Origin of the sequence: Paracoccus xiamenensis, assembly GCF_011308835.1 — a bacterium.
Classification (GTDB): domain Bacteria; phylum Pseudomonadota; class Alphaproteobacteria; order Rhodobacterales; family Rhodobacteraceae; genus Paracoccus; species Paracoccus xiamenensis.
Map to the genome: position 1 here is coordinate 280788 of NZ_JAAOHY010000003.1, position 49476 is coordinate 330263.

41 protein-coding genes and 1 pseudogene (1 of these 42 cut by a window edge) are annotated in these 49476 nt (G+C 64.0%); 16 read left to right on the forward strand and 26 right to left on the reverse strand.

Going from position 1 to position 49476, the window contains the following annotated elements:
* Positions 1 to 1121: the 5' portion of an alpha-hydroxy acid oxidase gene (locus G7044_RS09845; protein WP_166328407.1), read on the reverse strand. It extends 97 nt beyond the left edge of the window; 1121 of the gene's 1218 nt are visible here — the first part of the coding sequence; its start codon is at positions 1119 to 1121; its stop codon lies off the left edge, out of view.
* A gap of 348 nt (positions 1122 to 1469) precedes the next feature.
* On the opposite strand from G7044_RS09845, the gene G7044_RS09850 reads away from it, so the two are divergent.
* The 5 genes from G7044_RS09850 (at position 1470) to G7044_RS09870 (ending at position 8364) form a co-directional block, all read left to right on the forward strand.
* A complete protein-coding gene (locus tag G7044_RS09850) occupies positions 1470 to 3299 on the forward strand; it encodes an ABC transporter ATP-binding protein (RefSeq protein ID WP_166328409.1) in 1830 nt (609 codons plus the stop codon).
* A 15-nt stretch (positions 3300 to 3314) separates the two neighbouring features.
* Positions 3315 to 4835, forward strand: coding sequence for an ABC transporter substrate-binding protein (locus G7044_RS09855; RefSeq protein ID WP_166328411.1), 1521 nt, complete (start codon positions 3315 to 3317; stop codon positions 4833 to 4835).
* Between the two features lie 61 nt (positions 4836 to 4896).
* Positions 4897 to 5820 carry an ABC transporter permease gene (locus G7044_RS09860; protein ID WP_166328413.1) on the forward strand — a complete coding sequence of 308 codons (924 nt, stop codon included), beginning with the start codon at positions 4897 to 4899 and terminating at the stop codon, positions 5818 to 5820.
* A 4-nt stretch (positions 5821 to 5824) separates the two neighbouring features.
* Complete coding sequence (locus G7044_RS09865; protein WP_235931233.1) at positions 5825 to 6649, forward strand: ABC transporter permease; 825 nt, start codon at positions 5825 to 5827, stop codon at positions 6647 to 6649.
* Positions 6646 to 8364 carry a M14 family metallopeptidase gene (locus G7044_RS09870; protein ID WP_166328417.1) on the forward strand — a complete coding sequence of 573 codons (1719 nt, stop codon included), beginning with the start codon at positions 6646 to 6648 and terminating at the stop codon, positions 8362 to 8364. The genes G7044_RS09865 and G7044_RS09870 overlap by 4 nt, the downstream gene beginning before the upstream one ends.
* 4 nt (positions 8365 to 8368) lie before the next feature.
* On the opposite strand, the gene G7044_RS09875 is transcribed toward G7044_RS09870, so the two are convergent.
* Positions 8369 to 9028 (reverse strand): GntR family transcriptional regulator, encoded by a 660-nt coding sequence (locus G7044_RS09875; RefSeq protein ID WP_166328419.1) that lies wholly within the window; start codon positions 9026 to 9028, stop codon positions 8369 to 8371.
* Between the two features lie 80 nt (positions 9029 to 9108).
* Here G7044_RS09875 and G7044_RS09880 point away from each other — a divergent pair, with 80 nt between their 5' ends.
* From G7044_RS09880 to G7044_RS09900, 5 genes are all read left to right on the forward strand, one after another.
* A complete protein-coding gene (locus tag G7044_RS09880) occupies positions 9109 to 9864 on the forward strand; it encodes a LamB/YcsF family protein (RefSeq protein WP_166328421.1) in 756 nt (251 codons plus the stop codon).
* A gap of 2 nt (positions 9865 to 9866) precedes the next feature.
* On the forward strand, positions 9867 to 11438 hold the full coding sequence (locus G7044_RS09885; protein ID WP_166328423.1) for a 5-oxoprolinase subunit B/C family protein: 1572 nt from the start codon (positions 9867 to 9869) through the stop codon (positions 11436 to 11438).
* Complete coding sequence (locus tag G7044_RS09890) at positions 11435 to 13180, forward strand: acetyl/propionyl/methylcrotonyl-CoA carboxylase subunit alpha (RefSeq protein WP_166328425.1); 1746 nt, start codon at positions 11435 to 11437, stop codon at positions 13178 to 13180. The genes G7044_RS09885 and G7044_RS09890 overlap by 4 nt, the downstream gene beginning before the upstream one ends.
* A 294-nt stretch (positions 13181 to 13474) precedes the next feature.
* A complete protein-coding gene (locus G7044_RS09895) occupies positions 13475 to 14596 on the forward strand; it encodes an efflux RND transporter periplasmic adaptor subunit (protein ID WP_166328427.1) in 1122 nt (373 codons plus the stop codon).
* Positions 14593 to 17745 (forward strand): efflux RND transporter permease subunit, encoded by a 3153-nt coding sequence (locus G7044_RS09900; RefSeq protein ID WP_166328429.1) that lies wholly within the window; start codon positions 14593 to 14595, stop codon positions 17743 to 17745. Before G7044_RS09895 ends, G7044_RS09900 begins: the two co-directional genes overlap by 4 nt.
* A gap of 142 nt (positions 17746 to 17887) precedes the next feature.
* Here the strand turns inward: G7044_RS09900 and G7044_RS09905 are convergent, their stop codons facing one another.
* From G7044_RS09905 to G7044_RS09980, 16 genes are all read right to left on the reverse strand, one after another.
* Positions 17888 to 18637 carry a 2OG-Fe(II) oxygenase gene (locus tag G7044_RS09905; RefSeq protein ID WP_166328431.1) on the reverse strand — a complete coding sequence of 250 codons (750 nt, stop codon included), beginning with the start codon at positions 18635 to 18637 and terminating at the stop codon, positions 17888 to 17890.
* Positions 18634 to 19698, reverse strand: coding sequence for a bifunctional DNA-binding transcriptional regulator/O6-methylguanine-DNA methyltransferase Ada (ada, locus tag G7044_RS09910; protein WP_166328433.1), 1065 nt, complete (start codon positions 19696 to 19698; stop codon positions 18634 to 18636). The genes G7044_RS09905 and ada overlap by 4 nt, the downstream gene beginning before the upstream one ends.
* Positions 19699 to 20012: 314 nt before the next feature.
* Positions 20013 to 20807, reverse strand: a complete 795-nt coding sequence (gene iolB / locus G7044_RS09915; protein ID WP_166328435.1) for a 5-deoxy-glucuronate isomerase — start codon at positions 20805 to 20807, stop codon at positions 20013 to 20015.
* A gap of 79 nt (positions 20808 to 20886) precedes the next feature.
* Positions 20887 to 21798: a myo-inosose-2 dehydratase gene (iolE, locus tag G7044_RS09920; RefSeq protein ID WP_166328437.1), complete on the reverse strand. Its 912-nt coding sequence runs from the start codon at positions 21796 to 21798 to the stop codon at positions 20887 to 20889.
* Between the two features lie 7 nt (positions 21799 to 21805).
* Positions 21806 to 23644 (reverse strand): 3D-(3,5/4)-trihydroxycyclohexane-1,2-dione acylhydrolase (decyclizing), encoded by a 1839-nt coding sequence (iolD, locus tag G7044_RS09925; protein ID WP_166328439.1) that lies wholly within the window; start codon positions 23642 to 23644, stop codon positions 21806 to 21808.
* A 59-nt stretch (positions 23645 to 23703) separates the two neighbouring features.
* Entirely contained in the window at positions 23704 to 25611 is a 1908-nt protein-coding gene (locus tag G7044_RS09930; RefSeq protein ID WP_166328441.1) for a bifunctional 5-dehydro-2-deoxygluconokinase/5-dehydro-2-deoxyphosphogluconate aldolase, read from the reverse strand.
* Positions 25598 to 26737, reverse strand: coding sequence for a Gfo/Idh/MocA family protein (locus tag G7044_RS09935; protein ID WP_166328443.1), 1140 nt, complete (start codon positions 26735 to 26737; stop codon positions 25598 to 25600). Before G7044_RS09935 ends, G7044_RS09930 begins: the two co-directional genes overlap by 14 nt.
* Before the next feature lie 2 nt (positions 26738 to 26739).
* Positions 26740 to 27525 carry a TIM barrel protein gene (locus G7044_RS09940; protein ID WP_166328445.1) on the reverse strand — a complete coding sequence of 262 codons (786 nt, stop codon included), beginning with the start codon at positions 27523 to 27525 and terminating at the stop codon, positions 26740 to 26742.
* An 11-nt stretch (positions 27526 to 27536) separates the two neighbouring features.
* A complete protein-coding gene (locus G7044_RS09945) occupies positions 27537 to 28544 on the reverse strand; it encodes a Gfo/Idh/MocA family protein (RefSeq protein ID WP_166328447.1) in 1008 nt (335 codons plus the stop codon).
* Positions 28545 to 28554: 10 nt separating this feature from the next.
* Complete coding sequence (locus G7044_RS09950) at positions 28555 to 29454, reverse strand: sugar phosphate isomerase/epimerase family protein (protein ID WP_166328449.1); 900 nt, start codon at positions 29452 to 29454, stop codon at positions 28555 to 28557.
* Between the two features lie 84 nt (positions 29455 to 29538).
* Positions 29539 to 30471 carry a substrate-binding domain-containing protein gene (locus tag G7044_RS09955; protein ID WP_235931234.1) on the reverse strand — a complete coding sequence of 311 codons (933 nt, stop codon included), beginning with the start codon at positions 30469 to 30471 and terminating at the stop codon, positions 29539 to 29541.
* Between the two features lie 6 nt (positions 30472 to 30477).
* Complete coding sequence (locus G7044_RS09960) at positions 30478 to 31308, reverse strand: ATP-binding cassette domain-containing protein (RefSeq protein ID WP_166328451.1); 831 nt, start codon at positions 31306 to 31308, stop codon at positions 30478 to 30480.
* Positions 31309 to 31318: 10 nt separating this feature from the next.
* Positions 31319 to 32395, reverse strand: coding sequence for an ABC transporter permease (locus tag G7044_RS09965; protein WP_166328453.1), 1077 nt, complete (start codon positions 32393 to 32395; stop codon positions 31319 to 31321).
* Positions 32396 to 32483: 88 nt separating this feature from the next.
* Positions 32484 to 33428 (reverse strand): sugar ABC transporter substrate-binding protein, encoded by a 945-nt coding sequence (locus tag G7044_RS09970; protein ID WP_166328455.1) that lies wholly within the window; start codon positions 33426 to 33428, stop codon positions 32484 to 32486.
* A gap of 223 nt (positions 33429 to 33651) precedes the next feature.
* Positions 33652 to 34701 (reverse strand): LacI family DNA-binding transcriptional regulator, encoded by a 1050-nt coding sequence (locus G7044_RS09975; protein WP_166328458.1) that lies wholly within the window; start codon positions 34699 to 34701, stop codon positions 33652 to 33654.
* 66 nt (positions 34702 to 34767) lie between these two features.
* Positions 34768 to 35781, reverse strand: a complete 1014-nt coding sequence (locus tag G7044_RS09980) for a LacI family DNA-binding transcriptional regulator (RefSeq protein WP_166328460.1) — start codon at positions 35779 to 35781, stop codon at positions 34768 to 34770.
* Between the two features lie 102 nt (positions 35782 to 35883).
* On the opposite strand from G7044_RS09980, the gene iolG reads away from it, so the two are divergent.
* Genes iolG through G7044_RS10000 form a run of 4 tightly spaced genes read left to right on the forward strand, consistent with a single transcriptional unit; the run spans position 35884 to position 39998 of the window.
* Complete coding sequence (gene iolG, locus G7044_RS09985; protein ID WP_166328462.1) at positions 35884 to 36900, forward strand: inositol 2-dehydrogenase; 1017 nt, start codon at positions 35884 to 35886, stop codon at positions 36898 to 36900.
* Positions 36901 to 36903: 3 nt separating this feature from the next.
* On the forward strand, positions 36904 to 38283 hold the full coding sequence (iolE, locus tag G7044_RS09990) for a myo-inosose-2 dehydratase (protein WP_207630251.1): 1380 nt from the start codon (positions 36904 to 36906) through the stop codon (positions 38281 to 38283).
* A 30-nt stretch (positions 38284 to 38313) separates the two neighbouring features.
* On the forward strand, positions 38314 to 38964 hold the full coding sequence (locus G7044_RS17875; RefSeq protein WP_207630263.1) for a Gfo/Idh/MocA family protein: 651 nt from the start codon (positions 38314 to 38316) through the stop codon (positions 38962 to 38964).
* Positions 38964 to 39998 (forward strand): Gfo/Idh/MocA family protein, encoded by a 1035-nt coding sequence (locus G7044_RS10000; RefSeq protein ID WP_166328464.1) that lies wholly within the window; start codon positions 38964 to 38966, stop codon positions 39996 to 39998. Before G7044_RS17875 ends, G7044_RS10000 begins: the two co-directional genes overlap by 1 nt.
* Before the next feature lie 2 nt (positions 39999 to 40000).
* On the opposite strand, the gene G7044_RS10005 is transcribed toward G7044_RS10000, so the two are convergent.
* The 4 genes from G7044_RS10005 to G7044_RS10020 form a co-directional block, all read right to left on the reverse strand.
* The gene (locus tag G7044_RS10005) at positions 40001 to 40831 is read right to left on the reverse strand and encodes an inositol monophosphatase family protein (protein WP_235931235.1); all 831 of its coding nucleotides are present in this window, start codon (positions 40829 to 40831) and stop codon (positions 40001 to 40003) included.
* A gap of 5 nt (positions 40832 to 40836) precedes the next feature.
* Complete coding sequence (locus G7044_RS10010) at positions 40837 to 41892, reverse strand: ABC transporter ATP-binding protein (protein ID WP_166328466.1); 1056 nt, start codon at positions 41890 to 41892, stop codon at positions 40837 to 40839.
* On the reverse strand, positions 41889 to 44084 hold the full coding sequence (locus G7044_RS10015) for an ABC transporter permease (RefSeq protein ID WP_166328468.1): 2196 nt from the start codon (positions 44082 to 44084) through the stop codon (positions 41889 to 41891). The genes G7044_RS10010 and G7044_RS10015 overlap by 4 nt, the downstream gene beginning before the upstream one ends.
* A gap of 70 nt (positions 44085 to 44154) precedes the next feature.
* The gene (locus G7044_RS10020; RefSeq protein ID WP_166328470.1) at positions 44155 to 45186 is read right to left on the reverse strand and encodes an ABC transporter substrate-binding protein; all 1032 of its coding nucleotides are present in this window, start codon (positions 45184 to 45186) and stop codon (positions 44155 to 44157) included.
* 166 nt (positions 45187 to 45352) lie between these two features.
* Here G7044_RS10020 and G7044_RS10025 point away from each other — a divergent pair, with 166 nt between their 5' ends.
* The gene (locus G7044_RS10025; RefSeq protein WP_166328472.1) at positions 45353 to 46423 is read left to right on the forward strand and encodes a LacI family DNA-binding transcriptional regulator; all 1071 of its coding nucleotides are present in this window, start codon (positions 45353 to 45355) and stop codon (positions 46421 to 46423) included.
* A 62-nt stretch (positions 46424 to 46485) separates the two neighbouring features.
* A pseudogene (locus G7044_RS10030) lies at positions 46486 to 46709 on the forward strand (transposase); the annotation flags it as partial.
* A gap of 58 nt (positions 46710 to 46767) precedes the next feature.
* Here the strand turns inward: G7044_RS10030 and G7044_RS10035 are convergent.
* The 4 genes from G7044_RS10035 to G7044_RS10050 all read right to left on the reverse strand — a co-directional run.
* Positions 46768 to 47067 (reverse strand): DUF3325 domain-containing protein, encoded by a 300-nt coding sequence (locus G7044_RS10035; RefSeq protein WP_207630252.1) that lies wholly within the window; start codon positions 47065 to 47067, stop codon positions 46768 to 46770.
* On the reverse strand, positions 47064 to 48635 hold the full coding sequence (locus tag G7044_RS10040) for a PepSY-associated TM helix domain-containing protein (RefSeq protein WP_166328474.1): 1572 nt from the start codon (positions 48633 to 48635) through the stop codon (positions 47064 to 47066). The genes G7044_RS10035 and G7044_RS10040 overlap by 4 nt, the downstream gene beginning before the upstream one ends.
* Positions 48632 to 48931, reverse strand: coding sequence for a DUF3649 domain-containing protein (locus tag G7044_RS10045; protein ID WP_166328476.1), 300 nt, complete (start codon positions 48929 to 48931; stop codon positions 48632 to 48634). Before G7044_RS10045 ends, G7044_RS10040 begins: the two co-directional genes overlap by 4 nt.
* Before the next feature lies 1 nt (position 48932).
* The coding region (locus G7044_RS10050) for a TonB-dependent receptor domain-containing protein (protein WP_166328478.1) at positions 48933 to 49476 on the reverse strand (544 nt) is incomplete at its 5' end.

Consider the following 49476-nt stretch of genomic DNA (forward strand, 5'->3'; position numbering starts at 1 on the left):
TTCATCGCGTGGGTGACGCCCGGCTCGCCATAGACCGCTGCCGCATACAGGAAGGGCCGGCCGACAAAGACGAAATCCGCGCCCAGCATGATCGCCTTCAGCACATCGGTGCCGCGCCGGATGCCGCTGTCGAACATCACCACCAGATCGGGCACCGCCGCGCGGATCTCGGGCAGCACGTCCAGCGGCGAGACCACACCGTCAAGCTGCCGTCCGCCATGGTTCGACACGATGATCCCGTCGCAGCCCGCATCCGCCGCCAGTTGCGCATCCTGAACGTCGAGGATGCCCTTCACCACCAGCTTGCCCGGCCAGATCTCGCGGATGAAGCGGATATGATCCCAGCTTAGCTCATCGCGGGCGATCTTGGACCGCACCAGATCGCGAGAGAACAGCGGCGGGCCCTGCACCGATTCCATATTCTCGAAATGCGGCATGCCGCGGGTGGCGATTTCACGCGCCAATGTGCCAAACACCCAGCGCGGATGCGTGATGCCCTGCCAGAACAGTTTCGGGGTGATCCGCAGGGGCGCATCAAAACCGTTGCGGGCGTTGTTTTCACGGTTCCCGGCCACCGGGACGTCGCCGGTGACGACCAGCGTGTCAAAGCCCGCACGCGTGACCCGGTCTAGCAACGCCTGAATGCGGGTGCGGTCGCCGGGGATATAGCACTGGAACCAGCGGCTGCCGCCTTCGCTGGCCGCACGTTCCAGCGGCGTCAGCGAAGCGGCCGAGCAGATGGCAAAGCTGCCCGCCGCCCGCGCGCCTTTGGCCAGCACCACGTCGCCGTCGAAGGCAGCCAGCGCGCTGAACCCCATGGGCGCGATGGCGAAGGGCAGCGCGTATTCTTGCCCGAACAGCCGGGTCGTCAGGTTGCGGCCCGAAACATCGCGCAGCACCCGCGGCCGCAGCCCGATACGGCGGAAGGCGGCGCGGTTTTCCGACAGAGTGACGTCATCCTCGACCCCGCCGCTGACATAGCCGAAGATCGACAGCGGCAGGTGACGCCGCGCCCGTCGCTCAAAATCATCCAGCGACAGCAGGCCGCGCAGCCGGCGCGGCACCGTCGAGGCGCTTTGCCGCGTGATCGAGACCGGGTTGGGAACCGCCGCCTTGGTCATCCCTGTGCACCCCCCTGTTGCTGTGCTGTGCGGGCCACCGGGGGCCGAATCATCCGAATATGAGGCACCATAGGACAAGCGCGCGGCTGGTCTCCATCCATGCTGCACGCCGCTGAGCGCTGATTTGCGCGCAAATTTCAGGCAGTTTCGGATTGTTCAATAAAATATCTTGATTGTCAGACAAAATATGAGAGTATTTCGCGACAACTCAGATAGCTGAGGGCGGAACTGCATCACGGAGGAGGTGATGCGTCACGCAACAGCCCCGACGGGCCGCGACGCAACCATCCCCCGGCGCAACGCCAGACAGCCAACGCCGCGGCATCTGCCGCACCAACAGGGATGACGATGACGCAAGCAGCCAGCGCCCCGCTTCTGTCGGTGGAAAACCTCAGCGTGGCTTTCGGGTCCAATCCGGTCATCCACGACCTGTCTTTTTCCGCACCGCAGGGTCGCACCGTCGCCATCGTCGGCGAAAGTGGTTCGGGCAAAAGCGTGACCTCGCTGTCGATCATGCGGCTGGCGGATCTGGCGGGGGCGAAATTCACCGGCGGGCGGATCCTGTTTCAGGGCAGCGGCGGCGATATCGACCTTTTGTCGATCAGCCAGGATCAGGCCCGCCACATTCGCGGCAACCAGATCGGCATGATCTTTCAAGAGCCGATGACCTCGCTGAACCCGGTCTTCACCATTGGCGACCAGATCGCCGAGGTGCTGATGCTGCACGAAAACCGCAGCAAGCCCGACGCCCTGACCGAGGCGGAACGCCTGCTGAACCTGGTCCGGCTGCCCGATGCGGCGGGGATGCTGAAGCGCTATCCGCACCAGCTTTCAGGGGGCATGCGCCAGCGGGTGATGATCGCCATGGCGCTTGCCTGCCGGCCCAAGCTGCTGATCGCGGATGAGCCGACGACGGCGCTGGATGTGACCATTCAGGCGCAGATCCTGTCCATCCTGCGCGATTTGCAGGCCGAACTGGGCATGTCGATCATCTTCATCACCCATGACATGGGCGTCGTGGCCGAGATCGCCGATGATGTCGTGGTCATGTGGCAGGGCCGCAAGGTCGAGGAAGGCCCGGTCGAAAAGGTCTTTGCCGATCCGCAGCACCCCTATACGCAGGCGCTTCTGTCGGCGATCCCGCGGCTGGGCCAGATGACGGGAGAGCCGTTCCCACTGCGCACGCCCCTGACCGTGCTGGAAGACGGCGCGCCGAAACTGGTGGGCGAGCGCCGGGTGCAGGACACGGCGCGGATGGCGGAGGGTCCGCTAATCCAGGTCCGCGACCTGTCGGTGCGCTTCGACGTGAAGAAGACCTGGCTGGGCCGGACCACCCATTACGTTCCCGCCGTGACCAATGTCAGTTTCGACATCCATCCCGGCGAGACGCTGGCGCTGGTGGGCGAAAGCGGGTCGGGCAAGTCGACCATCGCGCGCACCATCATGCAGCTGAACAAGCCCCATTCGGGCGATGTGATGTTCGACGGCCGCCCGATGTCGCAGATGGGTCTGGCAGAGCGTCAGCGTCTGCGCCGCGACATCCAGTATATCTTTCAGGATCCCTTCGCCTCGCTGGATCCGCGCAAGACCGTGGGCTGGTCGGTGGCCGAACCGATCCGCACCCACGGCCTGCTGTCGGGCGACCGAGAAATCACCCGCCGCGTGGCCGAGCTGCTGGAACGTGTGGGCCTGCCGGCCGCCGCCGCTGCTCGCTATCCGCACCAGTTCTCGGGCGGGCAGCGCCAGCGTATCTGCATCGCCCGCGCCCTTGCCAGCAAGCCGCGCCTGATCATCGCCGACGAGGCGCTGTCGGCGCTGGATGTGTCCATTCAGGCGCAGGTCATCAACCTGTTCATGGATCTGCAGAAAGACGAGGGGCTGGCCTATCTGTTCGTCAGCCACGACATGGCCGTGGTCGAGAAGATGAGCCACCGCGTCGCGGTTCTGTATCTGGGCCAGATCATGGAACTGGGCAGCCGCGCCCAGGTCTTCGAAAATCCATCGCATCCCTATACCCGCCGGCTTCTCTCGGCGGTGCCGGTGCCCGATCCGACCCGCCGGCCCGACCGCCCGGCGCTGGAAGGCGAGGTGCCATCCACCACGCGGAAGGCGGGCGAAGAACCCGTACCCGTCACCCTGACCGAACTGGCCCCCGGCCATTTTACAGCGAACACCTGACACTCGGAGGAACCCATGAAGACATTGACCGCAACCGCGCTGGCGCTGATCCTGTCGGCCGCAGCCTTTGCCGCCCCGGCCGCAGCCGAGGGCAAGCTGACCATCTCATCCCCGCAGGATCCGGGCGGCTGGGACCCGATCGACACGTTTCTGGTCAACTGGGCCTCGGTCGCGACCAATGTCTTCGAAGGCCTGACCTATCGCGGACCCGACATGGAACTGGTCCCCGGTCTGGCCGAGGCATGGGAAGAACTCGATGAGGGCAAGCGCATCCGCTTTACCCTGCGTCAGGGCGTGACCTTCCAGAATGGCGAGCCCTTCACCGCCGAGGCCGTCAAGTTCACCTTCGACCGCCTGCTGGGCGAGGAAGGCGGCAAGGGGCCGCAGCAATCGAACTATACCTCGATCGCCGAGGTGCAGGTGATCGACGACAAGACCGTCGACTTCATCCTGAAGGAACCCGATCCGGTACTGCTGACCAAGCTGGCCGGTTACGGCGCCATGATCGTGCCGCCGAAATACTATGCCGAGGTCGGCGACGCCGAATTCGGCATGAAGCCCATCGGCACCGGCCCGTTCAAGGTCACCTCCTATGAACCCAAGGTCGGCGTGAAGCTGGAGGCCAATCCCGACTATTGGGGCGGCGCGCCGAAGCTGTCGGAACTTGAATACCGCTTCATCCCCGAACCCGCGACCGCCGTGGCCGAACTGCAATCTGGCGGCGTCGATCTGGTCATTCCGCCGACCATTCCGATCGGCATGATCCCGACGATCGAGGCCGACGACAATCTTGAAATCGTCTCGACCGCCGGGCCGACGGTGGCGGCGCTGCGCTTCAACACCCGCGACGGCATCACCAAGGACCCGAATGTCCGCAAAGCGCTGATCATGGCCGTGGACCGCGAGACCATCGTGAGCTCGATCCTCGCCGGGCAGGCAGAGACCATTGGGTCGTTCCAGGGCAAGGACAGCTTCGGCTATAGCGCCGATCTGCAGCCGCTGCCCTATGATCCCGAAGGCGCGCAGAAGCTGCTGGCCGATGCCGGCATCCAGCCCGGCGCGACGGTGGAAATCAACACCCGCGGCAATGACTCCACCTTCAACGAGGTCGCCCAGGCCGTCGCAGCCTATCTGTCCACCGTGGGCATCGTCGCGACGATCAAGCCTTACGAAACCAACGTGCTGCTGAACGACATCATCCCGCAGGGCAAGACCGGCGCGATGTTCCAGCAATCCTGGGGTGGCTGGACCTTCGATTACGACAACACCGCCTATGCGATGTATCACACCGGCCAGAAATGGAACCCCTATGACAGCGATCCCGAACTGGACAAGCTGCTGGAGGCACAGCGCCCGATGACCGACAAGGCCGAGCGCGAGAAGCTGTTGCAGGACATCGCCGTCTATGCCGCCGACCGGGCGCTGGAAATGCCGCTTTACAACCTGAACGCCATCTACGCGATCAACAAGCGGGTCGAGAATTTCACCCCCGCACCGGACAGCCGCCTGAAGCTGAACGAAGTGACGGTGAAGTAAGACGCCGGGCCGGCCCCTGACCGGGCCGGCCCACACTCAACCGGAAAAGCGAGGGCTCGGCATGGCCGGATTTCTGCTCAAACGCCTGCTGCAGGCGGCCTTCGTGGTCGTCGTGGTGACGCTGATCGTGGCATTCGCGGTGCGCCTGACCGGCGACCCGGCGCTGATGATCGCCTCGGGCGCGACCGAGATAACCGAGGCGGACCTTGCCCGCATCCGCGAGGGGCTGGGCCTGAACGAGCCCTTTCTCACCCAGTATCTGAACACGCTCTCGGGCCTGTTCACCTGGGATTTCGGCAACAGCTTCATCGGCGGCACCCCGGTCGCCCGGCTGATCGGGTCTGCGCTGCCGGCGACGCTGGCACTCGCCTTCTGCGCCATGGCGGTGTCGATCCTGCTGTCGATCCCGCTGGGGATATGGGCGGCGGTCCACAAGGGCCGCGGGGTCGACCAACTGATCCGCGTCGTCTCGCTGGTCGGGCTGTCCTTCCCGAATTTCTGGCTGGCCACGATGATGGTGCTGCTGTTTTCCATTACCCTGAAATGGCTGCCCCCCAGCGGCATGGTCGGGCCTGCCAGCTTCATCATGCCGGCCGCGACCCTCGGCGTCATCCTGACCGCGACCAATGTGCGGCTGGTCCGCACCTCGATGCTGGAGGTGCTGAATTCCCAATATATCATGGTCGCCCGCGCCAAGGGCCTGCCAGAGCGCACGGTTCTTTACAAACATGCGCTGCGCAACTGCGCCATCCCGCTGATCACCTATATGGGACTGCAATTCGGCGGGCTTCTGGGCGGCGTTGTGGTGGTCGAACGGGTGTTCAACTGGCCCGGCATGGGCTCGCTTGCTTTCGATGCGGTCGCGTCGCGGGATTACCCGGTGCTGCAATCCGTGATCATGGTGCTGTCCACCCTGATCGTTCTGGTCAACCTGCTGGTCGATATCGCCTATGGGCTGGTCGATCCGCGCATCCGGACGGAGTAGGCCGATGTCGCGCTTTCGTTCGCTGGAATTCATCCTTGGCGCCGGGATCACGCTGGTAATCTGCGGCCTCGTGCTGGCCTCTGGCTGGCTGTTTCCCGATGTCGGCAAGATCGACCTGATGGCGCGGCTGCTGCCGCCCTTCCAACAGGCCGGCCATCCCTTCGGCACCGATCCGCTCGGGCGCGACGTGCTTGCCCGCGCCGTGGCGGGGGGCAAGATCTCGCTGACGGTGGGCTTGGTTTCGGTCGCGGGTTCGGTGGTGCTGGGCGTCATCATGGGGCTGGTCGCGGGCTATTACCGCGGCATCTGGGACGTGATCCTGATGCGCTTTGCCGATGTGCAACTGGCGCTGCCCTTCATCCTGCTGGCCATCACCGTGATCGCGGTCATCGGCGGCAGCCTGACCAATACCATCATCCTGCTTATCGTGTCGCAATGGGTGCAATATGCGCGTCTCGTGCGTGCGCAGGTGCTGGCGCTGCGCGAACGCGAATTCGTGCTGGCGGCGCAGGCCATCGGGGTGAAGAACCGCAATATCCTGTTTCAGCACCTTCTGCCCAACCTGCTGGGCCCGGTGATCGTGCTGATGACGCTGAACGTCGCAAACAACATCCTGCTGGAAAGCAGCCTGACCTTTCTGGGCCTCGGCGTCGATCCGACCATCCCCAGTTGGGGCGGCATGCTGGCCGAGGGCCGCACCTATCTGCAATCGGCCTGGTGGGTCAGCGTCTTTCCCGGCCTTGCCATCCTGTTCACGGTGCTGGGGCTGAACCTGCTGGGCGACTGGCTGCGCGACCAGCTTGACCCGACCGGAAGGACCGAAAGATGATCCTGCACCAAGCCAACCCGCCGCGCACGCTGGACGCGCTTGTCGCCCGCTTTTCGGACGCGCCCGCCGGCACGCGGGTCGAGGCATGGACGTTCGACGACCGCGCCGCCCGCCGCCGCACCGAAGGCGCGCTTGCCACGCGCGGCATCACCGCCCGCATCCGGTCGGCCTACAAACCCGTGGTGAGTTTCTTTCTGGAAGAAGCCCGCCCCGGCTTCACCGCCGCCCGCATCGCCTATCCGGTCCATCCGGCAGCGATCCCGAACCGCTTCCTGCTGGAAAGCTATCCACTGGCGGCGCTGCTGGCCCCGGCGGCGGTCAGCTTCACCGCCGGCACCTGCACCGACCTCTATGACATCACCCTGACCTATCCCGAAGGCACCGAAACACACCGCGTTTTCGCCCCCAACCGCGAACATCCCGATCTGGAAGGCGCGCCCATGCTGTCGCCCTGCGGCTGGCTGATCGCGGGCGACCAGTCGGCCCCGATGCCGACCGATTATGAGGCGCTGTTTCACGGCGCGATGGAGGCCGTCGCCGCCCATGATTGGGGCCAGGAACCCTATTTCGAAGAACTGAACCTCGCCGTCACCATCCCCGCAGATGATGAAGCCCTGAACCATGATGACGAAGCGCTGAGCCTGCGCGAGGCGCTGCACGAGGATCTGTATTTCTCGCTGCTGGAATATTTCGGCCAGCTTTCCGGCCGCCCGGTCGGCGACCGGCACCTGCAACCGGGCCAGATCGTGCCGGAAATCACCCAAGGCCCGCCCGGCCTGACCGTCAGCCTGAGGCCCTTGGCGACCGGCGACCGCATGGGTGCGCATCAGGTGCTGGACAATACCACCGCGCCGCCCGCCGCTGCGCAGATCCGCGACGAATTGGCGGCGCTCGGCGGCACGCGCTTCACCGCGCCGACCCGCGCCGGGCGCGAGGTCGAGGCGCGCCATATCAGCGGGGACGGCGCGCCGGTGATGATTTCGGCCGGGCAGCACCCGAACGAAACCAGCGCCATTGTCGGCGCCCTGCGCGCAGGCCGCGTGCTGAAGGAACGGGGCGCGTCCTTCACCCTGTCGCCGCTGGAAAACCCGGATGGCTATGCGCTGCATGGCCGGCTGGTTGCGGATAATCCGCGCCACATGCACCACGCCGCCCGCTACACCGCCTTTGGCGACGATTTGGAATACCGGCAGGCGCCCTCGGCACTCTATGAAAACGCCATCCGCCAGCAGGCCGAAACGCTCAGCCGCGCGCAGCTGCATATCAACCTGCACGGCTATCCGGCGCATGAATGGACGCGCCCGCTGTCGGGTTATGTCCCGCGCGGCTTTGCCATGTGGACGCTGCCCAAGGGCTTTTTCCTGGTCATGCGCCATCACGAAGGCTGGGCCGATATCGCCCGCGCCCTGACCGAGGCAGTGACCGCCGATCTGGCCCGCAATACCGAGTTGATGGAAATGAATGCCCGCCAGATCGCCCTTTACGCGACCCATGCCGGCGAGACGGGTTTCGAGATGGTCAACGGCTTCCCCTGCTATATCGGCCCCGATCCGCGCCACCGCGTGCCGCTGACGCTGATCACCGAATACCCGGATGAAACCATCTATGGCCCCGCCTTCATCCGCGCGCATGAGGCGCAGATGCAGACCGTGCTGGCCGCGCAGGCGGCATGGCAGGGGCTGGCCGCGTCAGCGCCGTCGGCGCTGTTGGTCTGAGGGGTCAGCCATGCACCCCTTCCGCCCGCGTCAGCGCCGCCAGCACCGCACGTTCCGATTGCAGCAGATACTGCTCCAGCCGGCGGGCGGCTTCTTCGGATTCGCCGCGTTTGACCATGGCGACCAGTTCAAGGTTCTGCGGGATATAGGGGGCGTGCATCATCTCTGGCTCATCCAGCAGGCCGAAGGCCAGCCGCAGCTCGGTCGCGAGCTTTTCAAAGAAGGCGTTCAGGCGCGGGCTGTCGGCCAGATCGACGATGGCGGCGTGAAACTCCATATTGGCGTTGCCTACGCCCACCCAGTCGCGCCCGGTGGCCAGTTCCTGCGCCCGCGCGACCGCAGCCGCCATCCGCGCCACTGCCGGATGCTGCGGAAAGGCGCTGCGCAGGGCCTGCACCTCGATCATGCGACGAACGCGGTAGATGTCGATCACCGCCGCCATGCTGGGCACCGTAACGGACACGCCGCGATTGGCCTCGTACGTTACCAGCCCCTCATTCGTCAGCGACCGGAAGGCTTCGCGCAGGGTATTGCGCGACACGCCCAGCCGTTCGGCCATGCCGGCCTCGGACAGGCGTTGACCGGGGCGCAGCGCGCCCTGCGCGATCAGGTCGCGAATATCCGAAGCGACGCGTTCGGCAAGCGAGACTGGGGGTGGCGGCATGGGTTCGGGCTTCCTGAAGTGACCTGCCATCCTGTGACACAATCGGCCGCCCGAGGCCACAGCCGCGAAAGGAAAGCGCCATGGACCTGAACAGCGACATGGGCGAAAGCTTCGGCGCCTGGGCGATGGGCGACGATGCGGTGATGCTGGACATCGTGAGTTCGGCCAATATCGCCTGCGGCTTTCATGCCGGCGATCCTGCGGGGATGCTGGACACGCTGCGCGCTGCGGCCGCCCGCGGCGTGGCCGTGGGCGCCCATGTCGGCTACCGCGATCTCGCCGGCTTCGGTCGCCGTCCGATGGACGTGCCGCCGCGCGAGCTGACCGCCGATGTGATCTATCAGATCGGCGCGCTTGACGGGCTGGCGCGGGCGGCGGGGACGCGGGTCACTTACGTCAAACCCCACGGGGCGCTGTATAACACCATCGCGCAGGGCGGCGCGCAGGCCGATGCCGTCATCGCCGCCATTCGCGCCTATGATGCCACCCTGCCGCTGCTGGCGCTGGCGGGTTCGCCGCTGGTCGCCCATGCCCGCGCCGCCGGGCTGACCGTGGTGGCCGAGGCCTTCGCCGACCGCGGATATCAGCCCGACGGCCAACTGGTCTCGCGCCGCGATCCGGGCGCGGTGCTGCACGACCCCGACCTGATCGCCGCGCGGATGCTGCGCCTCGCCCGCGATGGCGTGATCGAGGCGCAGGACGGCAGCCTTGTTCCCATCGAGGCGCAATCGATCTGCGTTCACGGCGACAACCCCGGCGCGGTCGCCATCGCACGCCGCCTGCGCGCGGTCTTCGACGCGGAAGGGGTCGCGCTGACCCCCTTCGCGAAGGGCTGAACATGCGCTTCCTGCCCGCCGGTGAAAACGCGCTTCTGGTGCAGCTTGGCAGCCTTGACGAGGTGCTGTCGCTACATGCCAGTCTGCGCGCGAAGCCGGTGCCGGGCATGGCCGAGATGATTCCGGCGGCCGAGACCCTGCTGATCGGCTTTGATCCCTATCGGATCAGCGCGGCGGAACTGGCGGCGGAAATTGCCCCGCGCGATCTGTCCCATCGCGATGCCGGCACGGGCCGTGAGGTCGAGATCCCGGTCGATTACGACGGCCAGGACCTGGACGAGGTCGCCGCCCTGACCGACCTCAGCCGCGCCGAGGTGATCGCGCGGCATACCGGCACGCCCTGGTTGGCGGCATTCAACGGTTTCGCACCCGGCTTCTGCTATCTGACCGGCGGCGACCCGGCCCTTGACGTGCCGCGACGCGCCACGCCGAGGACAGAGATCCCGGCCGGGTCTGTGGCGCTGGCGGGCACTTTCAGCGGCGTCTATCCGCAATCCAGCCCCGGCGGCTGGCAGATCATCGGCACCGCGCCGGTCCCGATGTGGGATCTGAACCGCGACCCACCCGCATTGCTGGCACCCGGCGACCGGGTCCGCTTCGTCGATCAGGCCAAGGCAGGCAGGCTGCGGTCGCAGCCGGCCCGACCCTCAACACCCGAACTCACGCCACCGGCGGCACGCTGGGACATCCTCGCCGCACCCTTTCCGGCGCTGTTGCAGGATGCCGGGCGGGTGGGGCTTGCCGATCAGGGCATCGCGGCATCGGGCTCGGTCGATCAGGGTGCGCTCCGGGCGCTGAACAGGCTTCTGGGCAACTCCCCCGGCACGGCCGCGCTGGAGGTTCTGGGCGGCGGTCTGCGCCTGCGCGCGACCGCGCCCTGCACGGTGGCTGCGACCGGGGCGCCACGACAGATGCAGGTGAACGGCGCGCCCTTCGCCTCTCATCGGGTGATCGCGCTTGATGCGGGCGATGAACTCGCCCTTGGCCCGGCAGACAGCGGCACCTACGGCTATCTTGGCGTCCGCGGCGGTTTTACGGTCGAGCCGGTGCTGGGCAGTGCTGCCACCGACACGCTGGCCCAGATCGGCCCCAAGGTCTTGCGCGCCGGTGATTGGCTGGGGCTGGCGGGTGCCCGCGCCGAAGCCGTGCAGCCGCCACTGGCCCAGCCTGCGCTGCCCCGCCCCGGCGATCTGGTGGAAATCGAGGTGACCATGGGACCGCGCGCCGACTGGTTTACGCCACAGGTGCAGGCGCAGTTTCTGGCGCAGGACTGGCTGGTCACCCCGCAATCCAGCCGCGTCGGCAAGCGGCTGGAGGGCCAGCCCCTGCAACGCGATGCCCGCGAATTGCCAAGCGAGGCCACACCCGCCGGTGCCATCCAGATCCCCCATTCCGGCCAGCCCGTGCTGTTTCTGGCCGATCATCCGCTGACCGGCGGCTATCCGGTGATGGCCGTGGTCGCCGCCCACCATCTTGATCTGGCGGCGCAGGTGCCGCCCGGTGCGCGCATCCGCTTTCGCGCCCGCGCACCCTTCGCCCCGATCATCCCGAACCCAAGCAGAGGCCGGACATGAAAAAGATCCTCATCGCCAATCGTGGCGAAATCGCCCTGCGCATCCTGCGCGCCTGCCGCGATGCCGGCCTTTCGTCGGTTGCCGTCTATGCCGATGCCGATGCGGACGCCTGCTGGTTGCGTCTGGCAGATCAGGCCTTCGCGCTGCCCGGCAAGACCCCGGCCGAGACCTATCTGAACATCCCGGCCCTGCTGGAGATCGCCCGCCGGGCGGGCGCGGATGCGGTCCATCCAGGCTACGGCTTCCTGTCCGAAAGCGCCAAATTCGCGCAGGCCGTTCAGGATGCCGGGCTGATCTGGATCGGCCCGGACCCGGCGGCGATCTCGGCCCTTGGCGACAAGATCGCCGCCCGCGCCATCGCCCGCGAGGTCGGCGCGCCTCTGGTTCCCGGCAGCGACGGGCCGGTGGCAGATGCCGCCGAAATCCGCGCCTTTGTCGCCGAGCACGGGCTTCCGGTCGCCATCAAGGCCTCGGCCGGGGGCGGCGGGCGCGGCATGCGCGTGGTCCGCGACGAAGCCGAAATTGACGAATTGTTTGCCGCCGCCGCCAGCGAGGCGCAGACCGCCTTTGGCAACGGTGCCTGCTATGTCGAACGCTTCCTTGACCGCCCCCGCCATATCGAGGCGCAGGTGCTGGCCGATCGGCACGGCAATGTCGCCGTCGTGGGCCTGCGCGACTGTTCCCTGCAACGCCGCAACCAGAAGCTGGTCGAGGAAGCCCCCGCCCCCTTCCTGCCCGAAGGCACCGCCGACCGGATCGAAACCGCCGCCCGCGACATCTGTCGCAAGGCCGCCTATACCGGCGCGGGCACGGTGGAATTTCTGCTGGGCGCCGACGGCATGCTGAGCTTTCTGGAGGTGAATACCCGCCTTCAGGTCGAACACCCCGTCACCGAGGAAACCACCGGCATCGACCTTGTGATCGAACAGATCCGCATCGCCCGGGGCGGGGCCTTGCGCATCGACGCCATGCCCACCCCCACCGGCCACAGCATCGAATTCCGCATCAATGCCGAAGATCCGGGCCGCGGCTTCTTGCCGACGCCGGGCCGGATCACCCGCTTTGCCCCGCCGTCCGGCCCCGGCATCCGGTTGGACAGCGGCGTCGAGACCGGCAGCGTGGTCGCGGGGGCCTTCGATTCCCTGATGGCCAAGCTGATCGTGACCGGCCCCACGCGGGAAATCGCGATTGCCCGCGCCCGTCGCGCATTGTCAGAGTTCCGCATTGAAGGCGTCGCCTCGGTCCTGCCCTTTGCCCGTGCGGTACTGGACGCCCCGGATTTCGACGGCAGCGCCCCCTTCGCCGTTCATACCCGCTGGATCGAGACCGATTTCGCCGACGATCTGGACGCCGCCCTGCGCGTGCCCGAAGCCGAAGATACAGTGCTGCGCCTGCCCGTTGAGATCGCCGGGGAGCGCCACGATATCGGGCTGTCTGCGCAGGCTCTGGCCCGCCTTGGCACAGCGCTTGGCCACGTCGCCCCCGCCGCGCCCCCGCCTTCGGAAAAGCCTGCTGAAAAAGCAGCCGACGGGACGCTGACCGCGCCGATTTCCGGCACGCTTACCCGTTGGCTTGTCAAGGACGGCGCCACGGTCAAGGCCGAACAGCCCATCGCCGTCATGGAAGCGATGAAAATGGAAATGACACTGCACAGCGATCGTGCCGGAAAGATTCGTCTGAAAGCTGCCGCAGGGGATAACATATCCGAAGGAGACCATCTCGCGCATGTAGAGGTTGAATGAGGATGACAGCCGGCTTCAGCCTGCCCCACTGCGCGATGATGTTCGCGGTTTAACCGGCCCGGTTGCTGGCGCGGGCAGCTCAAGGGCAGTTGAATACAGTTGCGGACGCGTTAGCCGCGCCGCTCGAATATTGCATCTAACGTACTTGCCGCTACAATCCGTAGCAGCAACTCTTGAATGGCGGATACCGACACAGCAACCTTTTTGGGGGGCAGATAGATGCGCAGAATCTTCCGGACATTGGCCTTTGCGATAGTGGCTCCGGGCATTCCGTACAGTCTGTCAGCAACCGAAATGCTTGCGCAGGAAACGCCTCCGCCTGTCGTTGTCACGCATCAGGTCGAAGTCGCGCCGATTGAAGCGCCCGACAGCTTTACCGCGAATGTGGAAGCAATCGAAAGCGTCGAAATACAGGCGCGGATCGAGGGTTTCATCGATGAAGTCACCTTCACCGCGGGCCAGATCGTTGAAAATGGCGACCAGCTTTTCCTGATCGAGCCCGAGCGCTATGAAGCCGAGGTTGCATCCGCGCAAGCCAGCCTTGCCCAGGCCGAGGCGCAGCGTGTGCGCGCCGAAAGCGAGGCCAGGCGACAACAGGAACTGGTGAACAGAAATGCCGCGGCAGCGGTGAATCTGGAACAGGCACAGGCCGATTTTCAGGTCACCGAAGCGAATGTGCAGGCGGCACAGGCCGGCGTCGAACTGGCCCGAATCAATCAAGGCTATACGACAATCACCAGCCCGATCACCGGAAAGATCGGGCAGGCATTGATTACCAGGGGTAATTTCGTCGGGCCATCGGCCGGATCACTGGCGCAGGTCGTGCAGCTCGATCCCATTCGGGTCGTGTTTTCGATACCGGAGCAGCTTTTGCTGGACATGCAGCAAAGCGGGGTCGCTGAAACCGGCGCTGAAAGCGTCAATTTCAGCCTGATGCTGGCGAATGGCAGCCCATATCCTTTGACCGGAACGCTGGAATATATCGACAATCAGGTTGACCCCGCCACAGGCAGCGTTCCGGTGCGCATCGTATACGAAAACCCGGATGCGCTTTTGCTGCCGGGCCAGTTCGTCACCATTCTCATCGCGGAAAAAGACCCCGAAAGCCTGCCGATCGTTCCGCAGCCCGCCGTGCTTCAGGACCGCGAAGGCCGCTATGTCTTTCTGGTCAACGACGATGACACCGTCTCTCAGCGGCGTATCTCTACTGGTCCGGGCGTCAGAAACGGCTGGGCTGTCACCGAGGGTCTTCAAGGCGGGGAAATGCTGGTTGTCGAGGGCGTGCAACGCTTGCAGGATGGCATGACAGTCGCCGTCAGCGCCCCCGCACCGACAGACAGTGACGCCGCGACCGACCCGGCAACCGATACGCCGAGCGCGGAAGAGGATGCCGAGCCCGCCGGTGACGCGCCATGATCTCGAATTTCTTCATCAGTCGGGTCCGCTTCGCGCTGGTGGTTTCGATCGTCATTTCGATCGTCGGGCTGATCGCGCTTTTTGCCTTGCCCGTTCAACAATATCCGAACATCACCCCGCCAACGGTCAACGTATCGACGATCTATCCCGGTGCCAGCGCCGAAACCGTAGCCGACGTGATCGGCGGCCCCATCGAATCCGCCGTCAATGGCGTCGATGATATGACCTACATGTCCTCGACCAGTTCGAATGCCGGACAATATTCGCTGGCGGTCACCTTCGAGATCGGCACCGACTCGGATCAGGCGCAGGTGAACGTGCAGAACCGCGTGCAACTGGCAATGTCCAGCCTGCCAAGCGAGGTGCAGCAGCAAGGCGTTGAGGTCCGCGCCAGCTCGCCGGACTTTCTGCTGGCACTAGGGTTCTATTCTGAAAACGGGCAGATCGACGATCTGGCCGTCGCGAACTATGTCAGCACCTCGCTGATTGACGAAATCGTCCGCATCTCGGGCGTTGGTGATGCGTCATCCGTGGGCACATCCGAATATGCCATGCGCATCTGGCTGGATACGCCGAAAATGGTCGCGCTGGAAATTACCGCGGACGAGGTGGCCGCCGCCATCTCGACCCAGAACGTGCAGGCTGCCCTGGGTGAGCTTGGCGGCCCGCCGGCGCCGGAAGGGACGGAAATGCAGCTGACGCTGGTGTCCCAGGGCCGGCTTGCTGAACCGGATGAGTTCGAACGCCTGATCGTGCGCACCGGCAGCGATGGCAGCATCGTCCGGCTGGGCGATATCGCCCGGATCGAACTGGGCGCGCAGTCCTATGCCGCGCAGGCGATGGTCGGCGACCGAAATGCCACCATGGTACAGGTCAATCTGGGGCCCGGCGCCAATGCGCTGGATACCCGCGATGCGGTCCTGGCGATGCTGGAAGAGACCCGACAGCGTTTTCCGGCCGATCTGACCTTTGACACGGTCTACGATTCAACACTGTTCGTCAGTTCCAGCATCGACCTGATCATGCGGATTCTTGTCGAAGCCTTTATCATCGTCATGGTGGTGATCTTCCTGTTTCTTCAGGACTGGCGGGCGACCATTGTGGCCGGCATCTCAATTCCGGTCTCGCTCCTGGGCGCGATGGCGGTGTTGCTGATGATGGGCTATTCGCTCAACATGATCTCGTTGCTGGCGTTGGTGCTGGCCATCGGGCTGGTGGTGGATGACGCGATCCTCGTTGTCGAGAACGTCCAGCACAACCTGGAACAAGACCCCGACATGCCGGTGCCGGAAGCGGCGAAGAAGGCCATGGTTCAGATCACCGGCCCCATCATCTCGACCACCTTCGTGCTGCTTGCGGTGGTTGTGCCGACGGCCTTTCTGCCCGGCATCAACGGTCAGTTGTTCCGACAGTTCGCGGTGACGATCTCGGGCGGGTTGGTCATGTCCGCAATCGTCGCGGTGACGCTGGCCCCGGCGCTGTCGGCGATCATGCTGCGGCCGCCGAAAGAAGGCGGCAAGCGCGGCCCGCTTGCCTGGGTCGAGGCAGGTCTGAACTGGATGCGCGATAGTTACGGCAAGATCGTCGGTTTCATGCTGCGCTTCTGGCCGATCCCGGTCGGCATACTTGCCGCTTGCGCCGCCGGCGCGGTCTATCTGATCACTTCGCTGCCCAGCACCTTCCTGCCGGATGAGGATCAGGGGGCATTGTTCGTCAACGTCCAGCTTCCCGATGCCGCTTCGTTGCAGCGTACAGACGAAATCATGGCGCTTGTCCGCAAGGAACTGGCCAACACCCCCGGCGTGCAAGAGGTTATTTCCGTCTCGGGCTTCAGCATTCTGCAAGGCACTTCGGCCCCGAATGGCGGCATGGCGGTCGTTGCACTTGAACCCTGGGAGGATCGCGAGACCGAAGAAACCGAAATGGGCCACCTTCTAAGCTCGTTGAACCAACGTTTCAGCCAGGTCCCCGGCGCAACGATTGCGGCCTTTGCACCGCCCCCGATCCCCGGCGTGGGTGCCGTCGGCGGCCTTGATATGCGGTTTCAGACGCTGGAGGGTCAGACCCCGGCCGAGCTTGCACAGACGCTGCGGTCATTCCTTTCGATTGCCAATCAGGACCCAGCCATCGGCGGGCTCGGTTCGACGTTCAGCGCAGATGTGCCGCAGGTCTATCTGGAGGTGGACCGGGTGCGCGCTGAACGGCTTGGGCTTAGTCCATCGGACATCTACAGCGCCATCGGCGTTGCCTTCGGATCCAGCTATATCAACGATTTCACCACCGGCGGGCGGAATTATCAGGTCACGCTTGCCGCGGATGGGGAATATCGCGGCGACGTCACCGATCTGATGAACCTGCACGTCCGCAGCAATAACGGCGCGATGGTGCCCTTGCGCACGGTGGCGACAACGCGGACGGTGCTTGGCCCCTATGTCATCAACCGCTTCAACCAACAGGTTTCCGCGACGGTGAACGGCCAGGCGGCGCCGGGGCAAAGCTCCGGTTCCGCAATGGCCGCGGTCGAAAGGATCGCCCAGGAAGACATGCCAGAGGGCTATGCCGTGGCCTGGGCCGGGCTGTCGTTTCAGGAACAGCAGGGCGGCGGCAATCAATACATCACTTATGTCATGTCACTGGTCTTCGCCTATCTGTTCCTCGTCGCGCTTTATGAAAGCTTTTCGCTGCCCATCGCGATCCTGCTTTCGCTGGGTGCGGCGGCGTTCGGTGCTGCCGTTGGGCTGGTCATCACTGGCCTGCAAATGAGCCTTTATGTCCAGATCGCACTGGTCCTGTTGATCGGGCTGGCGGCAAAGAACGCGATCCTGATCGTCGAATTCGCCAAGGAGCGGCGAGAGGAGGGCATGTCGATTCTGGATGCCGCTCGCACTGGGGCCGAGGCCCGGTTCCGCGCCGTGCTGATGACCGCGTTGGCCTTTATCTTCGGCGTCCTTCCCTTGGCGGAATCGCATGGCGCCGGCGCCGGTGCGCAGAATGCCGTCGGGATCACCATCATCAGCGGGATGCTGGGGGCAACCCTGATCGGCCTGTTCATCATTCCATCGCTGTATTTCATCATCCAGAGCATCACCGAATGGTTCTCGCGGAAAACCAGAGGAACGCCGGCACCACCAAAGGAAAACGCGGGCTAGAGCGTCTTGCCGCCATGTCCGCCATCGCGTCGCCCGCTTGGGAACAGAGGCGGTGTCGGCCGAACTGGTTTCATCGCAGCAACGTGCCGTCCGCACCGGCAGCCATTCGGCCGCCGCTGCCGGGAGAGAACCCCAATCCCGGCTACTTCGCGTCGTGGAAGATGATCCCAACCGTATGGCGTTGCCCGCTGCGGACGCGGCTGACGCCGTGGCGGAGGTTGACGCGGTAATTGCCGCGGCTGCCTTGGACGGGCCGGTTGTGGACGGCGAAGGCGACGGCGTCGCCTTGCATAAGCGGCACGACCTCGGCACGGCTCTGCATCCGGGGGCGTTGTTCGGTCAGCACGAACTCACCGCCGGTGAAATCGCGGCCCGGTTGGGACAGCAGGAACGCCACCTGGATCGGAAAGGCCAGATCGCCATACAGATCCTGATGCAGGCAGTTGAAGTCGCCTGTGACATATTGCAGGAGCAACGGCGTTGGGCGTTTCTGCCCGGCTTCGTGGCACTGGCGCAGGAAATCCGCGTGGGCGTCGGGGTAGCGCTGATCGATCCCCATGCGTTCGTTCCAGCTGTTCGCGATCTCGGCCAGTTTCGGCCAAAGCGCCGTGCGCAGCCCGCCCAGCAGATCCGGCAGCGGGTATTTGAAATAGCGGTATTCGCCCTTGCCAAACCCGTGCCGCGCCATGTGGATATGGCTGCGGAAATGCTGTTCCTGTGGGTAAAGCGCGGCAAGGTCGCGGCACTCCTCCGGCGTCAGGACGGATTTCAGCGTGGCGCAGCCGAAACTGTTCATCTCGCCCGCGAAAGCCGACCAGTCATAGACAGCAAGGCGCTGCTCGGCCGATTTCACGACCGGCGCGGCGGGGATAAAATCGGTCACGGCATTCATGCTGCGGCCTCCTTTTCCAGAAGGGTGCGCTTGCGTTCGATCCCCCAGCGATAGCCGGACAGATCGCCATCCTGACGCACGACCCGGTGGCAGGGGATCGCCACGGCGAGCTTGTTGGCCGCACAGGCCCCGGCCACGGCGCGGACCGAATTCGGTGCGCCGATCCGGCGCGCGATCTCGGTGTAGCTGACGGTTTCACCCACCGGGATGTCGCGCAGGGCCTGCCAGACGCGCTGCTGGAACGCCGTGCCGCGAATGTCCAGCGGCAGGTCGAGCCCGATCTGCGGCGCTTCGACAAAGCCAACGACCTGCGCCACGCGGGCCTCGAAAGCCACATCGCCGCCGATCAGATTGGCCCTTGGAAAGCGGTCCTGCAACTCGTTGACCAAGGCTTCGGGATCGTCCCCCAAGGCAATGGCGCAGATACCCTTGTCGCTTTCGGCCACGAGGATCGCGCCAAGCGCGCTTTCGCCCAGGGCAAAGCGGATATCGGTATCCTTCCCGCCCTGACGGAAGGCCGTGGGCGTCATGCCCAGAACCTTGTTCGAGGTCTCGTAAAACCGGCTGTTCGCGTTGAACCCGGCGTCGTAAATCGCTTCGGTCACGGTATTCTCCTTATCCTGCAGTTCAGCGCGGACCTTCTGCGCCCGATGCGCAGCGCCCCATTCGCGGGGCGTCAGCCCGGTGATCGCCTTGAACTGGCGGTGAAAGTAATGGCTGCTGAAGCCTACCTTTGCGGCAAGGTCATCCAGCTTTGGCATTGCGTCCGAGGCCGCGATGATCCGGCAGGCCCCGGCGATGATTTCGGTGTTCGCCTGCGCGGCCGATTGCCCCTTGGGATTGCAGCGCATGCAGGGGCGAAAGCCCGCCGCCTCGGCCGCCTCGGGCGTGTGGTAAAACGCGACATTGGCGGGCTTGGCACGACGCGAGGGGCAGGACGGCCGGCAATAAATACCGGTGGTTTTCACCGCAAAGACAAAGCTGCCATCCGCGCCCGCATCCCGCGCGACAACACTTTGCCAGCGCGGATCCTGTTCGGTCTGGGTCGGTATGGTGGTCATGGTCAATACCCGGTCTGATTGCTGTTGAGCCCAATATAGGGGGCTTTCGCCGCACCTCACTCCGCGCCTTGCTTTCAAATCCAGAACGTCGGTGGACCAAGGGATATGCGGCCATCCGACACAGGCGCAGCAGCCGCTTGAGACGGCAGGATCGGGTAGATGAGTGTTGCCACACCGTGGAACGGGTGCAGACAGACCGGCATGCGACACTGTTCGAGTTGATGCAGACATCGCCCCGAACGTTGCGGATATGCGAAGAGGCCGCGCCGATCCAGCACGGGCTGCCGCAGGCGTGACGCCATTCCCCCGTCTTTTCAGAACAGGTGCTCGACCTCTGGCGCGGGAACAAAGCGCCATGCGCGGCGGGGCCCGGCCATGACGTTGAGGTAATACAGCTCGAACCCGTAAGGCGCACCGCAGGGGTGGTGGCCACGCGGGACGCAGACCACATCGCCATCCCTGACTGCCATGACCTCGTCCATGCTGCCGTCATCGGTATAGACGCGCTGCACCGCCCAACCATCTTTCGGGTTCAGGCGGTGATAATAGGTCTCTTCCAGATAGGTGATGCGCGGAAAGTCATCCTCATCATGGCGATGGCTGGGATAGCTGGACCAGTTGCCCGCGGGGGTGAAAACCTCTGTCACCAGCAGGCTGTCGGCGTAATCCTCATTCTCCATCGCGATATTGTTGATCCAACGGGTATTGTTGCCCTCGCCCCGCTGGGTCAGGGTAATACCGTCAGGGCCGATACGGCGCGCCGGATGACCGCCCTGCCCCGGTGCCGCGCAGACGGCGATCACGCAATCGGTCACCGCTTCCGCCCGCCACTCCTGCCCGTTCGGGACATACAGACAGTGCGGCGGCGTCTTGTCGAACACGTCCATCCGCTCGCCCACAACTCCCCAGTCCTGACCGGCGGCGTGGAACGCGGCCTTGCCCTCGACCATCACCAGGATGACCTCATTGGTGCCGGTCGCTTCGGACGCCGCCTCGCCCGGACGCAGGCGGTACAGCGTGAAGCCAACATAGCGCCAGCCGGCGCTTTCGGGCGTAATCTGATGCACCTTGCCGTGGGTGCCGAAAGGCTTGTGCAGAAGATCAACCATTCAGATCCCTTTCATTCTGGCCCAAGTACCCCGGGGGAAACCGGCGAATGCCGGTTGGGGGCAGCGCCCCCGGATCGTGTCACGCAGCCTCGCCATGATCCAGACCCGCCGCGACTGCTGCCGCCTTCAGCGACCTCAGGCCCAGCGACTGATACTCCAGCGGATTCCTCATCTCTGGGTCCTGTTCGGCCTCGATCACCAGCCAACCGTCATAACCCGCCTGCGCAAGGACACTCAGCAATGGCACAAAGTCGATTGCGCCTTCTGGATCGCCCGGCACGGTAAAGGCCCCGGCCAGCACCCCTTGCAGAAAGGACAGGCCCTCGGCCCGGACCCGTTCCGCAACCCGAGGGCGGATGTTCTTGGCATGGAAATGCGCGACACGGGACGCATGTTTCGTCAGTACCGCCACCGGATCACCGCCACCAAAGGCGCAGTGACCGGCATCAAACAACAGATGCGTCGCGGGACCAGTCGCAGCCATGAAGGCGTCGATATCCTCGGGGGATTCGATCACCGTGCCCATATGGTGATGATAGGCCAGCGTGATGCCTTGCGAAGCGAGGTAATCCGCAAATGCCTCCATCTTCGTCCCAAAGGCCACCATTTCATCAGGGGTCAGCCGGGGACGATGGTTCACGGGAATATCGTGGCTACCGTGCACGGTGTTCGAACATTCGCAGGTGATGCAGACCTTGCAGTCATTGGCCTTCAGTTTCGCCAGATGCGGCTGCACGGCGGCAATCTCATCCTCGACCGAGCGGGTCAGCAACGCGGTCGAATACCAGCCCGAGATGAAGCGCAGACCGTAATGCTCAAGCAGCGCCTTCAGGGCGGCGGGATCGTCGGGCCAGCGGTGGCCATTCTCGATCCCGTCAAAGCCGATCAACTGACCGGCCTCCTGCAGGATCTGTTCTGTCGGGATATGCGCGCCGATGCTTTGGTCGTCGTCATTGGCCCAGGCGATGGGGTTGGTGCCGTAAAGGATCATGATGCCCTCAATTCACAAGCCGCTGCCTGGCGGCGTTTTCCAGATATTCCGCATAGGCGACGCGCAGCTTTTCGGTGTCACCGACCGCCGGAACGGCCACATCCCACCAGTGTCCGGCACCTTCCAGCCCGTCGCCGGGCCCAGGGGCGGCGGTGGTGTCGATGACGATCACAGTCGGTATGTCGCGACTGCGTGCAGCGGCAATCCCTGCCTCCAGTTCGGCGATATTCGCAGCCTTTATCGCATGCGCCCCCATGCTGGCGGCATGGGCGACAAAGTCGATCTGCGGCTGCACCTCGATATTGCTGTCGACATACATGTTGTTGAACGGCGCGCCACCTGTGCCAGCCTGCAAGCGATTGATGCAGCCGTAACCCCGGTTGTCGGTCAACACGACAGTGAAGGGGATGCGCCGCATTACCGCCGTCGCCAGTTCGCTGTTCATCATCATATAGCTGCCATCGCCGACGAAACAGATCACCTCGCGATCAGGCCGCGCCAGCTTCAGACCCATTGCGCCCGCAATTTCATAGCCCATGCAGCTATAGCCGTATTCCATGTGATAGCCGTGCTGGCTTGGCTGCCACAGCAGTTTCAGCGCGCCCGGCATGGTCCCAGCTGCACACATGGCGATGGCATCAGCCCCGGTCGCACGCTGCACCGCGCCGATCACCTGCGCGTCGGCGGGCAATTCGTTGCTGTCTACGGGGGCGGCGCAATGGGCATCGACCGCCCGCAACCAGCTTTCACGGACGCCCGGCGCCGCTGCGTCGGCGCGGTAATCGCCCAAAGCCGCGCCCAGCTTTTCCAGCGCAACCTTCGCATCCGCCACCAGCGAGACCCCGCCATGCTTGGCCGCATCGAAAGGCTGCACGTTGATGCTGACCAGTTTGGCATCACCAAACAAGGTCCGCGACCCGGTGGTGAAATCCTGCAAGCGAGTGCCGAGCGCAATGACAAGATCAGCCCCTGCTGCCACCGCATTCGCCGCAGCAGAGCCATCTACCCCGGCCGCCCCATAATTCATGTCATCAGACTGTGGCAGCGCCGACTTCCCCGCCTGCGTCTCTATCACCAAGATGTTGTGGCGGCTGGCGAACTTCGCCAGTGTGGCTTCCGCGCTGGAATAGATCACCCCACCGCCCGCAACGATCACCGGCGCTTTGGCTGCACGGATCAGATCCGCCACCTCGGCCAATTCCGCAGCATCGGGCTCGGGTCGCCGGATCCGCCAGACGCGCGGCTCGAAGAACTCGGCAGGCCAGTCATAGGCTTCCGCCTGCACATCCTGACAAAAGGCCAGACAGACCGGGCCGCAATTTGCCGGATCGGTCATGACCCGCATGGCACGAGGCAGCGCTGTCAGCAGATGCTCAGGCCGGGTAATGCGGTCGAAGTAACGCACAACGGGACGGAAGCAGTCATTGGCGCTGACGGTTCCGTCATCGAAATCCTCGATCTGTTGCAATACCGGATCGGGGCTACGGTTGGCGAAGACATCGCCCGCGATGATCAGCAAGGGCAGCCGATTCACATGGGCAAGTGCCGCCGCCGTCACCACATTGGTGGCCCCCGGCCCGATCGAGGTCGTCACCGCCTGCGCGCGGCGCCGCGCATGACCCTTGGCAAAGGCAATCGCGGCATGGGCCATCGACTGTTCGTTCTGCCCGCGCCATGTCGGCAGCGCATCGCCGATACCGTGCAGCGCCTCGCCAATCCCAGCCACATTACCATGGCCAAAGATTGCCCAGACGCCTTCGATGAAACGCTCGCCCCCATCGGTCTTCTGCACAGCAAGCCAACGGGTCATTGCCTGCGCTGCCGTCAATCTGATCGTCTCAGCCATTACTCCGCCTCTTTCATTCTGGCGCAAATATCCCGGGGTCCGGGGCAGCGCCCCGGTTCTTATGCCGCCGCCCGCGCCTTGTCCCAGACCGCACACAGCTTTGCATAGCGATCCGCCATCTGCGCGACCGCATCATCATCGCTGATCTGCCCCGCCATCCACGCCCGCGCGGCGTCGCCAAAGATCGTGCGCCCGACCGCGAAACCGCGCACCAGAGGAAAGCTGGCGGCGACCTCGAAACTGGCGGCCAACTCGGCCTCGGGCGCGTCGAGGCCAAGCACCACGATGCCGCGCGTATGCTGGTCGTGTTCCTCGATGGCGGAGATGGCGTTGGCCCACGCCTCGCGGGTCTTCATCGGTTCCAGCTTCCACCAATCGGGATAGATGCCGATATCGTAGAACTGCCGGATCAAGGTCGCGGTGGTCATGTCATCGACGGGGCCGACCTTCGAGGGGATGATCTCCAGCAGGAACTCCAACCCGCTACGCCGCGCGGCCTGATAAAGGCGGGTCACGGTCGCCTCCTGATCCGCGCGCATCGCCGCGTCGTCATCGGGGTGGCAGAAACACAGCACCTTTACCACGTTTTCCCGCGCCCATTCGGACAGCGCGCCACAATCGGCACCGAGTTCCGGTTCCAGCGTCAGGCGGCGCGACCCCGGCCATTCCGCCGGCCGCCCGATCCACAGGCCCGATCCGCTGGCCTTATGCAGCGCGCTACGTCCGATGCGGTTGTCGCACAGGATGCCGTGGCCACCCTGCCCGTCAGCCACCTGCAACGCAGCCTGCAGGCACAGCTCCTTGAACGCGCCGCCTTTGTCGAGCGTGTAGCCCTCCATCTCTTCCAGTTGCAGGCGGTGGTCGAAGGCGAAGACGCGCATGGTCGACCAGTCGCCGCCCATACGCCCTTGACGGTTGGTGGCCCAGTGGATCTGTTCCAGTTCCGCATCATTGCGCAGATCGGGACGTTGGACGCCGCGCTTCAGGAAGAAGTCGAGTTCGGCAAGGCTGGGATAGGCGGGCGTGCAGCCGTGGCGGCTGACGGCGAAAGCGCCGCAGGCATTGGCGTATTTCAGCGCCGTGGGCCAGTCCTCGCCGTCCAGCCAGCCTTTCATCAGGCCCGAGAAAAAGCCGTCGCCTGCGCCCAGCACATTGAAGACCTCGATCGGGAAGCCGGGACCGGTCTGACCGTCGTCCAGGCTGTCTGGAATCTCGCCTTCGAAGGCCACGGCACCCGCTGCGCCGCGTTTGCAGACCAGCGTGGCATCGCTGACGGCGCGGACATTGCGCAGGGCGGTGATGGTGTCGGTCGATCCGCCGGCGATGTGAAACTCTTCCTCGGTCCCGACGATCAGGTCGAACAGGTGCAGGGTCGATTGCAGCTCTGCCGTGACCTTGTCGCTGGCGACAAAGCGGCTTTCGCCATCACCATGCCCCGCCACCCCCCAGAGGTTCGGGCGGTAATCAATATCCAACGCCGTTTGCGCACCGTGCTTTCGCGCCAGTTCCAGCGCCTTCAGCACCGCCGCGCGGGTCTGCGGATGCGACAGATGGGTGCCGGTGGCCAGCACCGAGCGCGCCGAGGCGATTAAACCCTCATCAATATCCGCTTCGGTCAGGCCCATATCGGCGCAGTTTTCGCGGTAGAAGATCAGCGGAAAGCTTTCCTCGTCGCGAATGCCCAGCAGAACCAGCGCCGTCAGGCGGTCCGGGTCGGTCTTGACGCCGCGCACATCGACGCCTTCGCGTTCAAGCTGTTCGCGGATGAAGCGGCCCATATGTTCGTCGCCGACGCCGGTGATGACGGCCGATTTCAACCCCAGCCGAGCAGTCCCGCAGGCGATATTGGTCGGCGAGCCGCCGATATATTTGCTGAAAGACCCCATATCTTCCAGCCGACCGCCGATCTGGTCGCCATAAAGGTCGACCGACGAGCGACCGATGGTGATCAGGTCAAGCGTCTTCATGGGCGGCCTCCTCAATCTTCACGGGCTGGCCGTTCGAGGCAGCCATGGCGTGAATGATCCGCTCGATCCCCAGACCGTTGGCAAAATCGGGCATGGCTGCGGGGCCTCCGGCTATGGCGCGCAACAGGTCGCGGCATTCAACGACTTTTTGCTCATTAAAGCCGAAATTATGGCCCGGCGCGGGGCAGAAGGCCGCGAAATCAGGCTGTTCAGGGCCGGTCAGATGGCGGGTAAATCCTGCCTCTCCAGCGCGATGCAGCCAAAGCTCGTTCATGTTTTCCTGATCGAAAACCAGCGTTCCTTCAGTTCCGTGTATTTCCCACTGCAGACGGCATTTGCGGCCACGGGCCACGCGAGACGTGGCAAAGCTGCCTTGCGCGCCGCTGGCAAACCGGATCAGCGCCATGGCGCTGTCTTCGTTTTCTACGGCGCGGGGGCCTGCGGGTGAAGGTCTTTGCGGAACCGCGATCTGGGTGATTGCGGTAATTTCTGCCACCGGCCCCATCAGCGCCACCATCTGGCTGACAAGGTGGCAACCAAGATCGCCCAAGGCACCAAGGCGGCCGCCTTCATGTGTCATCCGCCACGACCATGGCAGGTTCGGGTCGGCGGAATAGTCTTCGTCATAGACACCGCGGAAGGCCAGCGGGCGACCGATAACGCCATCGGTCAACATCTGACGGGCGGCCTGAAAGGCGGGGCTGCGCAGATAGTTATAGCCCAGCAAAGTCATCTGCCGAGGATGCGCCGCAGCGATTTCCGCCATGGATTGCGCATCAGCAAGCGTCAGCGCCATCGGCTTTTCCAGCCAGACATGTTTGCCCGCCTTCAGCGCCGCTTCGGCCATTGGGCGATGCATGCCGTTCGGCGTCGTGATGGACACGACATCGACGGCGGGATCGGCAATAGCCCCCTGCCAGTCGTCGCTGCCGCGGGCAAAGCCGAATTGCGCGGCAAACTCGCTGGCCTTGTCGGCCGGCGTGTCGCAAAGCACCTCCAGCCTTGGATGCGCCCCGCCGAAGACGGTTGCAACATTGCGCCATGCCATCGCGTGACACTTGCCCATAAAGCCGGTGCCGATCAGGGCGACGCCAAGCGGACGGTTGGGCATAATTGCGTTGGACATGGTCAAAGCGCCTCTTTCAGATAGGCCATGCTTGCGCGAAGCGCGCCTTCGGCATCAGCAAGATCGTGGATTTCGGCGGCAAAGGGTTCAAAGCTGAACGGCCCGTCATAGCCCGCTTGCAGCAAGGCCTTGATCTGAATCAGGTTTTCCAGCCGGTCGTCGTGACTTACCAATACGCGGTGTTCGTCCAGCATATCCGCCACCGCTAACGCGGGATTGGTCACGCCAGAGATATGCACAAGGCCGGTTCGGTTTGGATATAACTCTGCCTCGGCCGCCAGGTGGTGGTGGAAGGTATCGTGCAGCAATTTGAAGATGCCGGTTTCATCCGCTTCGGTCATTGCGGCAATGGCCTCGGCCTTGGTGCGCAGCGAGCTGATCGGAAAGCCCAACGGTTCGATCAGCCCGGTCAAGCCGCGATCCCGAAGGATCGGGACCATCGCGTCCAAGGCCGTGACCAGGTCTGAATGCGGCACCTTGTTCCCGTCATTCAGCGGACACATCACCAGCGCCTGCGCACCGCATTCGGCGGCATAGTCAGCCATGCGGCGCGCCCGGTCGGGCAGATCGCCAGACCAGACATTGAACGGATACAGCGCGTTGATCGACAGAATGGTGATGCCCTGCGCGTCGGCCTCTGCCCGGACCTGCGCGGGGGTCATGATGCCCAGTACATCGGGAATGTCATTCCTGATCTCGACCTCATGCACGCCAAGGCGGCGGCACATGGCGAAGAACTCCGCCAGCGGCAGTTTCGGGGCCGAGATATGGTTGATGGCAAAGCGCATCGCGCCCCCCCTTAGTCGTAAAGCGCCGGGCGCGCCGGCAGGGTGATCGGGACGATCTGGCCGCTTTCCTGCGCCTGAACACACGCGTCCGAGGTGATGGCGGCGACATAGCCATCCCATGCGGTGGGGCCAGCGGCAGTGCCTTGGGCCGCGGCCTTGATGAAATCGGCGAGCTCCACGTCATAGCTGTCGATGAAGCGGTCTTTCCAATCCATCAGGATTTCGTTTTGCAGATGCGCCTGCTTGCGGAGCGTGATGGACATGGGTTCGGGCAGGTTCGCCAGCCCCTCCTCGCCCACGATCTGGCATTGAATGTCATAGCCATAGCGGCAGTTCACGAAGATCTCGACATCGATGCGGATGCCCTTGGCGGTTTCCAGCAGCACCACCTGCGGATCGCGCAGGGCGGAATGGGCGTGGCTGGATTTGCGCGGGAACACCACCTGCGCCGAGACATAGTCGTCATCCAGCAGCCAGCGCAGCACGTCGATTTCGTGGATCAGCGTGTCGTGGATGGCCATGGGCGTGCCATAAGTATCCGGCACAGTCGGGTTCCTGTGTGCGGCATGGACCATCAGCGGCGTGCCGATGTCGTTATCCACCACCTGTTTCAGCATCCGATACCCGGCGTCATAGCGGCGCATGAAGCCGACCTGCACCAGACGGCTGCCATGCGCGGCCTCGGCTTCGACAATGCGCAGCGCGCCTTCGGCTGTGGTTGCCAGCGGCTTTTCGCAGAAGACAGGCTTGCCAGCGGCAATCGCGGCCAGCACATAGGGTTCGTGGGTCGATCCGGTCGAGCAGACCAGAACCGCGTCCACATCGGGGGCGGCGATCAGATCCTCGCCCCGGTCATAGACCTTTGCGTCGGGGGCCAGATCCTTCTGCACCGCGCGTGCGGCATCCGGGTTATAGTCGCTGAGCGCGACCACCTGCGCCCCCGCCAGCACCTGTTGCATGCGCCGCGTGTGGTCACGCCCGATCATACCTGTTCCGATAACGCCAATTCTGACGGTCATTTCTGCTGCCTCACTTGAAGTATTTATCGACATAGCGCTGCATTTCGCCGCGCATGAATTTCCCGGATTCGTCGGCCTTGTCCTCCCACGCGAAGACGCAGGCGGTCATGATGCCGTCAAAGCCGATTTCGGCCAGCGTCTTGTAGAAGTCGTCCCATGGCACTTCGCCCTGACCGATATTCAGGTGCTGGTGGACGCGGGCCTGCGATCCGGGCGGGTTGATGATATAACGCAGCCCCGATGATGCCTTGTGGTTGAAGGTGTCCGCGATGTGGACATGGGCCAGCACGTCCGCGCATTCGCGCAGCATCGCCACGGTGTCATCGCCGAAATAGAAGGTATGCGGCGTGCAATACAGGAACCTGACGCGCGGACTGTTCACCGTGCGGATCAGATCGACCGAGGGCTGAAGCGTTTCTGTCCAGTCCTCGGGGTGGGGTTCGATATGCAGGTTGATGCCTTCGCGTTCGAAGATCGGCACCAGTTCTTCCATGCTGCGCCACCAGGCATCCTCGCAAGCCTCGATCATGCTGCCGGTGTGGCAGCAATAGCAGGTGCCCTTGTCAGGATGCGGGCCGCGACCGAATTCGCTGTTCATCGTATCGACGCCCAGCTCGACAGCGATTTCGATGGCGCGCTTCCAGTGGCGGACGGCGGCTTGACGTTCAGCCTCGTCATTCGAGGCCCAGCGATACATCGGCAGCAGCGTGGCGATGCCGACATTGGCGTCGGAAAGCGCCTTCTTGAACGTCTTCACCCGGTCGGGGAAGACGCGCGGAGCCTTGAACCATTCAAGGAAATCGGCGCGCGGGGACAGCTCGATCCATTCATAGCCCAGTTCCGCCACCTTCGAGGGCAGCTGTTCCAGCGTCAGGTGGCGGTGCATGAAGGGGTCGAGCGCGATTTTCATCTTCTGTCCTTTCATCCGGCACAGCATTGCCGGGGCGGTGGCCTGCACCGCTGCATTCGGGTTGGGGCGGCGCGGGCGGTGCGCCTATTGATAATCGCCCATATTCTCGCGGGTGACGGGTTCGAACGGGATCCAGATGTTCCGTTCGGCCGGGGTGCCGCCTGCCATGCTGACGGCGGTCTGCAATGCGACCTCGCCCTGCTTGGCGGCATTCTGGAAGACGGTCACATCAAGGTCGCCAGATGCCAGCGCCATCAGCCCGTCCGGCGTGGCGTCAATGCCGGCGACGACAACATCGTCCATGTTCATCCCTGCCGCCTTCATGGCCAGGATCGCGCCAATCGCCATTTCATCGTTATTGGCGATGACGGCGTCGAACTGCACGCCAGAGGTCAGCCAGTTCGTCATCAGGTCCTGCGCCTCGGCCCGGTTCCAGTTGGCGGTCTGTTCCTCGACCACCTTCATGCCGGAACAGTCGGGCGTGGCGATCACGTCATGGATGTCCTTGGTGCGGATGATCGCGGAATGGTTTTCCAGCGGCCCCACCATCACCAGCACGTCGCCCTTGCCGCCCAGCAACTCGCAGGCCTGCTGAGTCTGCATGGTGCCGCTGTCTATCTCGTTCGAGCCGACGAAGCTGACGCCTTCGGGCAGCGCGTCCACATCGCCGGGCGGATGGTTCACATAGACCAGCGGAATGCCGGCAGCCGTCGCCGCCTGCGTGATCGCCGTGGTCGAGTTGCCATCGACCGGGTTCACGATGATCGCGTCATAGCCGCTGGCGATGAAATTGTTCACCTGATCCAGCTGCCGGGCCACGTCCAGCTGCGCATCCTCGAACGCAACCTCGACCTCGCCTGCGGCTTCCGCCTCGGCGCCGATCGCCTCGCGGATGATGGTCAGGAACGGGTTGTCAAAGGCCGTCATCGAAACGGCCACGCGGGTTTCGGCAAGCGCCGGTCCGGCGAACGCGGTCGAGGCCAAAAGCGCTGTCATCGTCAGGAACTTCTGCATCATCTTCCCCTATGCTGCTGTGTCATATTCCGGCTGCGTCTTGGCGCCGGTGATATAGGCCACGACGTCTTCGCCATCGGTGTCTTCCTTGCGCAGGTTGGCGCAGATGCGCCCGCGCCGCCAAACGACGATCCGGTCGCACAGGTCCATCACCTGCCGCATGTTGTGGCTGATCAGGATCAGCGGCTCGCCCTGTTCTTTCAGCGTGCGGATGATGTTTTCGACCTGCGCGGTTTCCTGCACACCAAGCGCCGCCGTCGGTTCGTCCATGATGGTCAGCTTGGAATGGAAGGTCGCGGTGCGGGCGATGGCCACGCATTGGCGCTGACCGCCCGACATGTTCTGGATGGTGTTGCGGATGTTGGGGATCTTCACCCCGGTCCGTTCCAGCCCGCGCTTCGTCGCCTCTCTCATCGCCTTGTAATCGAGGATCGAGAACGGGCCGAGGTTGAACTTGCGGATCTCGCGCCCCAGGAACAGGTTGTCCGGCACGTCCAGATGATCGGCCAGGGCGAGGGTCTGGAAGACCGTCTCAATCCCCGCCTCTCGCGCAGCCAATGGCCCGTCGAAATCGACATACTGGCCGTTGAACCAGACCTTGCCGGCGGTGCGTTTTTCGACCGCGGTGATCTGGCGCACGAAGGTCGACTTGCCGGCACCATTATCGCCCATGATCGCGACATGTTCGCCCTTGCGGATTTCGAAGTTGCAATCGACCAGCGCGTGGACGCCGCCGTAATGCTTGGTCAGGCCTTCCGTGCGCAGGATCACATCGCCCAGCGGAGCCGAGGGTGCCGGGGCATCCGCGCCCGAGATATCGGTTTGAATATCGCTTGCCATGAAAGCCCCCTTATGACCGGGCGGCCGAGCGGCGCTGACGCCACTGGTCCAGCACGACGGCGCCGACGATGATCGCGCCCTTGACCATTTCCTGATAATACGCGTCGAGACGCAGGAAGGTGAAACCAGAGATAATCACCCCGAAGATCAGCGCCCCCAGCACGGTGCCAAGGATCGTGCCGCGCCCACCTGACAGCGAGATCCCCCCGATCACCGCCATGGCGATGGCGTCGAGTTCATACATCACGCCCATCCCCGCCTGCGCGGTCAGGTTCTTCGAACTCAGCACAATCGCGGCAATACCGCCCAGCAGCCCGGCCAGCGTATAGACCAGCACCTTGTGGCGGGCGACATTGATGCCCGACATGCGCGCCGCCGCCTCGTTCGAGCCGATGGCATAGGTGTGCTTGCCGTAGACGGTGTATTTCAGGATCAGGTGAAACAGGATCGCCAGGCAGGCGAAGATGATGACCGGCATCATGCCCGCGCCGATGCTGGCATAGCTGGGCGTCGGGAAAGACACCGGCTGACCGGCGGTCCACCATTTCGCAAGCCCGCGCGCCGACACCATCATGCCCAGCGTCGCGATGAAGGGCGGAATTTTCGTGTAGGCGATGAACAGCCCGTTAATCAGCCCGCAGGCGGTGCCGCAAAGCAAACCGATCACCACAGGGATGATCACCGGCAAATCCACCCAGCCCCGATCAAAGAAGACGGCGCGGGTATTGTCCATGCCGTTGATCTGACCCGCCTGCGCGAAACTCATCGCGATCATGGCGGTCATGCCGACGACGGAACCTGATGACAGATCAATTCCGCCGGTCAGGATCACCTGCGTGACGCCAAGCGCGATGATCCCGATGATCGAGACCTGAAGAATGATGATCTGCAGACGCGCCTGATTGAAGATGCCGGGGACGTTTTCGCGGGTGTTGAACAGGAAGCTGTCATTCATCAGCACCAGATCCAGCAGCTCAAAGACGACGATGATCAGCACCAGCGCAATAGCAACGCCTGCTTCGGCTGGAAGGCTGCGCTTTGACTTGTCGAAACTCAGTCCACCGACACCATGCGAGGTATCTGACATGATCCATCCCTCCTGCGGGGCCAGCCCCCGCCTGATGATCAGGTTCGGGCGGCGCAGCTTGCACCACCCGAGGTTATGAGGCGGGGCCTCAGTTGCTTTGGGCGAAGTCGGCCATGTTTTCCGGGGTGACCAGTTGGAAGGGCACATAGACCTTCTGTTCAACCGCCTCGCCCTTGGCCAGCTTCAGCGCCGCGTCCAATGCGCCGCCACCCTGCCCTGCCGCATCCTGGAACACGGTCACATCCAATTCGCCCGCAGCCATGGCCAGAAGTCCGTCCTGCGTGGCGTCGATGCCACCGATGACGACATCCTCCATGTTGACGCCGGATGCCTTCATCGCCTGAATCGCCCCGATCGCCATTTCGTCATTGTTCGAAATCAGCCCGTCAAACGGCGTGCCGGATGACAACCAGTTGGTCATCAGGTCCTGCGCTTCATCGCGCTGCCAGTTGGCGGTCTGTTCGTCAATGATGTTCAGGGTCACGGCACATTTGCCGCCTTCCATCACGTCATGAATATCAGCCGTGCGCTGCACCGCAGCCTGGTTCGACAGTTCGCCCATCATCACATAGATATTCGCCTCGGTCTTGCCGGCGGCTTTCAGCAGCTCACAGACCTGAATGGTTTCCAGCGTGCCGGATTCCTTTTCGTCCGAGGCGACAAAGGCCTGATTGTCGGGCAGCGTATCGACATTCACCGGCTCGCGGTTGACGAAGACCAGCGGAACGCCACCTGCGGCGGCGGCATCGGTCATCGCCTGCGTGGCCGAGGTATCGACCGGGTTCACGATGATCGCATCCACGCCCGAGGCGATGAAGTTGTTGATCTGGTCCAACTGGCGCGCCACGTCATTCTGGGCATCCTCGATCTGGACATCGACGCCTTCCATGGCGCTTGCCTGTTCCTGAATGCCGTTGCGCAGCACGGTCAGGAAGTTGTCGTCGAACAGCGCCATGCTGACGCCGATATTTTCGGCGCTGGCAGCCCCCGCAAGACCCGCGAGCATCGCTGTCGACAGCAGAAATTTCTTCATCGTCTTCTCCTCCACAGGCGGCACCGGGTCTGCCGCGATCCGTTCGGCCTGACCTGCGGACAGACCCGTTCTATCCGCCAAAGCGGTGATTGTGCCGAAACTGTTTTGTATCCGCCGGCCCCCTTAACTCCCAAGCCAGCGAACAGAAGGATTCCCGATCTGCCGGACGCAATCAACGTAAACCTGACAAGAATCGCATCAACGGTGATGCATTCCATTGCCGCTATTGATGTGATCCCATCACGAAATCGCTTTCCGGCGTCCATATCTGCGCGGGAAAGAAGCGCTGACCGGGGGTTTCGGTCAGCCCGCGTTCGGACGCGTCGATCATCTGCTGGATCAGGTCGGCGGCGATCTGTTTGACCGGCGTGGACAGCACGACACTTAACGATCCATCCTGCAGACCCGCCTGCGATTCAGGGGTCAGTTCATTGACGATCAGCACCACCTGGCCGGGCTTGCGCATTTCGCGGACGGCCTGAATGGCGCCCTCCATCCCGCCGCCCGCACAGTACAGACCGACCAGATCCTGGTGACGCGACAGCAGGCTGACCGTCGCCTCGTAGGTCAGTTGCCGGGTTTCAAGATTGATCTGGGTTTCCAGCATCTGAAAATCCGGTGCGGATTCGCGGAAATAGCTGCGAAAGCCGGTTTCCCGCAATTCGTGGCCGTGAAAGCGGGGGCCGCCGATGAACAGCCCGACCTTGCCGGTGCTGCGCGACAGGCGAGAGATGAACCAGCCCGCGATCCGCCCGACCTTTATGTTATTGGTCCCGAAATAGCCTTCGCGCACGCCTTGGGCGAAATCGGACAGCAGCGAATAGACCGGAATGCCCGACGCGCGCAGGTCCTGTACGGCCTGCGTGACAGCGTGATGGTCCAGCCCTGTGGCCGCGACCGCATCGACGCGGCCCTTCATCCCGGTCAGCAGCCGGGCAAGGCCTTCCGGGTTCAGATCGTCCAGGAATTTCGCGGTGATCTGAACCCGGCGCAGGGTGCTGGCGCGGGCCTGTGCCTCGAACAGGCGCAGGGTCTCCTGATAAAAGGCGTGTTGCGGCTTTTGCAGGATAAGGCCCAGCCGGAACTCCGGTTTGTCCGCCAGCAATCGGTGGCGGATGATATTGGCACCGTGATAGCCGATGCGCTCGGCCGCTTCGTGAACGCGGCGGACAGTTTCCTCGCGCACGTTCGGGCGGCCGTTCAGCACCCGGTCCACGGTCGCGGTGCCGACGCCTGCGGCACGGGCCAGATCAGCGATGGTCGGGCGGGTCATGGTGGTTTCGCATCATAAGGTGATACGAGTATCGGTGACATTCAGCGCCCCGGCAAGCGGCACGGATCAGCAGTTTTCGCGCATGTAGATTGTCACCGGCGTGATCGCGGGGCCGGGCTCGCCGTCGGTGCGGCAGTGGGTGGCAGCAATGGCGCGCAAGGCCGCCTCGACCTCCAGCGCGGGGTTCTGGTCGATCACCGCGTCGATGGCACCGCTTTGCAGAAGCGCGCGGCGGTCGGGCGTCAGTTCATGGGTGATGAAGGTGACATCGTCCTGGCGGCCGAGACGCCTCAGCGCGTCAACCACCTGCGGCGCACCTGCGGACTGGTTATAGATCCCCCGGATCGCGGGATTGCGACGCAAAGCGCGATAGGCCAGATCGCCCGCCATATCGCCCTGTTCACGGCTTTCGTGGACCTCGGCGATACGGCAGGCCGGGAAGCGTTCGGCCAGCACGGCCTGGAAACCAGCATGGCGTTCCTGCTGGCCGATCATGGCCAGCAGCCCGGCGATGACGATGACCTCGCCCCCGTCGCGGCCCAGCAGACGGCCCATCAGCTCGCCCGCCAGTCGCCCGGAACGGCGGTTATCGGGGCCGATATAGGTGGCACCGTGACAGCGGATATCGGTGGCGAGCGTGATGACAGGCTTGCCCTGCCCGGCCATTTCTTCCAGCACCGGCGCCAGAGCATCGTCGTGTGGCAGGCAGATAATGACCGCGTCATGTTCGGCACCGGCTGCCCGAACCCGGCGGGCGGTTTCGGCGGCACGCGCGGCATGGGCGTGAAAAATGCGGGTCTGGATGTTGAACGGGTTCGGGCCACGGTTCTGTGCCTGAAACGCCGCCGCCAGCGCGGCATGAAACGGGTTCGCGGGCGGCTGCATAAACGCCGCGACCCGCAGCGTGCGCGCGTCGCGGGGATCCAGCGCGCGGTCCAGCCGCAAGCGGCGGGCGGCGGCGAATACGCGGCGTTCTTTCTCCGCATCGACACCGCCGCGATTGTTCAGCACACGGTCCACGGTCGAGGCGGAAACCCCCGCCTCGCGCGCGACGTCCTGCGCTGTCGGTTTATGACCCATGACTGCCCATTTGAAGAAATCTCTTCAAGAATGGCGTTTGGCAGGCTGCGCGGCAATCCTAATCTTCACGGCATGGGCTGCGGCCCGAGGGGAGGGAGTGCGATGGTAAAGCTTGCCTGTTTCGGCGCGGGCCGGATTGGCCATGTTCATGCAAGGAATGCGGCAGCAATGCCGGGGGTGCGGCTGGCCTGGCTGTCCGACCCGGTGGCCGGTCCGGCGCGCGACGCACTGGCGGACGCGACGGGTGCCGCGCTTGCCGAGCCGGACCAGATCTTCGCCGATGACAGTATCGAGGGCATCATCATCGCCAGTTCGACGGACAGCCATGCCGACCTGCTGACCCGCGCAGCAGATGCTGGCAAGGCGGTCTTCTGCGAAAAGCCGATCAGTCTGGATTTCGCGCTGACCGATGCCGTCGCCCGCAAGGTCGAGGCGGTTGGCATTCCCTGCATGCTGGGCTTTCAGCGCCGCTATGACACATCTTTCCGGCAGCTGAAGGACCGCATCGCCTCGGGTCAGGCGGGCAAACTGGAACAGGTGGTGATGTTTTCGCGCGATCCGTCGCCGCCGCCGCGCGCATATGTGGAAACCTCGGGCGGCATGTTCCGCGACAGCTCGATCCACGATGTCGACATGGCGCGGCATCTGCTGGATGAACAGATCACCAGCGTTTACGCCGTGGGGTCCTGCCTGATCTCGGAAGAGATCGGCGCGGCGGGGGATGTGGACACGCTGATGATCACGCTGACCACCGCCTCGGGGCGCATGGCGCAGATTGTGGCCTGCCGTCGCGGACCGATGGGCTATGACCAGCGGCTGGAAGCGCTTTGCAGCCGCGAGGTGCTGAGCGTCGGCAATCAGCCGCAATCGACGCTGACGGTCACAGATGCGCATGGCAGCCGCAGCGCCCCGCCAGAGAATTATTTCATCGAACGCTTCACCCAAGCTTACCGCGACGAGATGGCGGCCTTCGTCGCCCTGATCCGCGATGGAACGCCCCCGCTCGCCGGTATCCGCGACGGGCTGGAGGCGCAGCGGCTGGTCGAGGCGGCGGTGCAATCGGCACGGACAGGGAAGGTCGTGGATTTCGGACCGGATTGGACACCGGAAAGGGTTTAAGCGATGGATTTTCTTCCCGAAGGCGTCCGGCTGGCGGTCAGCCCGCTGTCATGGACGAATGACGTGCTGGCTGATCTGGGCGGCGACACCCCGGTCGAAACGTGTCTGAACGAGGCCGCGAGCGCGGGCTATCAGGGCGTTGAACTGGGCCGGTTGTTCCCACGTGATGCGGCAGCGCTGCGCCCGATGCTGGATGCGCGGGGGTTGTCGCTGGCCTCGGGCTGGTATTCGGGCGAGTTGGCGGTGCGGGATGCCGTCACCGAACGCGAAGCAGCGCGCGACCATGCGAGCCTGCTGGCCGCGATGGGTTGCAAGGTGATGGTCTATGGCGAGGTCGCGATGATGGCGGGCGATGCGCCGCTGGATGCGCCCATGTCGCAACGGCTGCGGATGGGCGACAGCGCCGGCTATGCGGCGCGGCTGACAGATTTCGCGGGTTGGCTGATGGGTGAATACGGCCTGACGCTGGCCTATCACCACCACCTGATGATGGTGGCCGAGGAGTTTGACGAAATCGCCGCGATCTTCGATGCCGCCGGTCGTGAACTGGGCTTGTTGCTGGATACCGGCCACGCGGCTGCGGCGGGTTTCGACTATGCAAGGCTGATCGACCGCTTCGGCGACCGGATCGTGCATATCCACCTGAAGGACATGCGCGCCGATGTCATGGCGCAGGTGCGCGCCGATGATGCCAGCTTCAATGCGGGCGTGCGCGCGGGGATGTTTACGGTGCCGGGCGATGGCGCGGTCGATTTCGCGCCGATTGCGCGCTTTGTCCGGGGCAGCGGCTATCAAGGCTGGCTGGTCATCGAGGCTGAACAGGACCCCGCGCTTACCCGCCGTGACCCGCGCCATGACCCATATCGAGGCCCTATTTCGCGACCTGAACAAGGTGACGCCATGACCAAACGTTTGAACATCGGCCTGATCGGGTCGGGCTTCATGGGGCAGGCCCATGCCGACGCTTTCCGACGCGCGGGGATGCTGTATCGCGACCTGCCCGCCGTCCCGCATCTGTACATGATCGCCGATGCGACGCCGGAGCTTGCAGCTGATGCCGCCAGCCGCTTCGGTTTCGAGAAATCGACCGGCGACTGGCGAGAGCTGGTCAAAGATCCCGGCGTCGATGTCGTCGACATCACCTCGCCCAATGCCATGCATCACGAAATGGCGCTGGCGGCGATTGCGGCGGGCAAGCATGTCTATTGCGAAAAGCCGCTTTCGGTGACAGTGGCCGAGGCCGAGGAGATGACGGCAGCCGCCCGCGCCAAGGGCGTGAAAACCATGGTCGCCTTCAACAACGTCAAGACGCCAGCCGCGATGCTGGCGCGTCAGATCATCGACGCGGGCGAGATCGGGACTCCGATCCGCTTTCGCGGGTAGTTCGATCAGGGTTTTTTCAACGATCCCGAGCTGCCATTTTCCTGGCGCTGCACCCGTAAGGAAGCCGGATCGGGCGCGCTTGGCGATCTGGGCAGCCATGTGATTTCCGTCGCGCAGTACCTGATGGGCGATGTGACCAGCACCATCGCCCAGACCCAGACATGGTTCCCGACCCGCCCCGTGCCGCAGGGGGCCGCGAGCTATAGCGCCAAGGCCGCCGCTGATGCCCCCCGGCGCGAGGTCGAGAATGAGGATCAGGTGCAGGCCATGATCCGCTTTGCCAGTGGCGCAGGCGGGACCATCGAGGCCTCACGCGTGTCGGCAGGGAAGGTTTTCGGCATCTACTGGGAGGTCTCGGGCACCGAGGGCACGATCATCATGGATGGCGAACGCTTCAACGAATTGAAGGTCTCGCGCTTTGGCGATGCCAAGCGCGACCGGGGTTTCAAGACGCTGCTTGCGGGGTCTCAGGTGCCGCAATTCGCAGCCTTCTTCCCGTTCGATTTCGCGGGCGGCGGGCTTGGCTATTTCGACGTGAAGGTGATCGAGGTGCGCGACCTGATCGCGGGCATCTGCGAAGATGACGGCTGCGACCCGGATTTCGAGTTCGGCTTGAAGAACATGCGGATCATCGACGCGATGGAACGCTCGCTGCAATCGCAAACATGGGAGGAGGTCTGATGTTTCCCACCGCTTTGCCGCCATCGCGCGTACCCGACCCGATGGACGCCCCGCCACTGCGGTGGGGCATCCTCGGCTCGGGCTGGATCGCGGAACAGTTCATCCGCTCGGTCCGCGCCCATACGCGGCAGGATATCGCGGCGGTGGGGTCGCGAAGTCAGGACAAGGCCGATGCCTTCGCCCGCGAATGGGGGATCGGAACGGCCCATGGCAGTTACGAGGCACTGGTCGCCGATGACAGCCTTGACGTGATATATGTCGCGACGCCACATAACATGCACCACCCCCATGTGATGATGGCGCTGGAAGCGGGCCGGAATGTGCTGGTCGAAAAGCCCATGGCGCTGGATCACGCGCAGGCGGCCGAAATGGTGGCGCTTGCCCGCGCCAAGGGGCTGTTCCTGTGCGAGGCGTTGTGGACCTATTTCCTGCCGAAATTCGACGTGCTGCAGCAGGTGTTCGACAGCGGGGCGCTGGGGGAAATCAAGTCAGTTCACACGGAATACGGCGAATACTTCACTCGCGATCACCGGATCTTTGATGCCCGACTGGCGGGCGGGCCGCTGCTGGATCTGGGGACCTATCCGCTTTCGCTGATCTCGAAACTTCTGGGGCCTGCCAAGCAGCTGGTCGGGCTGAAGCAGGATGATCCCAGCGGCGTGCATGGGCAGTTGTCGGTCATCATGGCCAATGCGGCGGGCAATCAGGGGGTGATGTCGACGACGCTTTACGGGCTGACGCCGACGAATGCCGCCATTGTCGGGACCGGCGGCACCGTGCGTTTCGGGTCCGAGTTCAACCTGCCCGGACCGTTCGAGGTGATCTCGGCCGATACGACCACCCGGCTGCGCCATGACGAACCCGTCGGGCGACATTTCGAGGGGCTATTTTACGAGGCCGCTGCGGTTGCGCGTTGCATCGCCGAGGGCAAGGCAGAAGCGCCGCAGCGGCCCTTGGATGCGACTTTGCAGATGATGCGGTTGATTGATGAAATCCGCGAAGTTCTGGGAATTTCCTGGGCCGCAGCTGGTTGAGATCAGGGCGTCGCCGCCCGGTCCCACTCGGCCCCGTCAAACTGCGTCAGCGCGGTCAGGCGGTCAAAGTCCTGCGACACACAGGCGAGAACGCCGAACTGCTTGCCCTGCAACGCCTGCGGCCCCAATGGCGCGACACGGCCGCCACCGGCCTCGATCAGCGCATAGGCCGCGCAGCAATCCCACAGCGCCATGCGCGGTTCGGCATAGCCCACCAACCGCCCGGCGGCGACAAAGGCCAGCATCAGCGCGCCGGAGCCATAGCGGACATGCGCGATCCCCTGATCGGCCAGATCCGCATAAAGCCGCCCCAGCCGCTGCGGTTCGGCAAGGTCATTGACGCCGATACCAAGCAGCCCGGTCGACAGATCGAACCGCCGGGTGACATGGACGGGCTTGCCGTTCAGCGTCACCCCGACGCCCCGCCCGCCCAGATACATCTCACCCAGCACCGGCGCGAAGATCGCGCCCAGCAAGGGCCCCTTCCCGTCCATCAGCCCGATGGAGACGCACCAACCCGGCATCCCGTTCAGGAACGGCGCGGTGCCGTCGATGGGATCGATCACCCATGTCAGCCCGGTCGTGCCTTCGCTGTGCCCATATTCCTCGCCCAGAAAGGCATCACCGGGAAATTTCGCCTGAAGGCGGGCGCGGATCAGCTGTTCGACCTCTCGATCGGCGATTGTGACCATATCGGTCAGGCCGCGCTTGGTTTCGATTTCCAGCGCATCGAGGCGCGCGAAATATTCCAGCGCCAGATCGCCAGCCGCACGGGCAACCTGTTCCATGACCGCAAGACGCGCGGCGAGTGAGTCTTCGGGAAGGTTCATCATGGTCCTCAGGCGATCAGCGCGACGCCGACGCCGCGGAATTGCAGGCGCACGGGCGCGCCGGGGGCGATGGCGGTCGTATTGGTGTCGTCGACAACGAACAGGCGGCCCGCCGCGCTGTCGATTTCATATTCGATGTGATCGCCCAGATAGGCGGCGGATGCGACCTTGCCTTCCAGCCCCTCGCCATCCTGCACGACGCGGAAGGCACCGGGGCGGACGGCAAGCTTGGCCGGGCCGGGCTGTGCGCCGCGCGCTGGCAGGTCGATTTCAGCCCCGCCAGCACTGACGCGGGCCATATCGCCCTGTACAGACAGCACCTGACAGTCGATGACATTCGCCTCGCCAATGAAATCGGCGATGAATTCGGATGCGGGGGATTCATACAGGTCGCGGGGGGTGCCGTCCTGCGCGATCAGGCCGTCCTTCATCACCACAATGCGGTCGGATACCGCCAGCGCCTCGTCCTGATCGTGGGTCACATAGACGGCGGTGAAGCCGAGGCGTTGCTGCAATTCGCGGATCTCTGTCCGCACCCGCCGGCGCAGGCGGGCGTCGAGGTTCGACAAGGGTTCATCCAGCAACAGCACCTGCGGTTCCAGCACCAGCGCGCGGGCCACGGCGACGCGCTGCTGCTGGCCGCCCGACAGTTCCGATGGCAGGCGGTCGCCAAGCCCGGACAGGCCGACCAGATCAAGGCCTTTCTCCGCCAACTGCCGCGCCTCTGCCTTCTTGATGCCGTCGGATTCCAGACCATAGGCGATATTGTCGAAGACGGTCATATGCGGGAACAGCGCATAGCTTTGGAACACCATCGTCACGTCGCGCCGGTTCGCCGGTAGCCGGGTCACGTCCTGCCCGCCGATCAGGATCGCGCCTTCGGTGGGTGTTTCCAGCCCCGCCAGCATCCGCAGCGTCGTCGTCTTGCCGCAGCCTGACGGCCCCAGCAGGGTGACAAGCTGGCCGGGTTCAATCGACAGGTTCAACTGCGGAATGGCGGTGAAATTGCCGTAATTCTTGCGGACCGCGCGGAATTCGACCGCGCCTCTTTGGGGATTGGTCAAACGGTCGCCTCCTTCGCGGCGGGTGGGACGGGGCGGCGGCGCAACCTGCGCTCGCCCACAAGCATCTGGAAGCCGCCGATCACGGTGATCATCACAAGGATCAGGACCGAGGAATAGGCGATAGCGACGCCGTATTGCCCGTTCTCTACCAGACCGACGATATAGGCGGTGGCCATGTTGTATTTGGCGGAAACAAGGAAGATCACCGCCGAGATCGAGGTGATCGCCCGCACGAAACTGTAGACAAGCGCCGCCATGATCGCGGGGCGCAGCAACGGCAGGATCACCCGGCGCAGGGTGCGCCCGGAACCCGCGCCAAGGGTCAGCGATGCCTCGTCAAGGCTGCCGTCAAGCTGGGCCATGGCGGCAACGCTGCCGCGCACACCGACGGGCATGTTGCGGAAGACAAAGCAGACGATCAGGATCAGCGCCGTGCCGGTCATCTGGATCGGCGGCAGGTTGAAGGCCATGATATAGCTGATGCCGATGACCGTGCCGGGGATCGCAAAGCTCATCATCAGCACGAACTCGAACACGGTCTTGCCGGGGAATGTCTGGCGAGAGATCAGCCAGCCGGTCAGCAGGCCCACCGCCGCCGTCAGCGGTGCGGCGATCAGGGCGATGGTCATGGTGGTCCAGAAGCTGTTCCACGCAACGCCGGTCCAGCGGAAGCCGCCTTCGAAGGTGACGCCAAAGGCGCGGACGTAATGTTCCAGCGTCAGCGTGTGATCCAGCCCCCACAGCTTCACGAAGCCGCCGAACAGGATCATTGCGTAGACGATGACGGTGAACAGGCTCCATGCAGAAACAACGCCGATCACCGGCCATGCGACGCGGGCGGGCAGTTGGGCGTGGGTGCCGCCATCGCCCTTGCCGCCCACGGTCGCAAAGCTGCGCCCCGACAGCCAGACCCGCTGCGCGATGAAGGCGGACAGGGTAAAGAACAGCAGCACCGCCGCCAGCACCGCCGCACGCGAGGGGTCATTCTGCGCGCCCACGACCGAGAAGAAGATCTCGGTCGACAGCACCCCACCCGATCCGCCAAGCACCAGCGGGTTGCCGAAATCGGCCATGCTTTCGATGAAGCCGATCAGGAAAGCATTCGCGAGGCCCGGCGCCATCAGCGGCAGCGAGACCTTGCGGAAGGTCCGCCAGCGTCCGGCGCGCAGGGTTTGGCTAGCTTCTTCCATCGAGGGGCTGACGCCCTCGACCACGCCGATCAGCACCAGAAACGAGATCGGCGTGAAGCTGAGCACCTGCGCCAGCCAGATGCCGGTCAGTCCGTAAATCCAGCGGCCAAGCTCGATTCCAGTCACGCTGTAAATCGCCTGCGTGAGCGTGCCCTGCCGCCCCAGCAGCATGATCAGCGCAAGGCCCACGACGAAAGGCGGGGTGATGATCGGCAGGACGGTCAGCAGGCGCAGGCTTTTCTTGAAGGGAAAGCGGGTGCGGGTGGCGACAAGCGCGAAAGCGAGGCCAAGAAGTGTCGTTGCCGTGGCCGTGCAGATGGCAAGGAAGAAGGTCCGCCATGCGACGCCGCAGGCTCCGCCTGTCAGGCAGCCGAGGCTCCATATCTTCGGGTCCGCGATATTGCGGCGCACGCCCTCGGTCGTGAATGAACCGTCGAAATCCTGAAACGCGCCGGTGAAGATCGACAGGATCGGATAGAAAACGAAGGCTCCGACCAGCAGGATCAGCAGCGCGATGGAGGTCAGAACGAAAGCGTCCCCCTTCAGCGCGCCGCGTTCCGCCGCCCCGAAAGAGATCAAGCAGGTGAAGAACAACGACAACACCACCGCGCCCGCGCCGAATGCGGGCTGGCCATCGACCTCGCCAAAACTGGCTTCCAGCAGGCCCCAGTTCCAGCCGCGGGTGCCGACCGACAGGCCCTCTACCGCCAGCCAGATCAGGCCAAGCGCGCCGATCCAGACCATCGCGCGACCGCGACCTGCGCCGGATGGCGCGCGCAGGCGCAGATACAGGGCGGCGGCGGTCAGCAGGATGATCGGCCAAAGCTGCCAACGCCCGATCAGCGCCTGAAACAGCCCCGGCCACAGATCGGGTTCAGCGAAGAAATCGCCCAGCCAGTCAAAGCTGAAAAAGCCCGCGCGGATCCGGTACCAGGGCAGGATCAGCAGCGCCAGGATCGCGCCGCCAAGGATCCAGTCCAGCCGCCTGTTGTCAGCGTTCATCCGCGCCACCCGTCACATTGTCAGAAAGGACCGGGGCAGCCCCTCATGCTGCCCCGGCAAGGCCCGGCCTTTATTCGGCTGCGCGGCCGCCAATTTCCGCGTCCCAACGCGCCAGCAATTCCTTGCGGCGGTCGGCCGAGCCATATTCGGCGAAGTCATAATCGATCAGCTTGATCTGGCTGATATCCGGCACCTTGTCCGACACCTTGGCCGCCTTGTTCGACGGGATCTGGAACGAACCCGCTTCGGGCATCAGGTTCTGCGCATCTGCCGTCAGCACCCAGTCATAGAAGACTTTCGCCTCGTCCGGGTTCTGCGCGCCTTCGATCAGCGACATCGACCCGACCTCGTAGCCCGTGCCTTCGCAGGGTGCCACGACCGCGATCGGGAAGCCTTCGACAGATTGCGATACGGCGTCATGCATGAAGACGATGCCCAGCCCGGTTTCGCCCCGCGCCGCTGCCTTCACCGGGGCCGAGCCCGATTTCGTATATTGGGCGACATTGGCGTTCAGGCCCTTCAGGTACTCAAACGCCTCATCCTCGCCCATCAGCTGCACCAGCGTCGCCAATGTCGTATAGGCGGTGCCGGACGAATTCGGATCGGCAATCTGGATCTCGCCCTTCAGGCCTTCGTTCAGCAGGTCAGCCCAACAGGCGGGAGCTTCCAGGCCCTTTTGTTCGAAGATCTGAGTGTTATAGCCCCAGCCGAGCGCGCCGCTGTAAACCCCGACCGTGCGATTGCCCGACACATTCGCCTGTTCGACCGCCCAGTCCTGCAGTTCGGCCAGCATCGGCGATTCGTATACAGAGGTCAATTCGTCTGCTGCCGCCTGCAAATGCGGGTCGCCAGTGCCGCCCCACCACAGGTCAGTCTGGGGGTTGCGCCCCTCGGCCCGGATCTTGGCATAGGCCTCGCCCGAGGACAGGCGAACCATGTTCACATTGATGTCGGAATGGCCTGCTTCGAATTCAGTGACCAGCTTTTCGCAGATCACCACATCGGCCGAGCAGATCAGATTCAGTTCGGCAGCGCCAGCAGCAAGGACCGGCATACCCATGACTGCGCCTGCCGCGATCGCGGCACTCTTGATGTTCATCATTATCCTCCCTTGACCCGCACCCGAGCAAAAGGATGCAAAGCTGTGCATCAGGTTCCAACGCGAATCGGCTTTGTGTCAATTGATTTTTGTGCTGATATGCGGGGGTCGCCCAAAATCCAGATATGAACGCTTGCAAAGCTGTTCATCCAGACAAACGCAGGACCCCATGCCCCGAACCCCCGCCAGCGCCAAGGACGTCGCCGAGCTTGCGGGCGTATCACGCGCGGCGGTTTCGCGCTGCTTCACGCCGGGCGCCAGCATCTCGCCCGAGACGCGCGCGCGGATCCTGAAGGCGGCGGAAACGCTTGGCTATCAGGTCAACCGGCTGGCGAGTGGTCTGATCCGCAATGAATCCGGTATCGTCGCCCTGATCAGCGCCGAAATCGCAACCCCATATCGGGCGCAACTTCTGGCGGCGCTGACTGCCGCGCTGCAACGCGCCGGCAAGGTTGCCCTTGTCATCAATACCGACCGCTCTGACGAAAGCGTTGAACAGGCCTTACGGCAGGCCATCAGCTATCGCACCGACGCGGCGATCTTTCTGTCGGGGATGCCCGCGCGTTCACTGGCGGAAACCTGTCAGCGCAATGGGATGCGGCTTGTTCTGATCAATCGCGACGGCAACCACCCCGGCTCGCTTCTGGTGCGTCTGCCGGATGAAGATGCCGGCGCGCGCGCGGTCGCGATCCTGCTGGCGGCTGGCTGCAAACGCCTCGCGCTTGCCAGTTCGCGCACGGGGACGCCAAGCCTTGTCGGCCGCGAGCGCGGCTTTCGCGACGCAGCCCGTTCCGCAGGGGTCGAATGGATCGAGGAGCGGCTGGGCGCGACCTCCTATGAGACCGGGCTTGAACTGGGCATGGCGCTGCTGACGCGAAAGGACCGGCCCGACGCGATCTTTTGCACGACCGACCTGATGGCCTGCGGCGTCATGGATGCCGCGCGCTGGCGGCTGGGTATCAGCATACCCGACCAGCTTTCTGTGATCGGTTTTGACGACATACCACAGGCCGGTTGGGAAGGTTATGACCTGACAACCTTTCGTCAGCCGGTGGACGACATTGCCGCGCAATCTGTGGATTGGCTGCTGTCCGAAAAGACGGCGGACACGGCCGCGGTGCTGACCCTGGAGCCCCGCCTGAAACTCCGTGGCTCGGTCAGACGCAGCTTCAGGCCGAAAGGTCCGCAGGCGGCGACCGGCGACGAGCCGATCAGCACCCATGACGCGAAGATGCGCTAGGCTCCAGCGCCGTTGATTTCGGGCTTTTGGCGTAATTCAGGCTTGGTAAGACGATCTGATCGATGAACAGTCTTTACTGGCGTAACCGACGCCCAGATGGAGCGCGTGACGCGGTTCTTTCCCAAGCCCTGGCAAGCCTCGCGTTGATGATGGCCGTGTCTTCACTGGCATAATCTTCATCAATCGCAATGGGTTGCGATGGTGCGATGCGCTGAGGGAACACCGCCCAGCCATTACCCTGTTTAACCGCGGGAAACGTTGGCGCGACAACGGAGTCTTCGCAAGGCACACCGCACGGCATCAAGCCTGTGCGTGAGTTCGGGGGATCACACCACCTTATCCGGCTAGCCCTTGATTTCGCGCCTGCGGCTGCGCGCCAAAAGCCCGACGAATACAACGGTCGCGGCAAGGCTGATATGGCCGTTCCACGCGACGATGCCAAAGCCCGTGCCAAGGCCGATGATCGCGACCGGCAAGGCCAGCGTGACCAGCACCCAGCCAAGCCAGCGCAGCCACCAGGTCATCCTCGCCGATAGCGCACGACCGAACTCGTCCCGCTGATGGCGGTTCATGGACAGCGCGAGACATACGAATCCAGCCAGCGAGATCGCAAGGACAAGCGTATGCGAGATTGCAGGGGTCATGTCGCCTCGCCGACTGATCCAGCGCGGCGCCGTTTCTTTGCTTGGCGGGGCTGATGGCGGGCGGTGCGGCGTGCGATTTCAAGACTGGTCGCAGCCAAGGCCAGCAATGCCAGATCAAATCCGGCGAAAAGGAAATCCCCGGATGTCAGGCTGCCAGGAAGTCCGCGCGTCGTCGTCAGCAGGTTCAGCGCCGGCAACAGGGCAAGGGCGGCGGCTGTGGCCAGAAACTGCTCGACCCATGCCCGTTTGGGCGGGCGCAGCGCGGCATGGAACAGCATCAGCGCCCAGAGGATGAAGAACAGATGTATCTCGCATTCCGCGCGACCGGGCACGTTCAGCGGCAGCAGGCGATTTGCCCACAGCATCCCCGCCATGGCAAAAGGCAGCCCCGCAATGGTGGCGATGTTCAGCCGCTCGACCAGTCTGAAGCCGAAATAGGGGCGCTGCGGATCGGCCAGCTTGGTCCGCCTTTTGACCGTCCAAAGGACCAGCCCGGACGCGATCATTGTAGTCCCCGCAAGGCTTGAAAGGAAGTAGAGCCACCGCGTCATCAGATCGGCGAAGCGGCCCATATGCAGGCCATAGAAGACGCCCTGCGTTTCCGCCGCAGGCCCGGAATGTTCCTTGGCGGTCACCAATTCGCCGCTGACGCCGTCGAAGACCAGATAGCGCGGCGTGGTCGAGACGCGGCGGCTCTGTGCCTGAGTGATCGCAACGCGCGCGCCATTATCGGCGGATTTCGTGATCTCGACCGACCGGACAGAGCCCCGCCCCCAACGCGCCTCTGCCTGCTGCACCAGCGGCGCGATCGCGGTGAGCGCTGTCACGGCGCCGTGCGGTTCGGGCGCGGGAAGTTTGAAACGGATTTCATTGGTAACGGCGGCCTGTATTTCGGGCGAGGCCACGGACTGCATTCCCCATGGCATGTACAGCACCATCAGCGTGACCAGACCGCTGTAAGTCACCATGAAATGAAACGGCAGGCCCAGCACCGACAGTGCGGCATGGCCGTCCAGCCACGACCTTTGCCCCTTGCCCCATCGGAAGGTGAAGAAATCGGTAAAGATCTTCTTATGCGTGATGACTCCGCTGACGATGGCCACCAGCATGAACATCGCGCTGACGCCCGCGATCCATCGCCCCCACAGGCGCGGGATGTAGTGCAGGTTGAAGTGGAAGGAGAAGAAGAAATCACCGCCCTTGGTATCGCGCGCCGACACCCGCGCGCCGGATGCAGGATCCAGGGTCGCGCTGGCAAAGCCGCTCTCGTCGCGCCAGAAGACAAACACCGTCGGATCGCGTGGTGTGGGCAGGCGAATGCTCCACATGGTGCCGCCGGGCGCGTGAGTTTTCGACATTGCGTCAATCATCCGCTGTGCCAGCTCTGGCGCGGCGGACGGATGGGATGCGGCGGGCAGTTCGGGGCGCATCCACACCGATATTTCGTCCCGGAAATAGCTGACAGTGCCGGTCAGGAAGATCGCGTACAGGATCCAGCTGACCAGCAGCCCGGTCCAGATATGCAGGTCCGACATGGTCTGGCGGATGCCGCGGGGCTTTGCGTTCATACCGACAGCCCCTGTCCGCCCCATGCACAAGCGGCCAGCAGCGGCAGACCGGCAAGCAGCAACCCCGCCCAAGCGCGGCGGGCCGAGCGCACGGCGAAGACCCAGACGATCGCGGCGGTATAGACCAGAAAGCTGGCCAGCATGCCGGCAAATATCGCGTCAATGCGGTTCGTCGGCAGTGCCAGCGTCGCGACCGAGGTCAGCGCCGCCAGTGCATAACCGCCGAAAAGCGCCGCGATAATTCGCGACGCCAGCGGGGCATGTGCCCGGACAGCATGCAGAAAACTGCCTGCCAAGTCAGAACTCCATCGTGGCCGAAATCTGCAATGTCCGGGGTGCGCCCGTCCCGGCCCAAAGTTGGCCAGCCCAATAAGCCTTGTTTGTCACGTTGGTCAGGCTGGCCCTGACGTTCAGGGGCCGGTCCGCGACCTCGGTCTGATAGCGCAGCCCGAGATCGTAGATCGTGCGCCCTCCGACCGACTGGCTGTTGTCCGCATTGATGTAGATTTTCGAGATATAGGTGGCGTTCCCCAGCAGCGTCAGCCCGTCGACGGCGGCGACATCCCATTCCGCGCCCAGCTTGGCCTGAAGCTTTGGCGTGCCGGCCGCCTGCTTGCCTTCGTTTTCGCCGCCCGCCGTTTTCGTCATCTTGGACTGGACATATCCGACGCCGCCCATCAGCCGAAGGTCGGGACGAAACTCTCCGAAGAAGCTCCATTCTGTCAACGGCGGCGTAAAACCCAGCCACTGGGCGGCGCAAAAGTCGGCCACCCTTGCGCGCGGCTGAGACCGCCGTGAGGGCGTAGCCCGAGCGGGGGTCTCAGCCGCGTGGTTCGATTTT

Excerpts from the sequence above, each read along its gene's own strand:
- G7044_RS09950 (WP_166328449.1), bottom strand. The coding sequence starts at position 29,454 with ATGAAAATCGCGCTCGACCCCTTCATGCACCGCCACCTGACGCTGGAA.
- G7044_RS09860 (WP_166328413.1), top strand. The coding sequence starts at position 4,897 with ATGGCCGGATTTCTGCTCAAACGCCTGCTGCAGGCGGCCTTCGTGGTC.
- G7044_RS09955 (WP_235931234.1), bottom strand. The coding sequence starts at position 30,471 with ATGATGCAGAAGTTCCTGACGATGACAGCGCTTTTGGCCTCGACCGCG.
- G7044_RS09885 (WP_166328423.1), top strand. The coding sequence starts at position 9,867 with ATGCGCTTCCTGCCCGCCGGTGAAAACGCGCTTCTGGTGCAGCTTGGC.
- G7044_RS09965 (WP_166328453.1), bottom strand. The coding sequence starts at position 32,395 with ATGTCAGATACCTCGCATGGTGTCGGTGGACTGAGTTTCGACAAGTCA.
- G7044_RS09940 (WP_166328445.1), bottom strand. The coding sequence starts at position 27,525 with ATGCGCTTTGCCATCAACCATATCTCGGCCCCGAAACTGCCGCTGGCG.
- G7044_RS09880 (WP_166328421.1), top strand. The coding sequence starts at position 9,109 with ATGGACCTGAACAGCGACATGGGCGAAAGCTTCGGCGCCTGGGCGATG.
- G7044_RS09935 (WP_166328443.1), bottom strand. The coding sequence starts at position 26,737 with ATGTCCAACGCAATTATGCCCAACCGTCCGCTTGGCGTCGCCCTGATC.
- G7044_RS09870 (WP_166328417.1), top strand. The coding sequence starts at position 6,646 with ATGATCCTGCACCAAGCCAACCCGCCGCGCACGCTGGACGCGCTTGTC.
- G7044_RS10040 (WP_166328474.1), bottom strand. The coding sequence starts at position 48,635 with ATGAACGCAAAGCCCCGCGGCATCCGCCAGACCATGTCGGACCTGCAT.
- G7044_RS09930 (WP_166328441.1), bottom strand. The coding sequence starts at position 25,611 with ATGAAGACGCTTGACCTGATCACCATCGGTCGCTCGTCGGTCGACCTT.
- G7044_RS09865 (WP_235931233.1), top strand. The coding sequence starts at position 5,825 with ATGTCGCGCTTTCGTTCGCTGGAATTCATCCTTGGCGCCGGGATCACG.
- G7044_RS10020 (WP_166328470.1), bottom strand. The coding sequence starts at position 45,186 with ATGATGAACATCAAGAGTGCCGCGATCGCGGCAGGCGCAGTCATGGGT.
- G7044_RS10005 (WP_235931235.1), bottom strand. The coding sequence starts at position 40,831 with ATGATGAACCTTCCCGAAGACTCACTCGCCGCGCGTCTTGCGGTCATG.
- G7044_RS10035 (WP_207630252.1), bottom strand. The coding sequence starts at position 47,067 with ATGACCCCTGCAATCTCGCATACGCTTGTCCTTGCGATCTCGCTGGCT.
- ada (WP_166328433.1), bottom strand. The coding sequence starts at position 19,698 with ATGACCACCATACCGACCCAGACCGAACAGGATCCGCGCTGGCAAAGT.
- G7044_RS09900 (WP_166328429.1), top strand. The coding sequence starts at position 14,593 with ATGATCTCGAATTTCTTCATCAGTCGGGTCCGCTTCGCGCTGGTGGTT.
- iolE (WP_166328437.1), bottom strand. The coding sequence starts at position 21,798 with ATGATCCTTTACGGCACCAACCCCATCGCCTGGGCCAATGACGACGAC.
- G7044_RS10000 (WP_166328464.1), top strand. The coding sequence starts at position 38,964 with ATGTTTCCCACCGCTTTGCCGCCATCGCGCGTACCCGACCCGATGGAC.
- G7044_RS09890 (WP_166328425.1), top strand. The coding sequence starts at position 11,435 with ATGAAAAAGATCCTCATCGCCAATCGTGGCGAAATCGCCCTGCGCATC.
- G7044_RS09975 (WP_166328458.1), bottom strand. The coding sequence starts at position 34,701 with ATGACCCGCCCGACCATCGCTGATCTGGCCCGTGCCGCAGGCGTCGGC.
- G7044_RS09875 (WP_166328419.1), bottom strand. The coding sequence starts at position 9,028 with ATGCCGCCACCCCCAGTCTCGCTTGCCGAACGCGTCGCTTCGGATATT.
- G7044_RS09905 (WP_166328431.1), bottom strand. The coding sequence starts at position 18,637 with ATGAATGCCGTGACCGATTTTATCCCCGCCGCGCCGGTCGTGAAATCG.
- iolG (WP_166328462.1), top strand. The coding sequence starts at position 35,884 with ATGGTAAAGCTTGCCTGTTTCGGCGCGGGCCGGATTGGCCATGTTCAT.
- G7044_RS09850 (WP_166328409.1), top strand. The coding sequence starts at position 1,470 with ATGACGCAAGCAGCCAGCGCCCCGCTTCTGTCGGTGGAAAACCTCAGC.
- iolB (WP_166328435.1), bottom strand. The coding sequence starts at position 20,807 with ATGGTTGATCTTCTGCACAAGCCTTTCGGCACCCACGGCAAGGTGCAT.
- G7044_RS10025 (WP_166328472.1), top strand. The coding sequence starts at position 45,353 with ATGCCCCGAACCCCCGCCAGCGCCAAGGACGTCGCCGAGCTTGCGGGC.
- G7044_RS09895 (WP_166328427.1), top strand. The coding sequence starts at position 13,475 with ATGCTTGCGCAGGAAACGCCTCCGCCTGTCGTTGTCACGCATCAGGTC.
- iolD (WP_166328439.1), bottom strand. The coding sequence starts at position 23,644 with ATGGCTGAGACGATCAGATTGACGGCAGCGCAGGCAATGACCCGTTGG.
- iolE (WP_207630251.1), top strand. The coding sequence starts at position 36,904 with ATGGATTTTCTTCCCGAAGGCGTCCGGCTGGCGGTCAGCCCGCTGTCA.
- G7044_RS10015 (WP_166328468.1), bottom strand. The coding sequence starts at position 44,084 with ATGAACGCTGACAACAGGCGGCTGGACTGGATCCTTGGCGGCGCGATC.
- G7044_RS09970 (WP_166328455.1), bottom strand. The coding sequence starts at position 33,428 with ATGAAGAAATTTCTGCTGTCGACAGCGATGCTCGCGGGTCTTGCGGGG.
- G7044_RS09945 (WP_166328447.1), bottom strand. The coding sequence starts at position 28,544 with ATGACCGTCAGAATTGGCGTTATCGGAACAGGTATGATCGGGCGTGAC.
- G7044_RS09980 (WP_166328460.1), bottom strand. The coding sequence starts at position 35,781 with ATGGGTCATAAACCGACAGCGCAGGACGTCGCGCGCGAGGCGGGGGTT.
- G7044_RS09855 (WP_166328411.1), top strand. The coding sequence starts at position 3,315 with ATGAAGACATTGACCGCAACCGCGCTGGCGCTGATCCTGTCGGCCGCA.
- G7044_RS09960 (WP_166328451.1), bottom strand. The coding sequence starts at position 31,308 with ATGGCAAGCGATATTCAAACCGATATCTCGGGCGCGGATGCCCCGGCA.